Origin of the sequence: Edaphobacter sp. (assembly GCF_028283685.1) — a bacterium.
In the GTDB taxonomy this organism is placed as follows: Bacteria; Acidobacteriota; Terriglobia; order Terriglobales; family Acidobacteriaceae; genus Edaphobacter.
Genome location: NZ_JAPWKF010000001.1, coordinates 863,236 through 920,906, shown reverse-complemented (window position 1 = coordinate 920,906; position 57,671 = coordinate 863,236). Strand labels below are relative to the sequence as shown.

The window sequence follows — 57,671 nt, the reverse complement described above, 5'->3', positions numbered from 1 at the left end:
ACCAAGGAGATCGCCGCTTCGGTTGAACTTTCGGACTCGTACTTTCGCAGAGCATTCAAAAACGCCACTGGTGTCACCCCGCACAAGTGGCTTCTCGGTGCGCGGATCAAACACGCCCAGAAGCTACTCAAAGAAACAGCAATGCCGATGTCCGAGATCGCGTCCGTGACCGGATTCGGGGACCAGAGCCACTTCTCACGGACTTTCCAGCGGACTACGGGTGTCTCGCCACGCATATGGCAGAGGGACCACAATCTTCGGTAAGTAACTCCTTGCAACCGATCGAGCTGCGTTTTCGTTTGGATTTTGCGTAGACGGGCGGCACAAGGGATCGCTGGCTCGCAGATCTCGTGCGTCTGTTTGCGCAGCGCTCATCCCACTTGCACCATACCCTCCGATTCAAGAGAAGCGGATTAGGCAACACAGGGCCGTTATCTGCAAGACAGAGAGCAGAGCGGGAGGCGATGCTTGCTTTGACGGGATAAGACCGTCGGAACCGAACGCAAGGAAGGAGAGATCATGCCCCTCAGGCATCGGGAGTCGCTCGACTACGATCGCCTGATGCGTGAGTATCCCACCCGCGTATTCAACGAGCGTGACTCGAATACCAGGCTCAAGGCAATTCAGGAGATCTATGCCGACGGCCGGGGCTTATCCGGCGGGGAAGGGCATGGACTACGCTGCAATCTAGGCTAGGTATAAGTTCTAGGGCTCAGCCCTAATGAGGAGAAACATGGAAATCGGTATTGATAGTTTTGCTGCAGTTCTTCCAGATCCAAAGACGGGCAAGCCTCCGTCAGGAGAGGATCGCATGGCAGATCTTCTCGATGAGATTGCACTGGCCGACAGAGTAGGTCTTGACGTGTTTGGTGTCGGCGAGCACCACCGCGCGGAGTTTCTAGACTCTGCCCCGGCAGTGATTCTCGCAGCGGCGGCTGCGAGGACAAGGACGATACGACTGGCCAGTGCGGTCACCGTGTTGAGTGCAGCCGATCCTGTACGTGTGTTTCAGGAGTTTGCGACTCTGGACCTCATATCGAAGGGCCGCGCCGAGATTGTTGTTGGCAGGGGATCTTTCGGTGAGGCGTTCCCGCTCTTCGGGTTGGAGCCGCGTGATTATGATGCTCTCTTTGCCGAGAAGCTGGATCTCCTCGTCAAGCTTCGCGAGACGAGTCATCCGAGGTGGCAGGGAAAGTTCCGTCCTGCATTGACGGGGCAAGGAGTATTCCCGCGTCCGTTGCAGGAACAGCTTCCGATCTGGCTGGGAGTGGGGGGTACGCCGGAGTCGTTCTTCCGAGCGGGTGCACTCGGACTGCCGCTGATGGTCGCTATCATCGGAGGCGATTTTCAACGGTTTAGACCTCTGATTGATCTCTATCGCAAGGGGGGAGAGGAAGGCGGCTATACGCCGGATCAGCTGAAAGTTGGCGTCCACGCAATGGGTTTCGTTGCTGAGACCTCGCAGGAGGCCAGAGATGCCTTCTTTCCCGGCTGGTCACACATGGTCACGACGATCGGACGTGAGAGGGGATGGTCTGCACCTTCACGGCAACAGTTCGATGCAACCGCGGGTCCGGGGGGTGCTTACCTGATCGGGGATCCAGAATATGTCGCCCAAAAGATGCTCGAGGCAAGTGATGTGCTTGGCGGGGTCAGCCGCATCACGTTTCAGATGAGTTCAGCATCTTTGGAAACCGCTGCGATGAAGCGGTCGATCGAGTTGCTGGGGACCGAGGTTGCACCAAGGGTGCGAGCTTCCGTGAATGTTTGACCCAAGCGCATCCGTGCAACCAAGGAGTTTCATGATCACTCGTCTGATACGAGTGTTTGGAAAGGTGGAAAGATGTCTCTCTCTGAAGATCCGGCCGTGAATCCGATGCTCAACGAGGACGCTATCGCAAAGCTCCGAATCCTGGGGGAATCTCGCGAAGTGTCTGCGGGAGAGATTGTCATCTCTCAAGGCGAGCCCATGACGAGCCTGATTATCGTCGAATCGGGGAATCTGGCTGTAGAGATTCGTAATCACTCGGCCACGTCACATCTTGGGGATCATGGTTCCAGGCAATTCTTTGGAGATGTCGATCTCCTGTCAGGGCGACCAAGTGTGATCAGCGCCCGCGTGACGGCGTCGGGTACGTTTCTTTTCGTGCCGCGGGCGGAGTTGAAGCAACTGATGGCGTCTGACACGCAGCTTGGAGAACTGCTGTTGCGAACCTTCATTCTGCGACGGGTCGAACTGCTCGCCAAGGGCCACGCGGATGGAGTACTGGTCGGATCGCGTAATTCTGTAGGAACACTGCGCATTCGAGAGTTTCTTACTCGAAATGGTTATCCCTACTCCTTTCTTGATCTGGAGCGCGATAAGGAAGTTCAGTCCGCGATGGACGCTTTCGATCTCACTCTTGAGGACATCCCAGTCCTGATCCTCCATGGCAAGGATGTTCTCCGGAATCCGAGCGACGCCGAGATCGCTGCATGTCTAGGCTTGAACGCCAGCATAAACCCAGACGAAATCCGCGATGTAGCCATCGTTGGTGCCGGGCCGGCCGGGCTCTCTGCTGCGGTCTACGCTGCGTCGGAAGGCCTCAGCGCGATCGTGTTAGAGACCAAGGCTCCTGGCGGCCAGGCGGGCTCAAGCTCCAAGATCGAGAACTATCTTGGGTTCCCAACCGGCATCTCCGGTCTCGAACTCGCATCCCGTGCCTACACGCAATCGCAGAAGTTTGGTGCTGAGCTGCTCATTGCACGATCGGCCGTACAGCTTTCCTGCGCCGGACAGCCCTACGAGCTTAGGACCAGCGATGATACGTCGATCAGGTGCGCAGCCGTTGTAATCGCAACGGGCGCGCAGTATCGCAAACTCCCGCTTCCAAACCTTGAAGCGTATGAGGGTGTTGGGATCTACTATGGCGCGACCAGCATTGAAGCGCAGTCCTGCGGCGGTGAAGAGGTCATTGTGGTGGGAGGAGGCAACTCGGCTGGGCAGGCCGCGGTGTTCCTTTCACAAACCGCACGCCATGTTCACATGCTGATACGACGCGGTGATCTCTCTGACACCATGTCTCGCTATCTGATCCAGAGGATTGAACAGAGCCCTAAGATAACGCTCCACTCCTATACCGAGATCGTCGAGCTTCAAGGAGACGGCCATCTGGAGAGTGTCGTGTTGAGAGACACACGCACGGATCGTAGAGAACTCCGGAACGTCCGCCACGTCTACCTTATGACTGGAGCGACTCCAAACACCGAGTGGTTACGCGGATGTGTCGTTCTGGATGACAGGGGATTTGTAAAGACAGGCACAGATCTGACCTGGGATGAACTGAACGGGGCGCATTGGCCGCTGCAGCGCAGGCCGCACTTGCTGGAAACGAGCCTTCCAGGTGTCTTCGCTGTAGGGGATGTTCGATCCGGCAGCGTCAAGCGGGTAGCGTCTGGAGTCGGCGAGGGAGCACTCTCCGTTCACTTCCTTCACCTGGCACTGGCAGAGCATTAGAGGCACGGATAGCGATCCCAGCGCACTAGCTGGCTACGTCAACTAAACAGCAGTGCGAGAGGACAAGGCAATGATTGATCTGAAGGAAAGCGCGCATTGGTAACAGGAGGGTCGCGGGGCATCGGTGCCGCAATTGCGCAGGCTTTGGCAGAAAACGGAGCCGACGTGGCGATTACTTATCAGCATTCGTCCGAGAAGGCTTTAGCAGTAGCCACATCAATCCAGAAGATGGGACGTCGCGCAGCCGCCATCCAGGCTGACAGCGCTGCTCCGGAGGCCATCACACGCTCCGTGAGAGAAGTCGTTTCAGCACTCGGCGGACTGGATATTCTCGTCAACAGCGCGGCTATCGGTCACATGGGAATGATCGCGGATCTTGACGTGCAGGAATATCAGGCAGTGATGGACACCAACGTGCGGGGGCCGGTGCTGTTCGCGAAGGTAGTTATTCCGCATCTAGCCGAAGGCGGCCGCATCGTCACGATTGGACCTGCTCTCGGAGAGCGAGTTTCGTTCCCAGAGATTACGACCTATACGATGTCCAAAGCCGCACTCACATCGTTCACGCGAGGTCTTTCACGCGAACTCGGCCCAGAGGTATCACCGCGAATCTCGTGCAGCCAGGGGCTACCGATACAGATGCGAACCCGGAGAATGGCGCAGGTTCCGACTTCCAGCGAAGTCTGACTTCCTTGGTGCGCTACGGAGCCGCGCGAGATTGCGAATGCGGTGGTATTTCTTGCAAGTGCCGCTGCTAGCGTGATTACAGGCGCCGTTTTAACCGCCGACGCCGGCGCGATCGCCTGAGCGCACTTGATCCTGTGCCAACAGGCTGATTGCTTGCACTAAAGATTCATCGTGTTCTCTATTTTTCAACTTGGGAGAATGAATCACTCAGTTGGCAATGTGACCCTCCTCGGGCAAAATCTGGGGCAAAGCATGTCGATCGTGCCCGCAACGCGGTCTGGCGCACCATATCGTGGAACATGCTTAGTCCACGATATGTACTAGACCAGGTCTTACGAACGCGATTCTCGTTGGCCCCGTTGCCACGAGCGGCCCATGAAGGGTAGCAACTCAAATGCGTGCAGCAGTACCGGTAGACCGAGGAATGTTGCAATTGTCACATTGCGGAACGAATCCTAATCGCTGACACATAGAACCGGCGGGATCCAGACGGTCCACACGTCGATGGTGAAAGAAACTTCTGTAAACAGGGGGTAAAAAAGCCGTCCCTGTTACGTTTTAGAGGTAAGAACCGAAAATCCAGGGTTTCACTGCGGGGAATGTGATATTTCCATCGGATAAATTCGTGTTTGTTCCGCGCGATGGCGCGGCGCATGACGGCAGTTATATTCCACGGCTTTCCGGAACAACTGAGATGCCGTCACGCCTCGAACGCGACTTTGTAGCACTCTACGATCTGCTTAGACCCTCCCTTCTAGGTTATCTAGCCGGTCTCGGACTGGTCCGAGAGGAGGCCGAAGACGTTATTCAAGAGAGTTTTCTACGTCTGCTGGCACAGGACGATGCCCCATCTCATGGCAACCATCTACGAGCGTGGCTTTTTCGGGTAGCACACAATCTGGCCATGGACCGCTTCCGTTCCTCCACGTATAGGACGGCCCTCTCTGGTGTCGATGTTGCAGATCTTGATCAGGAATTGCTGGATGGCTCGCTTGGTCCAGAAGAACTGGCTATTCAGAAGCAGCAGTGGGAGACTGCGCGGCAGGCGATCGACAAACTGACCGAGAAGCAAAAGCACGCCATTCTTCTCCGTTCCGAGGGGCTGCGTTACCGGGAAATCTCCAACGTTCTAGGCGTCAGCGTCAAACGCGTCTCTGAACTCATTCAAAGGGCCTTGGTTCGCATCGCAGGTGATCAATGAAGTACTCAATTAAACCCGTGATCTCTCTTCGGCATCTCTCGGACGAGACTCTGACTCGTCAAGTCAGTGGAGAGTTGAATACCGTTCAATGGTTTGTCGCGGACTACCATCTGGCGCGCTGCTGGCAGTGCCGCTCGAGGAAGGATGACTTGGAGCAGGCGGCGCGTCTTGTTCTTTCTTATCGCCGGGCTCGGCTTGCAACATTTGCGACGAGCAATGATCAGTTCCGAAATGAGTTTCTCGCAAAAGTGGCAAAGCAATCCACACAAAGGAGAGCTTTAGGGGAGGGAATCGGGCCATCCTTAAGGCTATTCAAGAGCTTCAGCATGAATCCAGTGGTTGCGAGTCTCGTTGTCGTTGTCGTGGCGATTGGCTTACTTCTGATGATCTGGAGTCGGCCTCTTCCAACCGTGTCCGCAAGCGAGGTATTAGACCGTGCGCTTACGCGCGAAAAGCAGCTTCAATCCCAGCATAAGCAAGGTGTGTTGTATCAGCAGGTGTCTATCCGCTCCAGTGACAGAACGATCCATCGCGCGATCTACTCCGATCTTTCCGGCCGGAGACGAGCTCGCCCAGTGGCACTTACAGAACAGGATAGTCATCTCCAAGGCCAGCTGATCTCCAATGGCGTGGACTGGGACAACCCCCTATCAGCAGAAAGCTATCGACGCTGGAGAGCGTCACAGAGAGGACCAGTAGACGTCGTCAAGCGCACGAGAGAGAACGAGCTGACGGTTGAAACCACGGTTGAAGGCGGTGTCATTGTGAAGGAATCGATCACCGTACGCGCGGACGACTATCATCCCATCCGGAGGACGATCGAAACCCAGGGGCGTCAGGTCTATGAGATTGCCGAGTTGAATTATGCAGTTCTTGGTTGGTCGGCCGTCAACGAGGCGCTCTTCGAGCCTCTCCACGAAGTAGCAAGAATGCGGCCAGTCCTGGTACCTCTTGTCCAGCGTGCAAGCACTTTGCAGCTTCAGCAGTCTGAGATCGAGGCGCGAATTGCACTCCACGCCATCGGAGCGGATTTAGGTTAGCCCATTAGCGTCCAGATCCAGCCCGACCGATCCCACGTTGTAATTACAGCGATGGTCAACACCGCAGAGCGGAAGCAGGAGCTGGTTGCTGCTCTTCACTCGATCCCAAACCTCTCGCTGCGTTTAGAAACTTTAGATGAAGCAACTACAAAGGTTGCTCCGGTAAGGGAAATCGAACAGCATGTCATTGCCGTGACGGCGAGACCGGCCTTCGCTGGAGCAATCGTAAAGATCATCCCAGATTCCGAAGATCGCTCTCATTTTATTGAGCAGACCCTGACATCCGTTGACCTCGCGATGTCTCACGCCTGGGCGCTGCGAAGGTTAGAAGAGCGTTACCCCAATGGGCAGATTGATCAGCTCGATCAATCTGGCAAACAGTCGCTTGAGCTCCTGCTAAAGGACCACATAACCGTTCTGAATCATCAGATCGAAGTTGCCGAGCAATCTCTTGCACGGCTTGGTGCGACTGCAGACCTTCCATCTCAGCGAATGGCAAGACCGGGTCCGGAAGATAGCTGGCAACGCTCCGTCGTGTCAATCTTTGAGTCAACCGAGCAGATGCAGTCAGGTATACGAGGAATTCTCATAGCAACAGATAGTCCGGACAAGCAGGACCTTGCTACTGCAGTCGCTGAAACACAGCATCGGATAGATGTTTTGCGTGACAGGGTCGCATCGCTGTCAGGCACAGTTGGCAGTTCGTTCTAAATCACCCTCTGCTCCAAGCCGAGTCGAGGGGAAATGCACCCATCCTTACGTTGGACCACACATGGAGACATGATGAAATCCCTTTGCGCATTTTTTGCTTTGCTCTTTCTCTCGCTCCCTCTTCTGGCGCAGACGTCTACGACCGGCCAATTGACCGGAACTGTTACCGATCCCTCCGGCGCAGTTATCGCCAAGGCCAACATCACGGTTGTCAATCTCGAGACCGGTGTCAAGCGGGCTACATCCACATCGAGCCAGGGATTGTTCAATGTCCCTTTGCTTGATCCCGGCCTCTACACCGTCACAGTATCCGCACATGGCTTCGATACGATCAGCCGCGAACGCATCAATCTGAATGTAGGCCGCGCCATATCGCTGACCTTCCAGTTGCCTGTCGGCGGAGAGGAGCAGAGGGTTGTCGTCTCGGGTGAAGCTCCCCTCATTGAGACCAGCAATCCGAACACGACGGTCACCCTCAATTCGCAGCAGATCGAGGACATGCCGAACCCCGGCAATGACCTAACCTACCTTGCGACGGTAGCCCCAGGTGTTGTAATGAACACGATCAACTCCGGGGGATACAACGGCGGCAACCTCGAAGTGAATGGCTTGCCGACAAGCGCGAATGATTACGCGATCGACGGACTGAATGCAACCAATCCGTGGAACAGTATGAATCAGTCAGGCGCGACGGGACTCATGCTCGGAGCTAACGCCGTTCAGGAGGTCACGGTCAGTACCCAATCCTTCTCTGTTGACCAAAGCCGTCTCGGTTCTGCGCAGATGAGCTACACCACAAAGTCAGGAACGAACCAGTTTCACGGCAATGCTTATGAGATCTGGAACGGGTCGGTTCTCAATACGACCAACTATTTCATCAAGGCAAGTCCGACCACGGCCAAAAAACCGAGATCGAACGTAAACGAGTTCGGATTCAGTGTTGGAGGGCCGATCTTTCGGGACAAGCTCTTTTTCTTTACGGATTTTGAGGGAATGCGTATTGTCCTGCCCGGAATTCAGACAGTGACGGTACCTAGTAGCTACTACCAGAACTATGTGCTCAATCAACTTGCCGTTGGCGGAACGGATTCTGTCCTTGGCGGAGCACTTCCGGCGCAGCCAGCAGAGGTTCCGCTATACAGGTCGATGTTCGCGCTGCTTCCCGATGCGACGACCGGTACTCCTCTCCGCGTCGCTGGCTGCCCGTTCGACTCCAATGGTGCGGCGACTTCGAGCGTGAATGCTAATCAAGGAAATGGCTGCGCGCTGAGGCGTATTCGCACCTTTTCGAATCCTCTCTCCGAGACTCTTTGGACTCTGCGTCTCGATCACGCCTTCAGCAAGAGTGATAGCGCCTGGGTGCGCTACCAGATGGATCACGGTGCGAGCAGCTCGCCCAACCCAGTCAACACGCTCTTCGACGTCCACGCAGACACTCCCCTCAAGAGTGGTTCTGCTGGCTGGACCCACATCTTCTCTCCTAATCTGGTCAATCAATTAAATCCTGGGGTCTCCTACATTGATCGTGTCCACGGTTATGGAGACGAAGCAGCAGCCAAGGCCGCCATGCCGATCGCCTTCAGCGCCTCTCCTTTCTCGACGATCGGAATAAGCAATCTTCCGTATGGTGACCGCTCGATCAGCTATCAACTGGCTGACAACCTGATCTGGAACGTCGGCCGCCATCAGATGAAGTTTGGAGTCAACCTGCTTCGCTCCCGTTTCACCTCGGCGCAATCAGCGGGGTTTACGACACCATACGTATCAGCCCTCTCTTTGCCGCAGTTCACCTACGGTGCTTCAGGATTGACCTATGCTTATTTCCCGACCTACGTGAACGACCATCTCGGTGCAGTCAACGTCGATTTCTACGCCTCTGATGTCTATCGCATTACGCCAAAACTGACGGCAAGCTATGGTCTACGCGTTACCTGGAACTCGAATCTGCGCAGCTACGATAACGTTATCTCGCGTTTGTCCGTGCCGTTTGAGAACCTTAGCCATGATCTCTCTATCCCGCTGAATCAAGCGATTAAGGGAAATCAGGGGACATTGTTCTCCTCAACTCCACTGTTCGTCTACCAGCCGCGGATTGGTCTCGCCTACGAGATTCAGCCAAAAACAGTCGTCCGCGCTTCGGGTGGTGTGTTTACCTCTCCGACGACTGGATTCCTGCCTACCTACGCCGACGAAAATGCGCCTTCAATGGCATCCTTCCAAACCGGTATCTCATATAACCGGGGAACTGCAGCTTTTCCAGGTGTACCTGACAGCACTATTGATGCGGCTGCAGCCATGAACCAAGCCTTTCAGGCAGGATTTGCCCGCGGCGCACTCTCCTGTGCATCGCCGAACTCCTCTCCCAGTGACTGTATTCCGGCTGTAACTTTCTACGATCTCGAGTCTTCAAATCAATTCAAGGTGCCCATGCATTTCCAGTGGAACTTCGGCATTGATCGCCAGTTTGGTGCGACACGTGTCCTGGGGGTGAAGTACGTTGGCACTCGCTCCACCCAGAACTTTTTCATCGCAAATCCTAACGGCTATCAGACCGCCTGCTCCGGGTGCTGGGGTAGTTACTCGTATCAGCAAGCGCCGGACCCTCGTTTCGGGCAGGTCTTCAGCTTTAAAACGGGCGCCAACAGCAGCTACCACGCCTTGCAGACGAGTTTTGAGCAGCGTCTGAGTCACGGTATCGACGCTCGCGTCAACTACACATGGAGTCACTGCATGGACTCGAATTCAAACGGTGGAGTTACCATCTTTCAAGCCAATACCGGCGGCTATCCGTTTGACGGGGAGCTAAAGAAGAACTGGGCAAGCTGTGACTATGATGTACGGCATTCTGTCAACGCATCCTACTCTTATTTGCTACCCTTCCGGAGCAACAACCATCTGGTCCGCGGCGCGATCGGCGGATGGAAGCTGTCAGGCAATATCTTCGTCCGCGGTGGGTTTCCGTTTTCGGTGTATAGCAGGAGTCCCTACAACATCCTCAACAGTAGTGCGCGTTACAACATCTTCGCCAATCGAGTATCAGGGCAGGACCTCTATGCGAAGCAGAATCTTCCTGATGTAACGACACCAGGGACGATTCAATGGTTGAACCCGAATGCATTTCAGTCGGTCGTAGACCCAACGACCGGTTCTTGCTATCCCAGCAATACTCCCGTCAACTGCCAAAATGGGACCTTCCGTCGCAACTCGGCAAGATTACCCGGATTCAAATGGACGGATCTCAGCGTCTCAAAGCGCTTTCCAGTCCATGATCAGATAGCCTTTCGCTTTGAGGCGCAGTTCTACAATCTCTTCAACCACCCGAACTTTGGGGCTCCAACGTCCTCGACTGGCTACACCGGTTCGCCTCAAGCTGGAATCCCATCATCGCCCGCCACTCTGTATGGCTTTGGCGTAATAGACAACACTGTTGGGCCGAGTACCGGTCTCCTGGGGAGTCCTACGATCGGCGGTGACTCTTCCGTGCGCATGATCGCGTTCCGAGGGACCATTACCTTCTAAATCCCAGCTAACGCTGACACTATCCACGCAGTGCAACAGCACGCTTTGCCGTGCTTTAGGAAAACTATGCCCAAATCAAGATGGTGTTCCACCCTTTTGTCGAAATCAATGATCGCACTTATTGCGATGACGATCACGGTCAGCCTTCATGCGCAGTCCGAGCCGCCGTCGCATGTGCCCTACAAACATATTCATGAGCTAGTGGCTCTTTCGAAGATTCGTGGAGAGAAGCTTCCCGTGGTTCTCGTTGCGGCGAAACAAGGCAAGAGCGCTGCAGTCGCGCAGGCATGGAAAGAAGCAGGTGGCGAAGTCCACTTCCTCTCGAGCGAGGTGGATTACCTCCGTGGGCGATTGCCCGTGGACAAGGTTCTGACATTTGCCGTCCGGCCCGATGTCGAGAGTCTTGATATCGATATCGACATCAACTCCTGGGACCCGGTCCTGTTTGACTCCTTCGGTGAAGATCCCGATGTGCGTCCATCAGACCCGCCGGAGCCGGACACGCCACTCAGCCATCCCTATCTCCCACAAAAGGATATGGACATACCGGCATTCGTCGCTGGTGGCCCCCACTTCGATGGCAGGGGGGCAACCATGGCTATTCTCGACGCGACTCCCGATATGCTCCTACCCGAGCTGCAGCACGCCACCTCACTTGATGGAGGAGAGATCCCCAAGATCTCAGAGCTTCAGTCCTCAACAGATCCCCGTGATGACAACGACCCGATGTGGGTCAAGATGGACAGGATTGTGCAGGCAACCGATGGCGGGTTTTCGGTTGAGGGGACGCACTATACCGCTCCAGCGGATGGTAGCTACAGATTCGGTTTTTTCGACGAGCGAGCATTACGGGCTGCAAGCTATCTCCACCGCGACGTAAACTTCGACGGGAATCCTGTTGGAAGTAGCGGTCTGTTTGCTGTCCTTTGGGACGAGGCTTCCGGGACCGTTTGGGTCGATACGAAGCAAGATCACGACCTTGCCCATCAGCCGGGTCTCAAGGATTACAGCAAGCGTGGCGACATTGGCATCTTTGGCGATGGAAGGCGCGTATCTGGGAGACGAAAATCCATCGGTTTTGCCATCCAAACGAATCCAGAGTCTCACTACGTGCACGTGACGCTCGGAATCTGGCAACACGTCACGGAGGTCGCGGGCGCTTCACTTGGCAAGGGCTTCATGGGAGGGGCTTACGATGGCGTAGCTGGAGGAGCCCAGTTCGCCAGCTACTTTACCGGCGATGGATCTCTTTATAGACGAGTCGAATCAACAATAGCCGCGGCACAGAACCCGAAGGTCGACGTCATCTGTCTTGAGCCTTCCATCGTCGATCTTGCGATGAATCCAGTGCATGATGGCCGGCTCGTAGCCGGAGTTATATTTGACCGTCTAACCGATATCTATAAGAAGCCGCTCTTCTCTCCGGCCAACAATACCTTTGGTATGACAGAGGTGTTGGATGAGGTCTCGAGCAAGGGAATTATCGCTGTCGGAGCCTATCAGAATGCAGCGGCCTATCGAATCAACAATGGGGTTGATCCAATCTCTGAAGACAATCTTCACATCGTTGGTTCTTTCGGTCCGTCGGGGGACGGCTCTTTGAAGCCTGAGATTATTAGTCCCTCGGAGCTAATCAGCACCGACCCGGGATATAAGCCAGCTCATAAGCTTGAAGGCATCTACTACCTGCCTCCGGGATACTACATTGGCGGTGGCACGTCGACCGCCGGACCAACCGCGACAGCAGCGGCGGCTCTGCTCGTGAGTGCGGCTAAACAGGAGAATGTGAAATACGATGCGGCTCGCATCCGCACAGCGATGCTGTCGACCGCTCGCTTCCTTCCACAGTATCCCGCCTATCAGCAGGGAAATGGCCTCGTTCAGGTGAATGCTGCCTGGATGATGCTGAAGGAGTTGAACACGAAGTGGGAGCCGATCACCATTAAGAGTGAGGCATCGGTAAAGACTTTGACCTCGAAGTATCTACAGGTCCCAGACAGAGGCACCGGTATCTTCGAGCGCGAAGGCTGGCATGCGAGGGATCATGGAAAACGCGAGATCCTGTTCACGCGGGAGACCGGGCCGATCGAACCTGCCACCTTTGATCTTGAGTGGGTTGGCAACACGGGTGTTTTTTCTACCGAAAAGACAATCACTCTCCCCCTGCATAAAGCAGTAGCCCTTCCGATCTTCATCCAAACGAAAGAGGAAGGTGTCGCGAGTGCGATCCTAAATCTCCGACGGCCAGGATATCCGGGAATTGCCTATCAGGTATTGAACACGATCGTTGTTGCGCAGGATTTCAAGGAGGGAAACCACTTCACTGTAGATGAGACGATCGATGCGCCACGGCCCGGAGTTAAGAGTATCTTCGTTCGGGTTCCGCCCGGGGCTCAAGCACTTCAAGTCTTTGCAACAACACCGGACAAGCGACAGGAGATCAGGATCAACCTCTTCTCTCCAGACCACAAGCCCGGCCTCGATTGGTCTGTCGGCAAGATAGAGAGCGGTGTCCTTCAACGCACCATCGCTCATCCGGCAGCTGGTGTCTGGGAGGTCGAGCTTTGGGGTAATCTCTTCGCATTCGATCCCAAGCAGATCGATTCCAAGCCGCTCAAGCCTGTGCCCGTTCATCTTGAACTATCTGTGCTCGGAGTCGACGTTGTCCCGACAAAGAAAGTCGCAGGCATAGCTCCCAATCAAGCGGAATATCAGGTGCAAATGAAGAATCTCCTCGCTCCGTTTGTTGCAGCGGTCGACACGTCATCGCTTGGCAGCCAGGTTGAAGAGAAGGGGCAGATTAGTTCGGGCGAGCAGAAGACGTTCTCGATCGAAGTCCCCGAAGGTTCGGAACGCTTGGTCGTCCAAGTCAACCAGCAAAAGTCATCCGAGGATGACCTCGACCTGTATCTCTACCACGTTCAACCGGATGGTCTAGCCGTTCTGCGCGGCAGTGGAGACTCTCAGGGATCGACGGAAGAGCTGACTATAGATCACCCTGCGGGAGGTAAATGGATCGCCGTAGTCGACGGCTTCCGTGTTCCGAATGGTGCTACGACATTTACCTATCGAGACACATTCTTCCATCCTTTACTTGGGACCGTCGACGCTAGTGACAAGCCCAAGCAACGCCGGCAGAACGAGGAATGGAATTCGGCAGTGAATGTTCGGGTGAACGCGCGACCGACAGGGAAGCGCATTCTGGTTGAGCCTATCGCGGTCGTCGTCAATAGCAGTCCAGGTGAAAAGCCATCGAGCGATCCCTTGGCCACCGTTCCCGGCGGAGGAAAGCCTCTGCCCGCGCGCATCGGTAGCTCTGTTCTCCTCTCGCCTGCTCAACAGAAGTAAACCGTGGAAAGGATCAAAAATGCGCTGTTTCCGTGTCAAAGAGTTAGCTTATCTTCTGATCGCTGCATCATCGTTCAATGCCTTCGCATTCTCCGAAAAGCCGTTGACAATCGACGATCTTCTCGCCGCCAAAGAATTCGCGTTCTCAGCCGCGCCAACCATGTCACCGGACGGCAAGCTTGTGGCATATACCCTGGCTACGCCATCTAGAACGGAGACGGCGAAGAATATTCGCTATAAAACGTTCCTGCCCACAGGCACTCCGAGGATGATGGATGGTACGGAGATCAGGATCACCAATACGGAGACCGGGGAGACCAAAGAATTCACCGGCTCCAATGGAAATGCCTGGAACCCGATATGGTCGCCTGATGGAAAGATGCTCGCGTTTTCATCGGATAGAGACGGCGTTGCGAGGCTCTGGGTTTGGAGCAGAGAAACAGGAACCTTACGGCGCGTCTCAGAGGTATCGCTGAGGGAATACTTTGATGTTCCTACATGGACTGCAGATAGCCGCTCCATCATCGTGAAGGTTCTACCCGAGAAGCTGACACTTGATCAGGCAGACGATCTTATCGAAGCGGCCAAGAACGAACCCAGTTCGAAAGCTGCTATCAAGGCGACGGCGACGGTCTACGCCTACGATCCGTCGGTTCCAGAGCCAACGGCCAAAGCGGGGCAATGGATCAATCGGAGCCTCGCGGATATTGCGGTTATCGATGTGAAGAGCGGAAGTGTCCGACGCCTTGTCAAAGAGCACACCACGCTTGGATTCGGACTATCCCCAAATGGTCGAGACCTGGCCGTAATTGATATCAAAGGATTGCGCGGAAATGGATCGCAACAGCCCCTCTATGACATTTCCATCGTGCATCTTGGATCGGGAGAGATCTCATCGGTTGCCAAGGATGTCCCGATGGATATGGGAACATCCTACAGCTGGTCACCAAACGGGGAATGGCTCTCCTATCTGACCACACAGCCCGACTATATGGCCGTTGGCGAGAGGATGGTGGGCGAGTGTTTCATCGCTCCTGCCACAGGAGGTCCCGCTCGACAGATCAGTTCGGGCAAACATCCGGATTTTGGACAGGAATTCGCCGGCCCCGCTTGGTCTCCAGATAGCCGCAAGCTGTATGTCTTGGGTGGTAACGCCGTGTGGGGGATCTCGATCTCGGATAGCACTACGAAAGAGATTGCCAAGGGTGAGGAACGAACGCTGATTCATATCGTGACGTCTGCCCGATCAAACGTCATCGCGTCAGAAGATCCTGCACAGTTCATCATTGTGCGTACGCGGAATTCGAGATCGAAAGAGTCAGGCTTCTATAAGCTGTCGCTCGAATCAGGGAGGTTGAGCAAACTCATCGAAGAGAGCAAGGAGTATGGTCCGGATTCGGCTGCTAAGTTCGACATGGATGTGAATCCGGAGGCGCGAAGAGTTGTTTTCCTCTCTGAGGACGCGCAGCATAGCCCCGATCTCTGGACCACGTCGCTCGAAAACTTTGACAATGCGCGGCGCCTTACAGCGATTAATCCTGCTTTTGATTCGTATAGATTCGGCGCGTCACGATTGATCGAGTATCAAAGCGCTGACGGGCAGGCCCTGAAGGGAGCTCTGCTTCTGCCTAGCGACTATCAACCGGGCAAGGCCTATCCTCTGCTCGTCTATGTCTACGGCGGCTCGTTCGGTTCGACCCGCCTCTCGCGGTTCGGGCTGTCTGGCATGGGAGTGGAAAATAAACAGCTCTTTGCGACCAGAGGGTACGCCGTGCTCTATCCGGATACACCGCTGCATCCCGCAACGCCGATGGCCGATATTGCCAAGACCGTCATCCCCGCTGTGAATCGTGTGGTGGAACTGGGGATCGCAGACCCCCGAAGGATTGGGGTGATGGGCCATAGTTATGGAGGGTACTCGACACTCGCCCTGATCACGCAGTCGCACCTCTTTCGTGCAGCGATGGCATCGGCTGGCGTTGGCAATATGTTCTCTATGTATGGCGGGATGACGGCTGACGGTGATGCATGGGCGATGGAATGGGCCGAACAGGGACAAGGCGCGATGGGGGGTACCCCATGGCAGTTTCGTGACCGATACCTCGAGAACTCGCCGACATTCTATCTCGATAAGGTGACTACCCCGTTGCTGCTGGTGCATGGTGGAGCCGATAACACATGCCCGCCACTACTCTCCGATGAGGTCTTTGTAGATTTGCGACGACTCAAGAAGAAGGTCGCTTATGCAAAATATGCCAATGAAGATCACTGGGAAGGGACATGGGGTAGAGCGAATAAAGAGGACTATCTGAATCGCATCGTTGCCTGGTTCGACCAGGAGTTGCAGGCACCCTAGGTGCGAGGACATTTCAGCGTTCAAAAGGCGAACACGGTCTGTTGCTTGAGAACGCATCGAGGCGCACGCGATAACCCTCGGCTCGTGACCGAGGGTTATTGCGTCTAGTTTAGTTATTAACTTCTTTAGGAGCTAAAGATGCACTGAGTGTTCATCTTGACTCTATGTTTGGCCTGATATCTTATCGTTTACAAACCCAATGCACTGGAAGAGGATGTGCTTGGCACCGGAGCCTGCGGGGATGAGCTACGCGGCGGTTTAGCAGATGTTTGTTGCAGTTTCATCAGAGCCTGTTTCAGTGCCGGCTGCGGCCACCGCTGCTGTATTTGCTCGAGTAGCTTCGCTGGAAGAGGGATGTATTGATTGTGCTCTGCCCAAGCGCTTACGGTTTTGCCATCGTGGAGGATCAGTACCTCCAGAACATCATGGTCCAGGTCAATGATCAGGGCGCCTTCTTCCTCCGTGCCCATGTGTTCCCGAAGGCCGATGGAGCTCATAATGCCATTACTGATGGCCATTGGCTCTGCAGGGTCCATGTTCAGTCGCAGCGCTTCGAATTCGTCCTTTCCGAGCAACGCAAGTAGACGCCGATGCAGCGGCTCAGTCTTCCAAAGATCCCATGGCCCATCACCTGCCCTGGCCCGCAATGAGCTTAACGATTTGTTCGTTGACGACGCCTGTTTCTGTGCCGCCGCTGTCAGAGTGGGTATCGAGCAAAGAAGAATCCAGGAGAATAGCTTTTTTATACGCATTAGTAAATCACTCCCTTCTTTTCCGCCTTGTTCATCTTGTCTGCATCAACCTGCTTCTGTGCCGCCAGATATTGTGCATGGGTCGCTTCGGTTGCACTACGGTAGAGAGCGCCGTTGCTTGCAACAACCATCAGATTGTCGAGCAGATAGTCTTTCTGGCCGGGAATAAGCGATCCCTGGAAGAAGACGCCGATGGTCGCATAGTTGCTGCAACGAAGAGTACCGATCGAGAGCTTGCGCTCGTCGTAGCCGTTGGCTACTGTGTCGGCTGCTCGCTCCCACTCTTCTGAGAGGAACGGGCTGGTGCAGGTTTCGACGATGCGTTGCAGGTCAGGACCGGAAATGAGATTGCCATGCAGATCCATGATCCAGAAGAAGCTTGGATCGGCAGCGTTGGCGCGTGGCACGAGGTTCTCCTTGCCGTACTTCGCACGCATCCCTTCAATGGCGGAGGTAAAGGCGGGTTGTTGCCCCGGAGGATAGTGCACGTTATGGGTGACAGCTGTCACAAAGCCGGCGCTCGGCTGAGCGGAGAAGGCGATCTCATAGCTCTCGAAGATCTGGCCGGTCACGAGAGGAATCTCCGCTTTGACGCCTGAGATGAGCGTCTGATCCGGAATGAGTTGATGCACGTATGTCTGTGGGGTCACCTTGAGAAGGCTGTTGTGAGCCTTAAGTGCGGCGACGGCGTCTTTTACACTCATTCCCACCTTGATGCCTGTGACTTCAAGAAAGCCTGAAGAGGCCGCAAGGGACGCGGTCAACTCCGGCGTGCCAGTTTCTGGGGTTGAAATAAAGCCTCGATCAGCCGCGGGCGCGTCTGGCTTTTGACTCTTTGCAGGCTGAGCCTTATCCGTTTGCGCGGCAGCCGGCCGGCTCTTGTTTGTTGTCTCTTTGGGAAGTTGGCTGGCAGCCTGCTTCAATTTGTCCCAGACGCTTTGAGCCGACATCGCGGGAGCCGTCGGCGGCAGAAGGAGAAACAGCAGAATCACTCTAGAGATCAGTCGCATGGTGTCCTCTTGATGGGATTGGGAAGGTGGGTTGAAAGCCGTCGCTTACGCTGCTCCGATCGAGCTCAGGTAGTCCGCGAATGTCTCGTCGGAGACCCTGATGTTGTAGTTGTAGGATTTCTTCACAAGTACGCCGAAGATGATCATCGGTATGCCAACAATGGCGCCGACGATCGTGATGGACATGAGGCCACCGATAATCAGCGGCGCTATACCCAGCAGCTTGTACCGCTTTGTCTCCGAGAGCAGCTCTTCCTTCTTGGTAAATAGCACATCTCTATCCGTGGAACCGGTAGAGCGCAAAGCTCCAGTGATTTGCTGTGGGCTAAGTTTGGTGATGACCATGATGTTCTCCTTTGAGTACGGTGTGGGTTGAGTTTGGCCTGCTAAGGACATCGCAGCCGCTAACTATTGTTGTGTAGGTTTATCGACTCTCACGAGGGTCTCGCCCATGCCGGAGAGAGAGCCGTCGGGCATGCGCTGCAGGGCAACATCCATGAAGGGCATCTTCAAAACGACCTTGTCATCCGCAAGTTCGTAGGCAACGGATTGTGTCGAACCGCCTTCAGTGATGTAGGCCGAGCCGGACCGGAACTCGATCACGCGATGTGACCGTGTTCCGCGATACTTTCCCACGTCGGAGGAGCGGCAGCCGGAAAGTAGAAGTAATCCACTCAAAATCGCTACGGCCACTCTCGACGGCGAGTTGGCGAAACCACGCGAGCCGGATTGTCTGCCAGAAAGAAAAGCGGATAGCATAAAATCATCACCTGTTCAGGCTTCGCACTGCCTCACCCATCCATTACGCGAATGGGATTTGAAAACCATCATGGGTTCGGACGATTTTTTTGACGACATCTCGCAGGAGCCCTTGGACGCTACAGCCGGCAGCATGTGCACGGATGCCCAGCGTCCGCTTGACGAAGTCTTCACCCTCGCTTATGAAGAACTGAGGCGGCTTGCCCGAAGCATCCGCCACAACGATCTGCGCGGAAGCCTAACGCCAACTGCTATCGTGAACGAGGCGTGGATTAAGCTATCGCGAACTCCGACCGTAGCTTCGGTATCCCCACTTCACTTCAAACGCATCGCCGGTCGCGCGATGCGGCAGGTGCTCGTGGACGCCGCGCGGCGCAGGCAAACGCAGATCCGTGGCGCGGAGTTCCAGCGGGTCACCTTCGACGAAGCGACGCATCTGGGTCTGCAAACGGCTTTGTCTAGCGATCGCGAAGTCCTCGCGCTCGATGCCGCGCTCGATGGGCTTGCGCGTCTCGAGCCTCGACAGGCTGCACTTGTGGAGGCGCGCTTCTTCGGAGGTTTGGAGATGGCAGAAGTTACCGAATTACTGGGCATCTCCGAGGCAACGGCGCTCCGTGACTGGCGAGCTGCGAAGGCCTGGTTAGCCGTCGAAGTACGGCGAGCATTGGCATAGGAATGATGTAATAGCTCCACGCGACAATTTGGGACTGTGATGGAACAAGCAGACTGGGCCAAAGCACAACGAATCTTTCACAAGGTCGCGGAGCTTCCCGCCGACCTGCAGAGTGCTGCGCTCAAGGATTTTTGCGGCGATGACGAAGCCCTGCGAACCTGCATCGCTAGCATGCTTGAAGAAGACCGGGGCGACGGCATGCTCGATGGCGGCATTGCGCCACTGGCGCAATCGTTCCTTGATAGCGGAACGGAGAAGGCCTATTGGCGGCACGTTGAACAGATAGGGCCGTACCGGCTCGTGCGTCTGCTGGGCGAGGGCGGCATGGGGGTTGTCTATCAGGCCGAGCGTACCGACATTGGCGGCATGGTTGCGATCAAGCTGTTGCGCGATGCGTGGGTCTCGCCTGCGCGTCGGCAACGGTTTGCCTTGGAGCAACGAACGCTTGCCCAGCTCAAACATTCCGGTATCGCTCAGATCTATGACGCGAACGCGCTGCCGGACGGAACGCCATGGTTTGTCATGGAGTATGTCGATGGCGTTTCGTTGACGGAATACTGGGAATCACAGAGAGGTGCTGTTGAGAACTGCCTGCGCCTCTTTCGCGAGGTCTGCGCGGCGGTGCTGTATGCGCATCGCCGCGCGATCATCCATCGCGATCTCAAACCATCGAACATCCTTGTGACAGCCGATGGAACCGTCAAGCTGCTGGACTTCGGCATCGCGAAACATCTTGCCGAAAGCGAGACACCGCGCGAAATGACATTGGCCGGTATGAGACCCATGACGCCCGTGTACTCTGCGCCTGAGCAACAGAGCGGAGCCGCGGTAGGCGTCTTCACTGATGTCTACGCGCTTGGCATTCTTCTTTACGAATTGTTGGCCGGAGAGCTGCCCTTTGATGCGGCAGGCACGGTACGGCGTCTTCCTCTGGAGGTTCTGCGCAGCCGGTTTGCCGGTTTGGTCGGCCGGGGCGAATGGACCGACCTGACTGTACTTTGCGCAACCGCGATCCGCGTCGAGCCGGAGCGCCGCTATCAGTCAGTCGAAGCGATGATCCGTGACGTGGACGCATTTCTCGAACAACGCCCTCTGGAGGCCCGCGAGGAAAGCTGGATCTATCGTCTGCGCAAGTTTGTGATCCGGCGACGGGTCCGGTTGGCGTATGCCGCCGCTACCGGATTGATGATTGCAGGACTCACCCTCTATTTCACGCTTCGTCTTCGGCAGGCCCGCGATGCAGCCCTTGCTGAAGCCGCGAGAACGGAGCGTATCCAACAGTTCACCTCCAATCTCTTTCGCGGCAATGAATCCACCGTAGGTCCCGCGGAGGATCTGCGCGTAAAGACGCTGCTCGACCGCGGCCGCGAGGAAGCAACCAGCTTGAGCGGAGACCCGGATATGCAGGCGGACATGGAGGAGACACTCGGCGAGATCTATCGCAAGCTCGGTGACCAGAAACAGGCCGAGATGTTGCTCTCCTCATCCCTGGAACGACGCCGCTCCCAGGCGAAGTCGCAGCCACGCAAGTACGCTCAAAATCTAATCGAACTGGGGCAGTTGCGAACGGACGAAGCCAAACTTGACGATGCCGAGCGGCTTGTACGGCAGGGTATGGATGTGAGTCGCAGCCTCCCACCCGGGGCTGACGATATAGCGCAACCGGTCGCCATAAAAGCGATGGTCGCGTTAGGCACTCTGCTGGAAGCAAAGGGAGATTATCCGCAAGCGGCGAACGTGCTGGACAGCGCTCTGCGGCAGCGGCCGCGGAGCGACAGACCCAATGCAGATACGGCTCAAAATCTGCGTGAACTCGCGAATGTCAACTTCTACCAGGGGCATTACACCGTCGCCGATTCGCTCAACCAGCAGGTTCTGGCGATGCACCGAACCTTGTACGGCGAAAAGCATCCCGAGGTTGCTGAAGATCTGAACAATCTCGGAGCCATACAGCATGAGCTCGGCAATCTGACTCAGGCGGAAACGTACTACCGGCAATGCCTCGCCATCGTCGAGTCATGGTACGGTCCCTTTAGTCCCAAAGTAGCGGAAGATCTCACCTCGCTCGGGCGGACACTAGTACACGAGAGGCATTATCAGGATGCAAAGCCATTGCTGGAGCGTGCGCTTAGCATTCAGGTAACAACGCACGGGCATGACCATCCTGCGGTTGCCTCCGCACTCAACGAACTGGGGGCGATGGCGTTACTCGAGAAAAGCTATAGAGAGGCGGAAGAACGATTTTCCGAGGCGCTCAACATATGGCGCACTATCTACGGCGGCGGCCATCAGTTCATTGGAGTGGGATTATCGAACCTGGGCAGTATCTACATGGCTGAGAAAAACTACGCGAAAGCAGAACAGATGTACCGACAAGCGTTGACTGTCTTTATCGACACCGTTCACGAGGGCCACACCAACACCGGCATTGCCCATTTGAAATTGGGGCGGGCGCTATTGCGGCAAAAGCGATATGCCGAGGCGGAACCGGAGACCTTGCGTGGGTACCAAACGCTGATGAAATTGGTCGCGCCCACGAACAGTTTTCTGAAGGCCGGGAGAACGGACCTGATCGAGATCTACACGGGACTGAATCGCGGACAGGACGCCGATCGCTTCCGGTCTGAACCGACAGTCGCGACGAGCCCCGGATGACGCATCAGCATGTCCGTGCCTAAAAAAGTGCTTCCGAATCCCTGTATTCAAAAGGGCCATGTTCCGGGCGCGATCCATATTTCCAGGCTCAGCCTCACCGAAGCATGGATGAGCGAGTACGAACCGGACACGGTATTCGTGGTCTACTGCGCTGGCCCCCACTGTAACGGCGCGAACAAAGCAGCTCTGAAGCTCGCCACGTTGAATCGGACGGCTAAGGAGATGATTGGCGGAGCACTCGGTAGGGCGGATGAAGGATTCACACTGGTGACAGCCTGATGGATTGCACGTATGAAATTTGACCAGCGGGACCTCAGGATAGTGTCGCGATCCTGGCCATGTTGGATCGGCTCGCAAAACACGAGGGCGTTTATCCGAGGAGGGGCTTCTTTTCTCAAGATGGAAGGCCATAGAGGACATTTTGACTGCCCAACTGCTGAGAAAAGGGCATATTTTGGGGTCTTGCTAAGTAATCGATGTGCGGCCTAAGCGAAGGTCCCAGACCGCCCGGACCAGCCGGTCGATGTCTTCGTGCGTGTTGTACAGCGCAAAGGAGGCACGGACGGTACTCTCGTAGCCGAAGCGTCGCAGGATCGGTTGCGCGCAGTGATGGCCGGACCGTACTGCGATTCCGTTACGGTTCAAATGAGAGCCTACCTCGTCGGTGCGGAATCCTTCGAGGATGAAGGAGATGACCCCAGCCTTTTCCTTGGCGGTTCCAATGATGCGGAGGCCCGGAATGCGCTCTAACTCTGCGGTAGTGCGCAGCAGCAGGTCGTGCTCATGACGGGCGACGTTATTCATTCCCACTCGATCAAGGTAGTCGATCGCCGCGCCTAGACCAACGGCATCCGCAATGTTGCCGGTTCCCGCCTCAAAGCGTTGCGGAGGGCCATGGAAGGTCGTCTTTTCGAAGGTGACATCCTGGATCATGTTGCCGCCGCCCTGCCAGGCGGGCATGTGCTCCAGTACATTGGGTTTTCCATAGACTGCGCCAATGCCGGTCGGTCCAAAGACCTTGTGGCCCGAGAAGACAAAGAAGTCGCAGTCCAGCGACTGGACATCGGTTCGCATGTGTGAGACCGACTGAGCGCCGTCGAGCAGCACCGTAGCTCCATAATGGTGCGCCACCTCGATCATCTGCGCCGCAGGCGTGACGACGCCCAATGCGTTGGATACCTGCGTAAGAGAGACGAGACGTGTGCGCGGACCCAGCAGCTTTTCGTACTCGTCTAGAAGCACCTGACCACTGTCATCGACTGGAGCTACGCGCAGTTTCGCTCCCGTCTCGGAGCAGAGCATCTGCCAGGGGACGATGTTGGCGTGGTGCTCGAGCCACGTGATGACAATCTCGTCGTCTTTGCGAATGTTGCGTCGTCCCCAGCTCTGCGCGATGAGATTGATGCCCTCGGTCGCGCCTCGCACGAAGACGATCTCATTGGTGGAAGACGCATTGAGAAAACGGCGGACCTTCTCCCGCGCGGACTCATAGGCATCGGTCGCTCGTGCGGCCAGTTCATGGGCGGCGCGGTGCACGTTCGAGTTCTCGTGCTCGTAGAAATACTTCAGACGGTCGATGACGGCTTGCGGCTTCTGCGTGGTGGCTGCATTATCCAGCCACACCAGCGGGCGTCCGTTCACGCGCTCGCGCAGGATAGGGAAGTCCCGCTTGATGGTCTCGGCGTCGAAGGGATACGCCGTGACATCGAGATTGCGCGGCACATCCTCTTCAAAGCTGCGAGGCTCGAAGTGCCCGACTACTCCCTCTGGCTCCAGAGGTCGTACCGCTTCAAAAAAAGCAAAAGAGCTGAGGTTGGTAAGACCTGCAATCTCCGGTGCGCGCTCGAAGTTGTTGGAAAGATCCAGCTCGAATGAAGGAACTGTGTGCAGCTCGTGGCTGGGTGTCGTCGGAACCACATCGGGAAGAGATCGCTCATCGGAAAAGAGCGGGCGCCGCTCCTCGAGAAAGGAAAACGCAGGCAAGGGCGCTTGCTTTGTCGCGGGGTAGGAAGGAGCACCGCTGGCTGGAAGCGAAGGTGTCTGTGGCGTAGTCGCAGGCTGCGGAATCTCGAGCGGACCCGTTCCAAATATGCCAGTACCCTGTTGCAGAGCAGACTGCGGAACTGCCGTGCTGTCCAGCGTCGCAGACGAATAGGGCGATCTTGACGTGGGCAGCTGACCTGTAAAGAGAGGACGCGCTTCCTGCAAAAAAGAGAACTCGACAGGTTGGACGGGCAGATCTTCCACTACCGTGGCCAACGCACCGGGTACTGCTGGGGGTGCCGCCTGATAGTTCGCAGAGACGGGTGCTACTTGCGCCGGACCGATACTGCCCGGCAGCGTAGGAAAGTGCTTGTCGGTCGGGAGGGGGATCTCAGGCTGGAACGCTGGAGCTGTGCCGGGAAACGAGGTAGGCGGAGAGAGCGTCGCCTCATTCCCCAGCGCAGACGGAAGATCAAGAGAACCTGGAAGCGCCGTGAAGAGCTCATTGGCGATGCGCGCAATGAGCTCTGGCGCCGGCACGTCGCCGGCCAGCGGACCGTGGCCTGGTACCGCATCGGCATCGCTCCGAAGCTGTTCGGCGTTCACTGTCAGCGACTGCGGATCACTTGTACTCATGGTAGTTTCCTACCTCAACGTTCTCCAGCGTTGCAATGGCGTCGTCTGTGAGGACAGAGGCCGCGCAATAAAGCGAGATGAGATAGGAGGCGAGTCCGCGCTTGTCGATCCCGGCAAAGCGCACGGAGAGGCCGGGGCTCTGCTCGCCCGGAAGTCCAGGCTGAAAGAGGCCGATGACGCCCTGCTTGCGCTCGCCGGAGCGGATGAGCAGGATCTGCGTCTTGGGCACCTTGCCGGTAACCCGTATCTTGTCGGTCGAGATGATCGGAACGCCGCGCCAGGTAAGGAAGGGGCTGCCGAAGAGATTCACCGTAGGAGGAGGCACACCGCGGCGTGTGCACTCGCGGCCGAAGGCGGCAATAGCGCGCGGATGGGCCAGGAAGAAGGAGGGCTCCTTCCACACCTTCGTCAGAAGCTCGTCCAGATCGTCCGGTGTCGGAGCGCCCTTGCGCGTCGAAATCTTCTGGGAGTCGGCAATATTGTTCAGCAGGCCGTAATCGGCGTTGTTCAGCAGCTCATTCTCCTGCCGCTCCTTTACGCCTTCGATGGTGACGCGAAGCTGCTCGCGAACCTGGTCGTAGGGATTGCTGAAGAGATCGCTGATCCGGGTCTGCACGTTGACCAGCGCATTGATGCTGCTCAGGCGATACTCGCGAGGCGTCTCTTCATAATCGGCGTAGGTCTCAGGAATCTCGGAGTCGTCGACATGCCCGCACAGCACATCGATGGGCTTCTCTTCGACGACCCGGTTCCGACGAAAGATGCCGGATTCGAGGGGCTTCCAGTCCAGCAGCCGAACCAGCCATCTCGGCGTCACCGCTCCATAGATAGGAGCAGTCTTGGTCACATTCGCTAGTTGATATGCTGCCTGTTCGCCGAGGGAAGAGCGATTCGTTGTGTCAGCCACGGAAGACTCCTTGCACACGTGTATCTAATGCGTCCAGATTGTAGCGGAAGCATACCGGCAACTACATAAAAAATGAAATTGCCTTCAAACCGCCAGTTTGTCCATGACCTAGTATTTGCGAACCTTGCGGTCCACCCGGTCCGACCAGGCATGAATCCCGCCCCGCAGGTTCGAGACCTTCTGGAAGCCGTGCTTCTGCAGGAACTCGACCGCTTTTACCCCGCGCGGGCCGTGCTTGCAGACAGCCACTATCTCCTCGTTTTCGCTCAATTCTGAGAGGCGTTTCGAGAGCTGGGGTAGAGGGATCAGATGCCCGCCGATATTGGAGATCTCGAACTCGTACTCGTCGCGAACATCCAACAAAAAAAGTTTGTCGCCAAGATCGAGGCGATGCTTCAATTCTTCAGCCTGAATTTCCGGAACACTCACGTCTGACTTCTCCTTCTTGCTACAAAAACAAAACCCACCGGCCAAGTCCTCTGGCGGTGGGTCATCGGTTCGATTCCTGAAAAAATCAGTCCTTTCAGGAATCTCGCTCAGCCAGAAGACACAGGTATGCGTGTACCATACAGGCGCCACAACATGCGCGGTTCTGGGTCAAGCGATTCATGTAAAAAGCTTACTACATCGGCCCAGAGATAGCATGGAAACGTGCTCCGGAACTACAGATGAAGAGCAGGCATTCCCGCGGCAAGGGAGATCACGCGAAATGATTCGTTCTGTGTTGTCATACGGTTATCTATTCTTAGGCAGACGGTAAGCGCGGTCGATCTTTCGGGAGGGAGATGTTTAAATTTCATTGGAAATGGGTAGGCCGATTGGACCGAGTGGCCAAATCTACAAGCGAACTCCTAACAGAGATTTAGACCATTGAGAGACCATAGCAGCACAAACGAAGTGTCCTCACTTGGTTTGTAGGCTTTACCAAGCAAATGAACAAAGTCTCTTATGAGCACAAAGCGTGGACGGACAGGGAAGTAGAAGCTCATCTCAGATGAAAGTGGTCTTTGACGACTTTAGAGGACAACCCGCAATCCGAGTTATCAATAATTTTGGCGAGCGCTTGCCAATAAGCCCGCACTCCTTGAACGAACATGAATGTCCAACCTCAAGGAGGTCATGGTCAAACCTGGCTCTCTTATCAGAAGAGATATGGTTGACCAGACCTATTCAGCCCTTCATCAGGGTTCCAGGGCAGCTTGACCATGTTCGATATCCATGAGACTTTAAACATAATGATCAACACTCTGAAGCAGCTTTGTTGCGGTTGTTGTCGCAAGCATTTTGCAGTACGAGTGGTGTGTCCTGAATTAATTCAGGTGTAGCGATATTTTTTTGCTTTATCGCATGTAACCCACTCTCTCGGAGTGGGTTTGTTGTTTCGGCAGAGCCGCTTTATGTACTTTCCTCCAGTGGCTTACCGAGCCGAGATCAAGCATGCCTGTTATTCCTGATAAGATTTCGCGACGATTATTTCTGCAGTCTGCCTTTGCGGCTTCAACGGTATCGGCTCTTGCCTCCGTCGCTCGCGGGAATCGTCGCCCCAATATCATCTTCATCCTTGCGGACGATATGGGCTATGGCGATACCGGAGCCTATGGCCAGAAGAAGTTCCGCACGCCCACGATCGATCGTCTTGCGCGCGAAGGTGTCCAGTTTACAGATGCCTACGCCGGTGCTCCAGTCTGCTCCCCATCGCGTAGCACCCTGATGACGGGGTTGAACACGGGGCATACGCGTGTGCGAGATAACTTCGCGTTGGCGGCTGGTCGAGTCGGCTTCAAGGGCAAGGAGGAGATTCGTCGTGCCTCTCTGCTGCCGCAGGATCGCACCATCGCTGACTATCTGAAGCTGGCCGGCTATCACACAGGCCTGGTTGGGAAGTGGCATCTTGATGGCTATGACCGCAGGCAATTCCTACGCGCCATGGCTTTGATGAGTTCAAGGGGTGGCTCACCCAGGATGGAAGCAGCCAGGGCTACTTCCCCCATCGCCGCTATCACAACGAAGAGATCGTTGAGATTCCTGAGAACAGTGACAAGCGACAGGGACGTTATGAGACCGAGATCGTGAGTGAGGATGCGCAGGAGTTCATCCGCAGGAATCATGCCGATCCCTTCTTCCTGTACGTTGCTTACTCGAGTCCGCACAGCCCATATATCGCGCCGACTCAAGGCTCCTATGCCAACGAGTCGTGGGACAACGATGAGAAGACCTACGCCTCCATGATCGAGTACATGGATCGTGGCATCGGAGAAATTCTCGATACGCTCAAGGCGACCGGCATCGATGAGCAGACGGTCGTGTTCTTCGCCTCCGATAACGGGCCGCGCTCTGAGCCGACAGAGCAGCAAACAAAGGTTGTCAACTTCTTTGACTCGAACGGTATCCTGCAGGGCTACAAGCGCGATATGTACGAGGGCGGTATCCGCGATCCGCTGATCGTGCGTTGGCCACAGCACGTACCTGCAGGCAAGACCTGCTCCGTACCTACGTATTTTCCTGACTTCCTGCCGACAGCTCTTGATCTTGCTGGTGCGTCGCCGCAGAACTCTGACGGTCTCAGCATCAAGCCGTTCCTGCTCAATCCTTCTCGTAAGGCACCTGATCGCATTTTGTATTGGGAGTTCTACGAGCCGGAGTTTAGGCAGGCGGCACGTTGGGGGCGGTGGAAAGCAGTACGCCTGAAGCGAGGCGCTCCGCTGGAACTCTACGACCTATCCAAAGATCCTTCTGAGCAGCACGACATCGCCGCTCAGAACGTCGATGTCGTCAAGCACCTCGATGACTTCATCGTCCGTACCCATATTCCCTCCGCGGAGTATCCGGATCCTCAGTCATGAACCTGCGATCTCAAGCAGTGACCTTGACGAGCTGTCGGCTGATACCGCAGCTTTTGATGCGCTGTTGTTGAACAACTAATCACCCCTCACAATCTCAACGCATTTGCGCGCAGGCTCCGGGACAGCTGTCCCTCCATGACAGCTGTCTGCGCCTGTCTCGCTCGAACCACGAAAGGAACAAACATGCTTCGCTTTGGCCATGCCGCACGGCTCTTCTTCTTTGTCTTTTTGCTCTCAGTTGCACACTCATCTCTTGTTGCTCAATCGACACAGGGAACCATCACGGGCGTAATCACGGATGCTGACGGAGCTGCCCTCTCCGACTCCACTGTCATTGTGACCAACAAGGACACAGGCGTGGCCATCCGTACAAAGACCAACAATGATGGTCGCTATAACGTTCCCGCGTTGAACGTAGGCACATACCGCGTTAACGTTGAGCACGATGGCTTCCGCCGCTGGCTGCAGGAAGGTCTCAACCTCAGCACCAGTCAGGTTTTGGAGGTGAACGGCAAGCTGCAGAACGGCTCGGTCGATCAGAGTGTGACGGTGACGGAGCATGGTGCGGCACTGGAGACCAGCACCTCGTCGATCGGCCAGACGATCGAAGCACGCAGCGTCGCCGAGTTGCCGCTGGGCAACAGAACCTCGATGAATATCGTGGGCCTTACCGGTGGCGCGGTTTTTATTGACTCCTCAAACTACAGCCTGTCGGGAGGCCGCAGCAAGAGCGGCATGACGTGGCTTGATGGTGGTTCGGGGCAAAATATCCGCATCGGTAACGGATCGTACGAGGTCAGCCCTCCGGCTGATGCCGTGCAGGAGATCGGTGTCATCAGCAATAATTACGCCGCAGAGTTTGGCGGTTCGGCCAGCGGCATCATCATTCAGAACACCAAGGCAGGCACCAACGGTTTTCACGGTACCGCGTATGAGTTCATCCGCAACGATGCCTTCGATTCGTCGGGGTACTTCGCGACGACGAAGCCGAAGCTGCGTTACAACGTCTTTGGCGGAACGATCGGAGGTCCCGTCGTTCGCAACAAGACGTTCTTCTTCTTCTCTTATGAAGGAACACGTCAAAAGACCGGCTCCACAACAACCTTGACCGTGCCTACGGTATTGCAGCGCGGTGGTGACTTCTCGCAGACATATGACTCTACCGGAAAGCTGATTCCGATCTACGATCCGCTAACGACGACAACCATCGGAGGCGTGACCACTCGCTCGCGCTTCGCCAATAACATCATCCCGCAGAGCCGCATCGACCCGGTTGCAGCTGCAGTTCTCAACTACTATCCGCTGCCGAACCGTACTCCTGATAATGTGTCTGGAGCGAACAACTATCGCGCCAATGATCTGCTCACTAATAACACGGACTTCTATCTCGGCCGCGTGGATCACAATCTGACGGCGAACGATCGTCTTGTGCTGCGCTATATCTTCACGCGCGGTGCAACGGATAACGCTTCGGTATATCCATTGCGTGGCGCCGATCCAACGACCAACAGCACGTCGAACGATCATATCGGGTATGCGCAGTGGGCACATACTTTCTCTTCCACAGTCGTGAACGATCTGCGCTTCCTCTATGACGTGCGAACCTACCACCAGTTTGCGGATGGCGTGGGTGGAGACTATCCGGCCCAACTGGGACTGACCGGTGTATCGTCCAATGCTTTTCCGAACTTTGCGCCATCAGGATTCAGCCCCCTGGGGAGCACCTCGCAGGAGCGCCAGCAGTATCCCATCCATGTCATTCAGCTGGTCGATAACCTGAGCCAGGTAATCGGTCGTCACTCACTCAAGTATGGTTTCGAGGTCCGTCGCTCGGAGGATGAGGAAAAGAGTCTGTCAACTGCCTCTGGCTCGTTCACCTTTGCTACGCAACCGACGGGGCTTCCCAGCAATGCAGCAACAGGCAACGGCCTCGCCTCGCTCGTCCTTGGGTTTCCCACGGCATTTGCTGCTGCATCGACCCAGCAGCTTGATCGTCATAGTTACTACTGGGCGGCCTTCGTTCAGGATGATTGGACGGTTGCGCCAAAGCTCACTCTGAACCTAGGCCTTCGCTGGGAGACGGATACACCCATCGTCGATGTAAACAATCGCATGAACAGCTTCGATCCCAACGCGATCAACCCCGTCTCCGGCACGCCGGGAGTTATCAAGTTTCTCGGAATCAACGGCTATCGGAATACACCCTACAACGGCGACTACAACAACTTTGGCCCGCGCTTCGGCTTTGCCTGGCAGCCCTTCTCTCCCGGCAACACCGTGATCCGCGGAGGCGTCGGCGTCTTCTTCGCTCATCCGTTCGACTCGGGACAACCGAACGCCGCGGCGATCGGCTATAGCACCTCGCAGTCGCTCACGACTCCGGACAACGGCATCACCGCGCCGTTCTATCTTCGCAACGGTGTTCCTGCACCCACATCAAGCGCTACGCTTGACGATAGCTACGGCGCAGTTGCGGTGGGAAGTGCGGCCACCACGGCGGTCAACTACTACGCTCTCAACAAGCGATCGGGCTACATGACGCAGTTCAATATCAACATCCAGCAGCAGCTTCCGGGCTCCTTCGTCCTCGACGTCTCAGGTATCGGCAATGTCGCGCACAAGCTGGCTGGATCGACGCAGAGTATCAACCAGATTGCGCCGAGCATTCTCGGAGTCGGTCACAGCTCACAGAAGGACCGACCGTTTCCACAGTTCGGCACCGTCTCGGTCGTTGTCCCCACCAATAGCGACTCCAATTATTACGCGGGCATGGTGCGTATCAGCCGTCGCTTCCAGAATGGCTTCAACATCAATACAACCTATACGTACGCGAAGTTCCTCAACAACTCGTTTGAGGGTGGCTCTTCGTTTGGGTCCGATGGCGGTGCTTACTCCAACTATTACGACCGCGCTTCGGACTACGGCCCTTCTTCGAATGACATTCGTCACCAATTGGTCTTCTCGGCGTTGTACGAACTCCCCTGGGGACCTGGCCGCCGCTATCTGAGCACAGGAGTTCTGGGGCATGTCATCGGTGGCTGGACGGTCGGCAATGTGACGCGTGCTTACAGTGGGGCACCTTTTACCGTAGCGACGAATACGAACAATACAAATGCCTTCTCGTCCGGTTCTCAGCGAGCCAACATTGTTGGCAATCCGTATCTTTCGGAGTCGGAGCGTGGGCCGAAGCAGCTCTGGCTGAACTCGGCATCGTTCGCGCAGCCTGCAACGTATTCGTTTGGCACGCAGCGGAGAAACAGCCTTCGTGGTCCGGGGTTCGCCTCGCTCGACTTCTCTCTGATCCGCAGCTTCCGCTTCGGTGAAGGGCGTGTCTTCCAACTGCGTGGAGAGGCAACGAATGCGCTCAACCATACCAATCTGACGACACCTGCGGCCAGCTATGGTGCAGCGTCGTTCGGCTACATCACCTCATCGTATTCTCCCCGCCAGCTTCAGGTGGGCGGAAGGTTCGTATTCTAAACTGCTTCAGAAAGGGCGGGAGCCTCATGAATCGTAGACACTTCCTCTCCACCATGGCTGCGGCGACGCTTGCTGCCGGAGGATCGCCTGAGGCTTCCGCCCAGCAACCTGCGGCGCAGGGCAATGCCGCAGCCAAAGGTTCTCGTGCTGCAAATGCACCGAACATTCTCATCTTCATGCCCGATCAGCAGAATGGCGCCACCGTTCTGCCGGAGAGCCCGGTTATTAAGCCGCATCTCGACAGATTTCGCCGAGATGCGGTCACTTTCGACTCCGCGCATTGCCCCGCACCACACTGTTGCCCTTCGCGCGCCAGCTTTATGAGCGGGCGCTACCCCTCCGAGCACGGAGTCTATAACAATGTCTCGACCAATACGGCCATTCACTTCAATCCCTACGAGGGCACGCCGTTCTGGGGCAAGGATCTGCGGCAGGCCGGCTATCAGCTGGGCTACGCGGGCAAGCTCCACGTCGGGCGCGACATCACACCTGAATCCTGCGGGTTCGAGAACCTCAGTTCACTGGAGCAGGACACGGTGAGCTCGAAGGCGAACGATCGCTCCAGGCAGTTGCAGAAGGCGCACGAGGATCTGGCGAACGGCGATGAACGTAGTCCCGGCGAGATTATTCGTCCAGGATGGTCAAACCTCCAGCTCTACAAGACGCTGCCAAATCATGGACCGACTGGATACGATGATCTGAACGACACCAAGATTGTTCGTGCCGCCATCGACGGCATGCACAGGATGGCCGCCGCCAGCGAGCCGTGGTGCATCATGGTCTCCAACAGCGGTGCGCACGATCCGTATAACGTACCGCAGCGGTTCGTGGATCTCTACGACATCGACAAGACCGTGCTCCCTGAGAGCTACAGGGACAACCTTGAAGACAAACCGCGTGTCTATCAGCGTCAGCGCTATCAATACTGGTCGCAGCTTTCCGACAACGAGAGTAAAGAAGCACTTCGTCACTACTATGCTAAGTGCTCCATGCAGGATGCTCTCTTCGGCGAGCTACTCGATGCACTCGAAGCGACAGGACAGGGCGAGAACACCATCGTTATCTACACATCGGATCACGGAGACTACGCAGCGGCTCACGGCCTCTGGATGAAGGGAGTCCCATCCTTCCGTGAGGCCTATCATGTCCCGGCGATTATCCGCTGGCCCCGTTACACCAATGGGAAGGCACGACGTCTCGACGGCTTTGTGGAGCATGTCGACTATGCCTCAACTCTGCTGGAAGCGGCGGGTGTCGCAAGTTCAGCCCCTATCTCTGGAAAGAGTTTGTTGCCGTGGATCAAGGGCGAAGCGCCGAAGCAGTGGAGAGAGATGACCCACTTCCAGCTGAATGGTGTGGAGCTTTACTACACACAACGCATCGTGATGAGCAAGGACTGGAAGTACGTCTACAACGGCTTCGACTTTGATGAGCTTTACAGCCTTCGCGACGATCCGCACGAGCTGACGAATCTGGCCTCGCCGGGACCAATGAACGGAGCGCCCCACAGATCCAAATCTCCGTGGCCACAGCTTCCTGAAAGAGAAGAAGAGGCGCGCCGCGAGCTACTGCGCCAGATGTGGAGCTTCGCGGCTGCACATAACGACACGATCTTCAATCCGTACGGCACCGTTGCTCTCGCGCCATATGGGCCAGCCATTTGACCGCATCCAACCCTGCTGCTGACGCATGCTTCATGAGCTTTTCTTTATCCCTCCGGGAACGGGATTCGGAAGCTGAAACGGATTAATACTGAGGAGTCGACCTCCGTTGACCGATTCTCGTCTCAATTAGTAGTAGAGCCGGTGAAGCGTCGATGGGTAAATGAATGTCTCGGCGATTTGTCATTAATTGCGTGCGACTGGCTGGTCGTGGGTCAAAGTTATCGAGGGCAGGTTTGCGAATAAAGTGAACGATCAGTGACAGGGTCGAAGTCACCAGGCAATCACCGACAGTGCGGCCTACATGAAGTTAGCGACAACAGATCTGTTTGGGCCTCGCGTCACTCTAGATCGAAGCGCCGTTCTGCATACCTGGCTCCTCTGAACAGCTGTTCGACGACATGCTGAATCTCCTGAAGTGTTGAATATCGCGTCCGGGAGAGCGTCCGAACAGCCGCGTGTACTCGCGGCTGAATTGTGAGGGGCTTTTATACCCGACTTTAATCGCTGCGGAGGCGCTGTCGAGGTCGCTTGAAATCAGCATGCGCCTAGCCTCTTGCAAACGCAATTGTTTGTGAAACTGGATCGGGCTCATCCCCGTCGCGTTATGAAAGCTTTCATAAAGAACAGAGCTGCTCATGTTAGCTTCGTGGGCGATGCTCTTTACTGAAAGAGGTTGATCTACGTTCCGTTTCAACCAATTAATGAGACGAGCCATGCGATGTATGTGTCCGTCGGAACTGACTATTTTTTCGAACATATCCGCGTGTCCGCTCTGAACAAGCCGATAGAGAATTTCCTGGCTTACAAGCGGCTCAAGGAAGGCGATATCATCCGGGCGATCCAACAGCTTGAGAAGACGCACGAATACATCTTCCAAGTCTGGAGTCATACGGCTCAAAGAAACACCATGTATCCGCGGAGTACGTCTTGCTGACTTCAGATCGCTGTCCAGGGAGAAGGATGCGATTCGATTGATGTCGAGGTCATAGCGTAGACCGAGAAATGGCACTGAGATGGATGCCTTGACGACGTTCCCTGTGACAGGCAAGTCAATCGGGGTAATCATGTAGTCTCCCGCAGGCTGAAGATGAGACGAATCTCCCAGCATTGTCTGCTTTGCCCCCTGCACCACTACACAGATAGAAGGCCCAGGAATACCTCGCTCTGACGGAGACAGCGAGGTATATCGGTAGAGGTAGAGGTGTGCCAAAGCGGTCGAAATGACCCCTTCACGCTGCACATGCTTTGCAACCAGCAATGAGAGTTCACTTGCCATGGAGTTCAGATTCCTCTCTGACCATTTTCTAACAATCGAGATCACACCTAAAGACAAAGCCTCATGTTTTTCGAGACAAGCACGGATTCCGGAAGATTGGGCAATTCGTATCTTCCGTAGGTGAATCCGATTAAATGTGCAGCAGAATACCGGTCTTCACATTCGGCACCTGCGATCTCGAACATCAGGACTCCTATGTTAAAGTGTGCAATCCTCGACGATTACCAAGGGCGCGCCGTTGAACTGGCGAACTGGGCGTCACTCTCCAATGCGTCGGTCACGAGTATTACAGAATACTTACCTTCGTTTGAGTCTAGGGCGGCTCGGCTCGCTGAATTTGACGTCATCGTAGCAATGCGCGAGAGAACTCCCTTCGATGCTGCACTACTGAAAGCCTTGCCTAAGCTCAAGCTACTCATCACTACCGGGATGTACAACGCCTCCATTGACTTAGAGGCTGCTGCAGAGCTGAAGATTACCGTATGTGGGACACATGCTCTTGTATCGCCCGCACCTGAGCTTGCGTGGGGTCTTTTACTGGCACTCGTGCGGCACATCCCCGGCGAATCCGCTGCTCTTCGGGCCGATGGCAAGTGGCAGACTGCGCTTGGCACAGGCCTTTCAGGTAAAACTCTAGGCATCGTCGGCCTTGGGGCGGTTGGAGAGAACGTCGCTCGCTTTGCCCAGGCGTTCGACATGAAGGTCTTGGCGTGGAGTCCGAGGCTTTCATCGGAGAGAGCCTCCGCATTAGGCGTAGAGCGTGCGGATAGTCTCACTGCGTTGCTGGCGACCTCTGATGTTGTCACAATCCATGCGAAGCTCACGGATGAGACGCGTGGGCTCCTAGGCGCTAACGAACTTGCCCTACTGAAACCGACGGCATTTCTGCTGAATACCTCTCGCGGCCCAATCGTCGACGAATCGGCACTTGTCACGGCGCTATCGCAAAACCGGATCGCCGGTGCTGGTATCGATGTTTATGACCAAGAGCCGCTTCCATCGGACCATCCATTCCGTTGCCTGCCGAATGTAGTTGCCACACCACACATCGGTTACGTAACGGTGGAGAACTATCAACTCTTTTATCAAGACGCCGTAGAAGATATCGCTATGTGGAACGCGGGAAGTCCTATCCGGCAGCTCTTGGTAGCCCCTCACTCGAAAGGAAGAGCTCATGGCGCTCGTTGATCAAGATTTAAAAACGCTACATTACGCGATCAAAATTGGGGACGTAGAAGTCGTCTCCTTACAGGACGGCATGCTGTATGTCCCTGTCACTGTGATAGAGCCCGACGGAGATGCGGCTGAGAAAAAACGGATCGAGGAGATTCTCCCGAATCCTCTCATCTGGTCCAACAATGTTTTCTTGATTTATCTAGATGGCAAACGAATCCTCATCGACGCGGGTGGCGGCGACTTATTCGCACCTGAATCGGGTCAGCTGATCGCCGGATTGGCGGGTGTCGGAATCCGTCCCGCAGACATTACCGATATCTGTCTTACGCACCTCCACCCTGACCACATCGGGGGGCTGACGTTACACGGCAACGTTGCTTTTCCTAAAGCGAGACTCCACGTCGCCAAGGCAGAACTCGACTATTGGATCGCTGAAGAAAGTAGGCAATCCGCACCGGAGCATCACAGGGTTTTCTTCGAAGCGCTTGAGAGATTCTTGCCATATCTGAACTCAGGAAGTGTCGAGACCTTCGAGGATAACGAGGAGGTATTTCGAGGTCTGCGTTCACATCTCTTGCCCGGCCACACCCCAGGTCTGAGTGCCTTCACGTTGTCGAGCCGACACGACAGAGTGATGTTTCTAGGCGACCTCTTCAACGAACCTGCTCAAGTCGAGCACCCCGACCTGAAACTGCGGTTTGACTGGGATTCTGATCTCGCAATCGAGACTCGAAAGAAGACTCTGGAATTCGCGGTTCGGGAGAATTTGCTTGTTGCGCCTCCACACGCCGCTTTTCCCGGCTTCTTCAAAGTGGAAAAGAATTCTGGAATATATCGGCTCCGGCAAGAGACTTTGCCAAGAGAAGACCTAACCCTTAGCAGTACGGCATCGCGGTAGGTGACTATGGACCACACTTCTACCATCGGTGGCCTTCCGGAAATACCCGATGCTCCGCATGAAATAGCGAGCGACCAACATCACGCGAGAACGCTGCTATTCCTTAGCGTCGCCTGTGGGATCGCCGTTTCAAACGTCTACTATTGTCAGCCATTGCTGCTTCAAATGGCTGAATCTCTTCACGCTTCCTCGTCAGCGATGGGAGCAGTAGTAGTTGCAACCCAAATTGGCTATGCCTGTGGCATTCTCGCATTCGCTCCGCTCGGTGACGCAACTGAGCGCAGAAGACTGATGACGATTATGTTTATCTGCGCGTCGGGAGCAGCGTTGGCAATCGCCTTCGCAACGAACTTGGTCGAATTGCTCCTTGCGAGCATCGTCCTCGGGATGGGAGCTTCTGTAACGCATGTAGCCGTGCCTGTAGCGCCGGAGGTCGCACCTGAGGGGAATAGCGGACGAGCAGTCGGTACCGTCATGACTGGAGTTCTTTTGGGCATCCTCCTTGCTCGAACATTTTCGGGTGTGCTCGGGCAGTGGGTTGGCTGGAAGAATGTCTTCCGAACAGCGTCATTACTTGATCTTCTTTTCGCAATTGTCTTGTTCCGTTATCTTCCTCGACTGCATCCAAAGCGCCCGGTTGCATATGGACAAGCATTGCGCTCGCTTGGAGGATTCTTCCTTCAAAGCAGTGTCTTGCGCAACTCGGTTCTCGTTGGCGGCTTGTCGATGGCAGCGTTCTCCGCCCTGTGGACGACTTTAGTCTTTCTTCTCGGTTCGCCACACTTCCGCTTCGGACCTGGAGTTGCGGGAGCATTTGGACTTCTTGGAGCGGCTGGAGCGCTGATTGCACCGTTCGCGGGACGTACGGCCGACCGGAAGGGCTCTAGTGTTCTGCTTGCTTGGGCGTTAGCTCTGCAAGCTTTGGGCTTTGGGCTGTTGTGGCTCGCGGGATACCAGTTGGTTGGGCTCGCAGTCGGAATTGTCGTCTTCGATGCCGGCTTGCAAGCAGCTCAAATCGCAAACCAGACACGGATTTTTGGTATTGATCCGCACGCTCGCGGAAGAATCAACACCGTCTACATGACCGGATACTTCGGTTTTGGAGCATTGGGTTCAGCCGCCGGAGCTTTCGCTTGGCAACACGCCAGCTGGAGCGGAGTCTGCGCGCTCGGACTAGCGCTGATCGCTCTTGCCGCCGTTTCACACGGAGCCGAAATCTCTACACAGCGGCGTAAATTTCCAGTCTGAGTGCTTTTGGATGAGGTGCTGATTTTCATATGAAATACAAGCTAGAATTGCGCCGTCCCCTGGGCAGTTTACGCCCAAGTTTGTCGAACTGTTCCGATCTATCCAACCTTACCGAACAATAAGTTGCATCACATTCGAGCCGTACTCAAACTCCATACTCGCTTTAGAATCGCTGTTCGTGATTGGAACCTTGACATCATTCAACGTGGCTTCCTTCAGCGGGTGCACCGCCCCCACAAGTTCAACGCGTAGGTTTTTCCATCTGGGGCGATAGCCCCCTTCGCGTGCATCGATTTTGATAGTGACCGAACCGTCGCGGGCAACAGCGCACGTTATGTTGTTACGGTAGAAATCGCCCTTGCGGTAGTTCAACGAGTGGCCGTCATCGCCATAAATGGAGCCCTCACATCTCTCCCCTGCAGCCGGTAGATAGACCCGCAGCGTAAGAGGACCATTCGGAATCTCATCCGTATTCTGCACCAGCTCCTGCAGCGGTAGAATTGCCCCACCCCGTACATACACCGGCACCGTCGCCATCTCCGGTTTCAGTAAGATCTGCTGGTTCTGCAGCAGAGCGTCACGCACCTCTGCATCACGTGCCTGCGTCTTCGTCGCGACGCCCACGGGCTTGCCGGTCCAGTAGTCATACCAGCTTCCCGGCGGCAGATGCAGCTCATACGGCGCCACTTCCTCCGGCGATGGATTCGGTGCGATGAGGAGATCCGGGCCCAGCATGAACTCCGCGCCACCCGCAATCAGATCCATCGGGGTGCCATCACTCGCGGCATTTGGAAACTCCATGAACAATGGACGCATCATCGGCATGCCGTCGCGCGAGGTCTCCTCGGCCACCGTGTAGATATACGGCAGAAGACGATACCTCTCTTCGATGTAGCGGCGGCGCATTGCCTCCTGCTCCGGTCCATCGACCCATGGCTCGTGCATCCGCGTTCCCTTGGCCGAGTGATCGCGGTCGATCGGCTGAAACGCCGCGACCTCAAGCCACTTCGTCAGCAGGTCGGCCGGTGGAGATCCCGCAAACCCTCCCACATCCGCTCCCGCAAAGCTGAACCCACTCAAACCAAGATTCATCAGTTGCGGAATCGTCATGCGCAGATGATTCCACGTCGAACTGTTGTCGCCAGTCCACGTTACCGCATATCTCTGCCCCCCCGCATAACTCGCACGGGTCATCACATAAGGACGTTCGTTCGGACGTAGCGCAAGCACGCCGTCATAGGTCGCTCGGCTGTTCTCGATACCCATGATGTTGTGCGCCTCACGATGGCTCGTGGTCCGAGTCACAAATCCCGGCTCGTCGATGCGGTGCTGCACATCAAGCGGCATCGTCTTTGACGGATAGCGAAATACCGCAGGCTCGTTCATGTCGTTCCAGAAGCCCGAGACGCCGTCCTTCACAAAGTCCTTGTACAACGTGCCAAACCACTGCCGCGTCTGCTGCCTGGTGAAGTCAGGGAACACGGACGGTCCCGGCCACACCGGTCCAACATACGTCGTCCCATCGGGGTTCTTCACAAAGTGATCACCCTCCACGCCCGAGTCATACGGTGCGTAACCAATATTTGGTTTGTCAGCAACATGCAGATCGGCGATCACGATCAGGTGGAAGTGATCTTTCGCCAGCTGGCTCACCATCTCAGGAAAGTGCGGAAACCGTACCGGGTCGACCGTGAAGGGCATATTGTTCTTCTGAAAATCGATATCGAGCCACAAGGCATCTGCTGGAATCTTGTCCTTGCGAAGTCGAGCGGCGACATCCATCAATTGGGATTCAGGCGAATAGGTGTAGCGCGACTGCTGAAAGCCGAACGACCACAAGGGTGGCAGAGGCGCAGGCCCGGTCAGCCACGCATACGCCGCCATTACATCACGCGGTTCCGGCCCATACAGAAAGTAATAGTCCACCGGCCCACCAAGTGAGCCGAAGCTGTACTCCTCATCGTTCGCGCGCCCGAAGTCGAACGACGACCTCCACGTGTTGTCGAAGAGCACGCCGTAGTAGCGCCCCTCCCTCTCGCCGAGAAAGAACGGGATGCTCTTATAGATAGGGTCCGTAGACTCCTGCCAGCCGAAGCTATCCGTGTTCCACATCGTGAACGCCTCGCCGGTGCGGTCCAGCGGTCCGGGTTTATCACCGAGCCCGAAGAAGTGTTCATTCTCGGTTCGTCGCTTGAAGACCGTGAAGCCGTCACCGCGCCACCGCGCAGGACCGGTGTCCTCCTGCAGCACATGACCGCTTCGGTCGCTGATCTTCAGCGACAGTCCTTCGCCTATCTCCACAGAAAGCTTCTGCGTATGGAATCCCCGGACGTCCTCGCTGATCGCTACCTGACTGGTACGGCTTGCAGGCAGCACAGCCCATGATGCATCTTCTGGAGCCTGGGTCCTCCACTCACGAACTCTCAGCTTGTCGTCCGCAAGCGCCGTGACCTCAAGCGTCGTTCCATTCGCTGTTGCGGTCACACCGTTCGTTGTGAAACGAAGCTGCTGCGCCCTTATCGTGAACGGAGACAGTACGATGACGAGGATACCAAGACGACAAACAAAGCTGCTGCGCATGACCGAACATCATCATTTGGCGGCACATCTAGGCAATCGGTTTGGCTGCTTTTTCACCTTAACTTTTCTTCAACAGAGAAGCTATTTATTTTCAGCAGGCTACGGGCTAATTCTTCTTGTCCAGATCCAGTGAAAACAGGTTCGCTGTGGTCAAACGTGCGCGAACCGCGATTGTTCCGTCGTGCAACAGCCCGCACAACACCATGTCGCTGAATTCGGTCGAGTGCAGATTCGCCATCCCGCCCAGCTCTTCGATATGCCCGTCAGCTATCGACACTCTGTAAACCGGTTGCCCAGAGTCCATAAAGGCGTCGGTATAGATCCACTTACTGTCCTCTGACCACACCGGGTCCGCAGCAGACCGGTTCGAAAGGACTCGCCACTGCTTCTTCGCAACGTCATAAAGTCGCAACTGCTTCTGGTCCAGCGACAGCGCGACTATATATAGTCCATCCAGCGACCAGCGCGGACTGAACAGTCCACGCGAATCCGGTAGCGTCGTCAGCTGATGCGACTTCACATCCAGCATCTGTATCGTTCGGGGAGCCGCATCCTTTCCCATTAGGTCAGGCCCCTGTCCCACCACAATGGTCTTCCCATCCGGCGACCACGTCGGATCGGCTGCATTGCTATCGCTCTGCAACAGCGGTTCAAGATCGCTGCCGTCCGCCAGCACCTGGTAGATGCTCCACGCGCCCGATGTCGCTCTCGCCATCAGAGCCAGGCGCGAACCGTCCGGAGACCAGTGCGCCGAAAACACCTGCAGATCGCCCGGCGTCAGCTGCAGCAGCTCCGAACCATCGGAGCGGGCGCGCCACAGACGCCCATCCGTATCCACCCACGCCATCCAATTGCCATCGCGCGTCTGCTCCAACCGATGCGCTCCGCTGTAGAAACTACGCGCCGGCACGAATTCGTGTGCCCCCGGATGCAGCAGCTGCACCTCGCCCTCCGACGACATACCCGTCAAAAAAACCCTCTGCTGCGTCCGTGCTGGTACCGGCCCCTGGTAGGCCAGCGGACCATCCGTTAGCCTCACCGGTTGCGATGAACCTTTGCGCAGTAGCCATACATCCGAAGCCGCTCCCTGTGTGACCTCGAAGACAAATCCACCGCCGTCGGGGAGCCAATTGCCACAGCAGACCTTGCGGGCTGGAGACCAGTCCCCCAATAGAGGATGAGGACGATGATCCTTCGCACTCAGCTCCCACAGCGCCAGAGTATGCTCCAGAGGATTGAACAGTGTAAACCGCAGGACCTTTCCATCCGGCGACCAACGCAACCAGAAGGCCCGCCCCGGAAGGGATGCATAGTGTACCGATGCCGAGCCGTTGGGCGACGTCTCGAAGAGTTCGTTATCTGCCGCGTAAAGTACGTTCTGGTCGTCCGGCATCCACGTCGCATCGTGAGCCAGTACATGCATCATCCTCTGGGCCGACCAGCCGGACGCAGGCACTATAAACAGAGGCTGCTCCGATTGATTCGAGGCATGGCTCCTCACCAACAGATGCGAACCGTCGTGGGAGATATCGGCAATTGCCGGTCCCGCGATCTCGTCCGGCAACACAATCGGCTCGCTCCCTCCTCCGGCGATGGTGATGCGTTCAAGATGAACCCCCCCGTCACGAATCACAGAGGCAAACAGGTGCAGACCATCGGTCACTGTGACGGGAAAGCTCTCCAGAGCATCCCCACCCGGTAGCACTCTCTGCGCATGGGTGATCTGTCGCAGCGAAGGAACCTGCGGCGCAACACGACTGCGTCCGATGAAATAACCTGCTGTCGCAGCCGCAAGCAAACCAGGTACCAGCAGCCACCGCATCCAGTGGCGTCCATGCAACTCGGCCTTTGCAGAGGGATTCCGTACTTCTTCGGCAGCTGCGGCGAATGCCTCTGGCTCTGTCTCATCAGAGTTGGGAGCCGTGCCAGCATCTGAGATCAGCGGAACAGGCGCCGGGGAAGGGGTATCAAGCAATGTCACCGGAGCGATGAACCGATATCCCCTGCGAGTCAGCGTCTCCACAAAGCGAGGGTTGTCGGCGTTGTCACCGAGCGCCTCGCGGATCTTATTAATAGCTGTGCCCAGGGAGTGATCGAAGTCGACGTTAGTGCCCGGGTCCCAGACGCGTTCCTGGAGCTCCTCCCGGGTAATCACCTGACCCGGGCGCTGCACAAGTTCGGCCAGTACCCGGAAGGGTTGTCCCTGGAGTTTGATTCTGAAACCCCCTCTCCACAGTTCTCCACTGGAGAGGTCCGCTTCAAACGTACCAAAGGCAACTCGAACGGGATTTGAGACCTGCCGCATACTGGTTGCTACCCAAAATGTAACACTTACAGCCCATCGCCTGCATTCTTTTCAGTTGAAACAATTCATCAAATATTAGAAAACAGGCATCTTATCTGTGGATTCGTCTTTCATCACAAAACGACGCCGGGGAGATGGAATTGCTGCACGCATTTCATCGAAATTCACGCTGCCCGGTGGTGACGCTTTGTCCCGGCTGTGGCTTTTTTGGAGGCACTACCCCGATGAGATATAAGTTCAGAAGCTTTCCTCTCTATCTGCTGATTGCCCTTGCGGCACTCTGGCTAAGCTTCACCCCATCCTCACTTCAGGCTCAGACCGACACCGGCAGGGTGACCGGCATTGTTGAGGACAACACGCAAGCGGCCCTCCCTGGCGCATCCATCACCATCGAAAACACCCAGACCGCTGCCAAGCAGACAGCCACTGCAGACGGGGCCGGTAACTTCAACTTTTCCGCTCTTCCCCGTGGCATCTATAAGATCACCGCCACCATGAATGGCTTCCAGACCACGACGCAGACCTTCGAGCTCCAGGTCTCTCAGACTCAGACCATCACCTTCCAGCTCAACGCCGGTGGTTCCAATCAGACCATCGAAGTTACGACAGCCGCACCCCCCATCGAGCTTGGCTCCTCCTCCATGGGCGAGGTCGTCGCCGGACGCCAGGTCACGGAGCTGCCTCTCAATGGCCGTAACTTCACCCAGCTGGCTCTGCTGACCCCGGGCGTCACCCGCGGCAACTATGGCAACTCAGCATCTGGCGTCAATGGCGATGCCGAGACCTTCCGCAACAACTCCTCGGGCGGTGGTTCGCTTTCGACCAACGGTCTGCGTCCGCAGGCCAACAACTACATCCTCGACGGCGTCGACAATAACGAAGGCCTGGTCAACACCCTCAACTTCTTTCCCAACGTCGAGGCCACCGAAGAGTTCCGCGTCAACACCAGCACCGCTCCCGCTGAGTTCGGCCGAGCCGGCGGAGCCATCGTGCAGACCTCTATCAAGTCCGGCACCAACAGTTTTCATGGATCGGCATACTGGTTTGCCCGCTCCAACCTCTTCGACGCCAGCCCGAACTATCAGTTTCTTGGTGCAAGCCCGACAGCACCACTGCCCTTCAAGCGCAACACCTTTGGCGGTACCCTCGGTGGCCCGGTCATCAAGAACAAGCTCTTCCTCTTTGGCGACTATAGCGGCTTCCGCGAGAGCCAGCCCCTCAATCCCCAGATCCTCACCGTACCAACCGCGCTCATGCGTCAGGGCAACTTCAGTGAGCTGCTTGGAACCGGCGCGACGCAGGCTCCTTCGATCTGCGGTGTCCCCGGTGCCACCTCGACCGTGGTCAACGGCGGCATCTATGACCCCACGACCTGCCAGCAGTTCGCCGGCAACATCATTCCAACGAGCCGCCTGAACCAATCCGGTGTGAACTATCTCAATGCCTATCCTCTGCCGAACATTCCCGGCATTCTGAACGGTACACAGAGCAACTACCGCACCATCCGTCAGAATGTCACTCACTACAACACGGCAGATGGGCGCCTGGACTACAACATCGGCACCAACGATCGTCTCTTTGCCCGCTTCAGCTACGACAACAGCAACTTCACCCGCACGTCTGAGTTTCCAAACCTGCCTGCAGGCTTCGCCTCCGGAGCTAACTACGTCCATGCTCGCGGCTATGCTCTGGGGGAGACCCACATCTTCGGGCCCAACACCGTCAATGAATTCCGCGCTGGCTACACCCGCTATACGTTTGCCAATGTGCCGGTCTTCAGCAACGAGCCTATCTCGCAGAATCTCGGCATCGTCAATGCCAATCGCACGACGCAGCTTGGCGGCGGCGCGCTCATCGGCGGCAACGGCAGCCAGCTTGAGTACACCGGTGATTACGGAACTTACGTTGTGCCCGAAAATACCTACCAGATCAACGACGCTCTGACCTACACGTTCAAGAGCCATGTCTTCAAGTTTGGCGGTAACGTGATCCGTCGCGAGGTGGCCTTCTTCCGCCCCATCTCCGGCAAGGGCTACTTCCAGCTTGGCAGTGGTGACTTCACCGGCTATGACGTCTCCGAGGTCCTCGCAGGCTTCGCCGATAACTACAGCATCGGCGCGCAGAACGGCCTCTTCGGCACGCGTAACTACGAGGCTGGCATCTTCGGTCAGGACGATTGGAAGGTCAGCCGCCGCTTGACGCTGAACCTCGGGGTTCGGTGGGATCTCATCACCTATCCCACTGAGATGTACAACCGTCAGGCAGCTCTCAACCCCAACAGCTCCAGTAGTAATCCTACGGAGTTCCTCGCCGGGCAGAACGGTGTAGCGCGCTCCATTATCAACACTCGCTACACCAACTTCGCTCCGCGTATAGGCTTCGCCTATGACCTCTACGGTCAGGGTAAGACCGTACTCCGTGGCGGCTACGGCATCTTCTACTTCCTCGACCGTGGCGGCATTGACAATCAGCTCGGCCAGCAGGTGCCCTTCGGTGGCAGCACCTCTTATTACGCCACCGGCGGTTATCGTGTCACCTTCACCGGACAGAATGCCATCAACGGCTCGCTCAACAGCACGCAGGCGACGAATGCTCTACCGCTCCCGTCGACCTCGCAGCTTGCCGGAGCCAACGTCTTCGCTGTCAGCCAGACAGAGAAGATTCCCACCGTGCAGCAGTATGACCTGCAGATACAGCAGGAACTGACACCGAAGATGGTCGCAACCGTAGGCTACGTGGGCAACATCTCCACGCATCTGGCCACCGGCTACAACTTCAACAGCAAGCCCTTCTCCGCCTCGGCCTCCGCGCCAACGGCATTTCCCACGCTCGGTCAGGTGGTCTACAACATCAACGACGGCGTAAGCCACTACAGCAGCCTGCAGGCGCAGCTGAACTACCGCGCCTCGAAGAGCCTTAACCTCACCTCGTCCTACACCTGGGCGCATAATCTCGACAACACGAACGGCTACCTCGGCTTCTATGCGGTCAGCGATCTGTACTTCTACGATCACAAGCTGAACAAGGGCAACAGCTCGCTCGATCAGCGTCACGTCTTCGTTGCCAGCGCGCTGTATAGCCTGCCCTTTGGACGCGGCCAGACCTTCGGCCGCAACATGAATCGTGGTCTTGACTACGTCGTCGGCGGATGGCAGATGAATACCATCGTGCAGGCGCAGACAGGTACGCCCTTCAGCGTCACCTTCCCCGTTTACGGTGGAGGCACCAGCATCCGTGCGGATCTTTCGGGCACGCAGCCCATCTATACCCGCAGCGTGTCGGGCTACTACATCAACCCCACAGCCTTCAACAGCGTCGCTCCTTCGGGACGCCAGGGAACCTCAGGACGCAACCAGTTCTTCGGCCCCGGCAGCGTCAGCGGCGATGTCTCCATGTTCAAGACCATCCCTATCACCGAGCGCTTCAAGACAGAGCTGCGCGGTGAGGTCTTTAACGTAACGAACACACCGCAGTTCACCAACCCTGACGGCAACGTCACGGACGGAAACTTCGGACGTGTCACCAGCACGCGCCAGGCCTCCGAGCGGCAGATGCAGATGGCAATTCGCATCCTCTTCTAAAAGAGGCTGCCGTAACTACTCAGGGCGCCGCAGCATATAGCGGCGCCCCTTCTCTCTTCGCGCAAATTCATGGGAGCTGTCCTTCATGTCACTTCGTTTCATCGCGGCCGTTGTCTCACTGCTCTCCTGCTGCCTTCCGCTGGTTGCTCAGACACCGCGTATCGACAGGATCGATCCGCCAAACTGGTGGATCAACATGCCTGCTCCGATGCTGCTGGTGAAGGGCGAGAACCTTGCCGGAGCGAAATTCACTGTAGGTAATCTCCCTATCGAACGGACGACGATCTCACAGAATGGCCACTGGGCCGAGCTGTGGCTCAACAAGGATGCCTCAGTCACAGGCAAGGTGGCGGTTCGCGTAGAGACATCGCAAGGCAAGACAGAACATCCCTTCACCTTTGAAGCACGCCACGCAGCGAATGAAGGCTTCGCAGGCTTCTCCTCGCGCGACGTGATGTACCTCATCATGACGGACCGCTTCGCTGACGGAGACCACACGAACGATGGTCCCGATGCGAAGGACTCTGCCGATAGCGCCGCTGCAAAAGCCGAGCGGGCCAACCCGCGCGGCTGGCATGGTGGCGATCTGCGCGGCATCATTGATCACCTCGACTATCTGCAAAAGCTCGGCATCACGACCATATGGATCACGCCTGTTTATCAGAACCACAGCCCTGAGGCGTATCACGGCTATCACGCAACGGATATGTACGCCGTCGACGAACACTTCGGCTCACTCGAGGACCTCAAGGCTCTTAGCAGCGCCGTGCACGCGCGAGGCATGAAACTTGTGCTCGACACGGTGCCGAACCATGTTGGACCGCGCCACCCCTGGGTCGATGACTCGCCTGAGCCTACATGGTTTCACGGCACAAAGGCTAACCACACCGCTGCTGTCATGGACTTTCAGCCGCTCACCGATCCTTATGCGCCGTGGCGTGACAAGCGCGACATCACCGAGGGATGGTTCGTCGATGCTTTGCCGGATAACAACCAGGAGAATCCTGCAGTCGCAAAGTACCTCATCCAGAACGCGATCTGGTGGACGGAAGAGGCCGCACTCGATGGCCTGCGCATCGACACCTTCTCCTACGTCGGTCGAGAGTTCTGGAACCAGTTTCACGCGCAACTGCATTCGCTTTATCCCAGCCTCACGGATGTCGGAGAGGTCTCCAATCCTGCCCCCCAGATAGTCTCCTCCTTCGCCGGTGGCGTGACGCGCGATGGCATCGATACCGGCCTTTGGACTCCACTCGACTTCCCGCTGCAGCATGCCATTGTCGACGCCTTCACTGGTCGGGCTTCCATGCAGGAGCTTGCCAGCATACTCCGCCAGGACTCACTGTATCCGCATCCCGAACGCCTCACATCCTTCATCGACAATCATGATCAGATTCGCTTCGCCAGCGAACCCGGCGGCACGCTGAAGGCGAATAAGCTCGCGATGGCTTTTCTGCTCACCGCGCGCGGTATGCCGCAACTCTACTCAGGGGATGAAATCTATATGCAGGGCTATCAGGATCCAGACAACCGCCGCGATTTTCCTGGCTTTCAGGCTGCGACGCGGACCCCGGATCAAGCGGAAATGTTGAGCTGGACCAGCCAGCTTCTGGCTCTGCGGAGCACAACGCCGGCACTCTCCTCCGGAACCATGCAAGTGCTCTACACATCCCACGACTCCATCGTTTACACACGAGCACAGGGAGCAGAGCGCATCCTGATTGCAATCCGCCGTGGAGAAGAAGACGCAACACTCTATGTCCCTACAGCCCTCACCAACCTGGCTGGATACAAGACAAGTCACCAGCTTTTCGGAGGGGGCACACTTCGGATTGAGGCAGATCGAGTCGCGATCGAGATACCAGCGAATGGGGTGCTTATTGCTGCTATTAGATGAGACCTATCTTGAAGTTGGAATGCCACGTGACCAGAAAGTTCTTTAATTGGCACGCCTTCGCGTTACGTGAACTGAATGCTCTCGCGTTTCATAACCATGGAGTCCGGCAGTTAAAGAGAGGTTGTTTTTTGAAATGACTAAGACGAAGCCTGTGGCTGCGAAGAAGACGGCCTGGAAATAACGAAGGAGTGCGTTTATACTCCCGCTCGCTCTTATCGGTGATGGACGGCGAGCATATTCTGCCACCCCATCTTGCTCATCCTGAGGCGACGTCCATCTAACAAGATAACGGCTCCCTCGGACCGACCTTCCCGGAGTATCTCCGAGACACGGCCCACATTCACGATAACGGATCGGTGGATTCGCACGAAGGTCTTGGGGTCCAGGGTGGTTGCAAGTTCTTTGATCGTCTCCCGGAGCATGTGGCTCCTCGAGCCCACGTGCAAACAGGCATAATAGTCCGCGGCCTCGATCCAATCGATATCCTCGACCTGTATTACGGAGTCTTTACTGCTTCCGTTAGGAACAAGGAGACGTGAAGGATAATTTGTTTTTGATGTCAGGAGATGCTCAAGATTCTCCACTGCCGACATCCATTTATCACGGGAATGGAGAGCAGCACGCGCAGCCATTCTCTCTCGAACCTTCACGAGGGCCGCCCGGAGCCTCTCGAACTCAACCGGCTTCGTGAGATAGTCGAGCGCACTGACTTCAAAGGCCTGGATTGCATACTGGTTATGGGCGGTCACGAATACTGTGATTGGCATGTTTTCGACACCAACCTGCTCGATCACATCGAAACCACCCCGGCCTGGCATCTGGATATCGAGGAACAGGACATCGAACGTGGACTCTTTCAGCCTTTCGATGACCTCTTTGCCTGTCCTGCATTCCGCATCGATCCGCACATCCGTCTCATTGGCGAGCAAATAACGCAGGCGTTCGCGAGCCAACTGTTCATCATCGGCGATTAGTGTTCGTAGATTCATTGCTCATACGGAATTGCGATGGCCACTTCAAATCCGCCACCTTCGAGTACCGTTGTGTTCATCTCAAATCGGTCTTCATAGAAGTGGGTCAGTCGCTCACGCGTATTGCGGAGCCCTATTCCATTGCCAGTGACCGGCGTCTTGGGAATGCTAGCGCCGCTGTCGTACACCCGCATGCGGAGCGTTTTGCCTTCTCGTCGGATCGATGTTTCGATAACGCCCTCGGCTTCACAATGTGCGATGCCATGTCGAATCGCGTTTTCAACAATGGGTTGAAGAAGGAAGCTTGGAACTAATCCATTCATCGCGCTCTGATCGATCTTCATCTCAATGCGAAGCCTGTCCGCAAATCGGATCTGCTCGATAGCCAAATAGTTGTCGATGATCTCCAGCTCTCTTGAAAGAGGAACCTTTTGCGGAGTGGAAGAGGATAGGGTTGTCTTGAGGATGAGGTTGAGATGGGCCAGCATCTGTGCCGCTTCCTGCGATCGGCCGAGTTCCACCAGTGTCGTAATGGCGTTGAGAGTATTGAACAGGAAATGAGGTTCCAACTGCATCTGCAAGGCCTGCAGTTGCGCTGTTGAGAGTTGGCGTTGCAGATCCGAGGAGCGGATTGCTTCACGTTGGGAGCGGATGTGATATTGAATCGCTCCGATCACGCCGAGGATGAATCCATAGATAAGTATCTCCATCCCGAAGCGGTTGAGATTCATCAGTCTCTTCCAGTCGCTTCGCATCACGATAACGCGAATATTTGCTGGAACAATAAAGCAGTTACTCCAAAGGAGTAGCAGATGCGCCCAACCGAGCAGGGGCGCCAGGCCAAGGTGAACCATTAGTTGTCTTGGAGCAAACGTCACCCACGACACATGCTTCTGACTGAGTCTCCAAAGGCTGCTGGCGAGAATCCCCCACCATCCCCACAGAACAAGGCCATAGGTTAGAGAAGGTAGATGTGTGACCGAACGACATTCCTGTGCCGTCACTAATGACAGGATGATTGCGGACGAGGCAATGACAGCATATGCATTTGGCCGGAGGTTCTTCCAGTGGAGGACTGAGGCGGTCTTCTCCGAAAGCTCAGGTTGTCCTGCCAGATCCAAACTGTGAGCGAGTTCCATATAATCCCCCGTCTCTATGACACTATGCTATTTCTGCTATCGCCTCGTTGACTAAACTTTGCAGCGAAACCCGCAAACGGTGCAGCGAGGGGTCCTACCGGCGGAAGGGGCAGCAGCCGGTCTCAGCTTCATTGTCATCCGGGAGCGCATATTGCTTCCACTCTCGGTTCCTCGGATGGCCATAAAAGCCGATATCAGGATGGACTGGCATCTGGTCGTAAGTGAGCATCCGATTGTGAATCCGTCGCCTGACTTCTGAAGTAATAGGTTGCCCTGTCGCGGGTCAAGAAACAGATGGCGTGGTTGAAAGATCAACCCCATTCCCAGACCGAGGTTTCTGCTGCGCCGTCTCTGGTAGGTCGGCGAGGTGCCGACAACGAACATCTCGCAGCCTGCGAACGAAAACTCCCATAACGGATCATCGGGATTCCTGCCACGGTCGGGGCTTGGGTCATGGTCATGGAGATGCTGGAGCGCAGTCCAGAACCGTCTAAGAAATTCTTCATGGGAAACGAGGCGAGAATCGGGTTCAAAAAAAGCGGCAAGACTCGCTCTCTCATGCGGCGGCTCGCCAATAAGCTTCACGAAGCTTGCCACATTTTGAAGCAATTCGCCGGGGTTGTTCTGTGGCACAAAGGTGTAGAGCATTTCCCCACGTGCTTCCGCAGTCTGACCGAAGAAGCATGGATACTGCGTAACGCTGAGCTTCTCACGGTATCGAGTGTAGGCTTCGGTTTCCCAGCCTTCCCCAGGTTTGAAGTTCAGGCTTCCGTTTACGAGCACCCGTTTCGTCCATGTGCTTTGTCCGACTGCAATCATGCTGCTGACCTCGTTGTTACGGAACTTCGTTTGCGGCGCGCGAGACGCATCATTCGGCGAAATCCGGCTCGCTGTTGTTCGACCCAGGAGCCATGAACTAGCGCAGGCTCTGCGCCAGCATCACCGGTTTCGACCGTATCGTCGTTGAAGCGGGCGGTTCCAAAGGCCACATCCCACAGCGATAACGCTGTCCCATAGTTGCAACTACGCCTGCCTGCCGCTTTGAGGGCGTGATGGGTTCGGTGAAAGCGAGGAGAGACGAGGATGTGATTACCAAGCCAGCCGTAGCCGATCGTTGTATTGGCGTGAGAGACACTGCCCAGCAGCCGAAACGTCAGGATGAGGAACGGAAACTGGAGCGACGGAACGCCGATAGCGAGACCTACCGCAATCAGCCAGACATAGGTAATGGCGTCTTCAAGGATGTGAGAGCGATCGTCCGACCAGAACGTCATCTGATCCTCTGCATGGTGAAGCGAATGAACGCCATACCACCAGCCCAACCGGTGCGAGAGGCGATGGCGCCAATAATCAGCTAGGTCCAGAATCACGAAGTTCAGGGCGAAGGTAATGACGGGCCATGTCTGGAGTGCTGGTACTAGTGCCGCGAAGGAAGGTTGGGCGAAGCCGAGATCGCTTAGAGTTCCAGCTATGTGACGATGCAACCAATCGTATTCGAAGAAGGCAATGAGTGGGAAAAGGACAATCCGGACAAAGAACGCGTAGAGGATGTCAGGAGCAATCGGATTTCGTTTCTCCCATCGGGTCAGTGGCCGGATGCATTCGATCGGGGTGCAGAAGGTGAAACTGATGCACAACTCGGTGACGCCGCAGGCCGCAAACAGTATCCATAAGGCTATGGGATGGTTGTATTTCGTTACAGCGTGTGCCGAAAGCATTGACTGGATCGAGTGCAGAGCACACTGCAAGTGACTGCTCAGCCAGTCTCCGACATGTGGCAAAGCGAGCATAAGGTCTTCCGCCTCCCGCAGTTCTCAACCTGCTCCCTAATGACACGCCGCGCCACAGAGATGCAGGGAAAGCCTGCATTCGTGCAGGGAGACAAGGGGAATTGAATATTGGCAGTCTCCAGGCAGGTCTCATGATGGAATTGCTCAGGCTCTTCTCAGCCTCGTATCTCGACGGGTAGAAGACTCCGTATAAGGTAAGACCGGGTACGGGACCAACTCGGTGGCGATCATAAGTAGATACGTCGAGCAGACCAAACTCACTGCAGGAAATGCATCCTTAGCTGCAAATCAATAGATCATTCATAGAAACCCCTTGAAATTGGAACCCAAGGGGACGATATGTTTTGTCTTGGCAGAAGAGTCCATATTCATACATTCGTTACTGTAAGTGTGTGGATGCTATTCACTGCATCCGTCATCGCACAAACATCATGCCCTAATGGCATTCGTATCGAAGGGGCGGTTACCGATCCATCAGGGGCCGTCATTCCAGGTGCCCGCATCCAGACGGATGATGGGCACGAGGTAGTAACCGGTAGCGATGGTGCTTTTCAGCTTCCTTGTGTTTCCAAGGCTTCCACAGAGGTACGAGTCCAGGCAGCGGGATTTACGGCAGTAAGAGCAATGGCAGCAGGCTCTCCTGGAAGTGTCGTGCGTATCTCGTTGCAGATGCCGGTGACGGCCGTACAGACTGATGTACAAGTGAGTGCAGATGAGGCCGTCCCGCTCGACATCTCACAGGGAGCAGGCACGACGTCGCTTACATCAGAGGACATAAGGCAACTCCCTGACGATCCTGATGATCTACTTCAGCAACTTCAGCTATTGGCATCGACCGGAGGGGGTGCTGCCTCTTCTGCAAACGTGGTCGTCGATGGATTTCAAAATGGAAGCGCCATGCCGCCCAAGAGCTCCATCGCTTCGATTCGCGTCAATCCCGATCCCATCTCGCCAGAGTATGAGAGACCGGATGTACAAGGTGGGCGGATCGAGATAACAACGAAGCCTGGAGTCGCTTCCTATCATGGTGCATTGTTTCTTACCGATAGCGACGGCAGCTTCAACGCGACGAATCCGTTCTCCGTAACAGCCACTCCCGCGGGGAAAAGACGATATGGATTTGAGCTAAGTGGCCCGATCGTCTCGAAAAAGAGTGGGTTCTCCTTAGCGCTCGAGAAGCGTGATATTGATGAATTCAATGTGGTAAATGCTCTGCAGCTTACACCTGACAACACCCTTGGGCCAGATGGAAACGGAATTCCTCTGCGCCAGACAGTTTCGGCGCCGCAGAGGTTATGGATTGCATCAGGTCGTGCCGACTTTCAGCTCGGCCCGAAAGATATGGCTACCGTTTCGTACGCAGCCAATGTGAATAGCCGTGGAAATCAGGGAGTTGGTGGTTTTACAACGCTCGATGGTGGGTACTCCAGCCGAGTTGCTGAATACGACCTGCGCTTTTCAAATAACTACACCATTAGTGCAAACACGCTGCATGAGACGCGCATCGGATACACGTGGAAGCGCACAGAGCAGGACCCGAACGCAACGTCCCCTTCACTTCAAGTAGCCGGTTATTTCGACAGTGGTGGAGCTGTAGCCCAGAACCTCAACACCAGGGAACGCGATCTGGAGATTGATGATGACGTGATGATTGTGCGTGGGAAACACGAAATCAAGATCGGAGCGCAATCGCTGGGGGTCTTCGTCCACAATTACAATCCCAATACATTCAACGGGGCTTATGTCTTCGGAGGGGGCACGGCCCCGGCATTGGATGCGAACGATGCTGCAAACGGCGGATTGACAACAATCAACCCGCTGGAACAGTATCGGCGCGCCGTGTTGGGACTTCCGGGCGGGAATCCAACAACCTACCAACTCACAACCGGCGACCCAGTTGTCCCATATACGCAATGGCGTTTGGCACTTTTCGCTGAAGATACCATCAAGCTGCGGCCTCGGTTGACGGTTACCGCAGGACTACGCTACAGCTTTCAGACCGCACCAAGTACGTTTCTTAACTTTGGGCCGCGCCTGGGCCTGGCGTGGTCCCCAGACAAAAAATCCAGTTGGACCGTCCATGTCCGGGCCGGTGTATTTAACGTTCATGTAGATAACACGCCGGCGGATCAGGTCTATCGGCTGAATGGAACCAAGCAGCAGCAGGCCACAGTCTATTCTCCTGACTATGCGCATCCATTCCTACCGACGGCGGGATCAGTTCAGGTCAGTTCGCGCTGGCAGTTTCCAAACACATTTGAACAGATTCCTGTAGGCGAGTTGGCTGCGGGAATTGACCGCGATTTAGCTCATCATTGGAAGCCCTCCGTGTGGTTTACCTGGTATGAGGCATGGGGCGATCCAAGAACGGTCAACATCAATGCGCCGCTCGTGCCCGCAAGCACTGGCAATCCTCCTGATCCAATTGCTGCGTTGAATGCCCCGCGGCCAGGATCACCAAATTTGAACATCTTCGAATATCAGAACTCCGCCCACAACCGGGGAAGCGTGTTGTGGGCGGGTATTGAGCAGAAGAGCTACAAGCGCTGGACGCTCAATATAGGGGCATGGAACGTCAATTTCCGTACGGATGGAGCAACTCCCCAATCAACCTACAGCAGTCGTGGTGAAGCTGCGCGGCCCGATTGGCAATCAAGCGGAGCGCTTATTGAGAATGATCTCAAGCTACCCTACAAGCTGACTCTGTCGACGCAGACCTATTGGCACTACGGTCGGCCATACAACCTGACCACGGGAACCGATGCGAATGGAGATGGTACCTTCAATGACCGGCCATCCTTCGCTTCTACCGCTACCGATAGTGGGACTTATGCGACGCCATTTGGTTTGTTGACGGTCAATGCGGTCAACGGAAATGTACCCAGAAACTTCGGTACCATGCCTGTCATTGTGCACATGTACTCCAACCTCAGTAGAGAGTTCGCCTTAGGAGGCAAAGATAAAGAGCACCTCCGAACGCTCACGCTCAACGCTCGAGCGGTCAATCTTCTGAACCATACCAACGTCACTGCGGTTGGGACAGTCGTTTCATCTTCGAGCCTCGGACAGGCTCTCTCCGCGGAAGCAGCACGACGTGTCGAGCTGGGGATGAGGATTGTCTTCTGAGAACGCTACGGATGGCCGAGGCAACCGAATCGGAACGATTACTTGGCGTCAGCGTTCATTTGAGACCGGTTCTATTCTTTTCTATCAAGTTCGTTGAGTGACTCGTCGAATTGTGATGCTGTGCTGCAACTACTAGGGAAGGGAAGAGTTCACGTTATCCGATCTTCCCACTCGGAACCGCTAAACCTGTTTTTCAGTATCCGAACCTATGACTCGAACCATTTTAGGTAATTACTTATATTGCTGAGAATAACGGCTTATACGAAGAGGCATGAATAGGATGCTTTTCGCGTAAACGCAAGCCGCACCGTCCTCCTCCTGCCATCTAGGGCAAGATGAGGAGAACGATGCGACCGGCTAGGACCGTAGTTAAAAGAGAAGTTTGAGGGACATCTGCATCTGCCGTGGAAAGTTCTGCTGGGTGGAACTGATGGTTCCGAAGCCGGACCATGCTCCGGGTTGATTGGGATCGGCGACGCTGGTGCGTACGGGGGCGGTTTGTGGTGAGCTGCTGCTGGGCGCGCCAAAGATGGCCGTATTGGTGACGTTGAAGGTTTCGGCCTTGAACTGGAGTTTGATCGATTCGCGAATGGCAAACTTCTTTTCTACAGCCAGTGCCGTCTGCTGTGCCCAGGGATTGCGTACGAGGGTTGTCCGCGGAAGCTGGGTGGTGGCGGTGTACTCCGGGAAGGATTGGAAGCAGTTGCTTTGTGAGTTGTTGAGGTAGTTCTTGTAGCTGCGCTGGGCGGAACGAATGTTGTAGTTGCCGCAGTTAAAGAGGCTGCCGTTGGGATAGCTGGCTGGCGTTCCAGAGTCGTTCGTGAAGGTCCAATCAAGCTGCCAGTCATTGATGAACTGACCAACGACGCCGTGCGCGTCGCCAAGCAGGTTGCTGCCGCGGCCTACGGGCAGGTTGTAGAGACCGCTGATTGCGAAGTCCCAGGAGCGGTCGTTGCCGTCGATGGCTTTATAGGGCTTGTCGTCGACCAACCCGGTGGCAGCATTGTTGAGGTAATCGGTCGTGCTCATGAGTTTGGACCAGGTAAATGAGCTGAGAATGCTGAGACCTCGACTGAGAGCGTTGCCGCCGGAGAAGCGCTTTTCAAGTTTGGCGAGCAGGGCATCATATCGGCTGGAGCCGGATGCGTTGGTGTAGTTGTAGATGTTTCCATTGAATGCTGGGTAGGGAACCATGAGGTACTTGGCCTGTATGGTGGGATTCTGGCCCATCGCTACAGTAGAGGGAAGCACTCCATAGAAGGGGTTAGGTACCTGCTGATCGAGGTAGTTTGGATTGTTATGGCCACGTTGGAAATCTGCCGCGCTGAGGCCGTTGAGCTGGCGGCTGGCGCGAAGGTGATAGGTGCGAGCACCAAGGTAGGCGACGTTAGCGATGATGCCAAGTGGAAACTGCGTTTCGAAACCGACGGTCCATTGCTGAACGATGGGAATCTTGCGATTGCGGAAGTCGAGCGAGACGCTGGAGCCGACGAGGGTGAGATCACCCTGTGAGTTGCCGGGAGGTGTGACATAGCCGTTAGGAAAGGGAGTTCCGCCGTGGAAGCTGCCAGAGGGGTGCAGCCCCCCGTCAGGCGAAGCATTGTAGGGGGTACTCTGCGTCCAGGCGGAATCTCCCCCGAGCTCGATACCGAGCGCTTTGGAGAGCGTGTAGCCACCGTGGAAGACGAGCATGCGGTTAGGGCTGTAGGAGAGGCCGAGCTTGGGCTGGAAGAAGCCCGTGTTGTTTTCGTAGGCGGAGAGCTTATCGCTGGCAAACTGTATGGTGCCGTTCATCGGATTAGCGATAGCAGCTCCGTTAGGGAGGAGATTTCCCGAGGGGTATTGGATCATGCTGGTGATGGGGTTGACACAGGTGAGGCACATGCCGGCGAGGAGGCGATTATGTCGCTCGGTGGGGGAGAGCTCGGTGTCCCATCGAAGGCCGGCGTTGATGGCGAATTTGT

Annotated in this window: 38 protein-coding genes and 3 pseudogenes (2 of these 41 only partly in view); 25 read left to right on the top strand and 16 right to left on the bottom strand. The window is 55.9% G+C overall.

Going from position 1 to position 57,671, the window contains the following annotated elements; genetic code table 11:
• From PW789_RS03860 to PW789_RS03810, 12 genes and pseudogenes are all read left to right on the top strand, one after another.
• Positions 1 to 264: the end of a helix-turn-helix domain-containing protein gene (locus PW789_RS03860; RefSeq protein ID WP_299371515.1), read on the top strand. It extends 525 nt beyond the left edge of the window; 264 of the gene's 789 nt are visible here — the last part of the coding sequence; its start codon lies beyond the left edge, outside the window; it ends in the stop codon at positions 262 to 264.
• Between the two features lie 255 nt (positions 265 to 519).
• Positions 520 to 696 (top strand): hypothetical protein, encoded by a 177-nt coding sequence (locus PW789_RS03855; protein WP_299371512.1) that lies wholly within the window; start codon positions 520 to 522, stop codon positions 694 to 696.
• 25 nt (positions 697 to 721) lie between these two features.
• Positions 722 to 1,771, top strand: a complete 1,050-nt coding sequence (locus PW789_RS03850; protein ID WP_367182470.1) for an Atu2307/SP_0267 family LLM class monooxygenase — start codon at positions 722 to 724, stop codon at positions 1,769 to 1,771.
• A 72-nt stretch (positions 1,772 to 1,843) separates the two neighbouring features.
• Positions 1,844 to 3,496 (top strand): FAD-dependent oxidoreductase, encoded by a 1,653-nt coding sequence (locus tag PW789_RS03845; protein ID WP_299371507.1) that lies wholly within the window; start codon positions 1,844 to 1,846, stop codon positions 3,494 to 3,496.
• Between the two features lie 96 nt (positions 3,497 to 3,592).
• On the top strand, positions 3,593 to 4,183 hold the full coding sequence (locus PW789_RS03840) for an SDR family NAD(P)-dependent oxidoreductase (RefSeq protein ID WP_299371504.1): 591 nt from the start codon (positions 3,593 to 3,595) through the stop codon (positions 4,181 to 4,183).
• Positions 4,184 to 4,210: 27 nt separating this feature from the next.
• Positions 4,211 to 4,303, top strand: a pseudogene (locus tag PW789_RS20045) (SDR family oxidoreductase); the annotation flags it as partial.
• 505 nt (positions 4,304 to 4,808) lie between these two features.
• Positions 4,809 to 5,384: a sigma-70 family RNA polymerase sigma factor gene (locus PW789_RS03835; RefSeq protein ID WP_299371501.1), complete on the top strand. Its 576-nt coding sequence runs from the start codon at positions 4,809 to 4,811 to the stop codon at positions 5,382 to 5,384.
• Entirely contained in the window at positions 5,381 to 6,424 is a 1,044-nt protein-coding gene (locus tag PW789_RS03830) for a hypothetical protein (protein ID WP_299371498.1), read from the top strand. Before PW789_RS03835 ends, PW789_RS03830 begins: the two co-directional genes overlap by 4 nt.
• 51 nt (positions 6,425 to 6,475) lie before the next feature.
• Complete coding sequence (locus tag PW789_RS03825) at positions 6,476 to 7,135, top strand: hypothetical protein (protein ID WP_299371496.1); 660 nt, start codon at positions 6,476 to 6,478, stop codon at positions 7,133 to 7,135.
• 69 nt (positions 7,136 to 7,204) lie between these two features.
• The gene (locus PW789_RS03820; RefSeq protein ID WP_299371493.1) at positions 7,205 to 10,654 is read left to right on the top strand and encodes a carboxypeptidase-like regulatory domain-containing protein; all 3,450 of its coding nucleotides are present in this window, start codon (positions 7,205 to 7,207) and stop codon (positions 10,652 to 10,654) included.
• 30 nt (positions 10,655 to 10,684) lie between these two features.
• Positions 10,685 to 14,002, top strand: coding sequence for a S8 family serine peptidase (locus PW789_RS03815; RefSeq protein ID WP_299371490.1), 3,318 nt, complete (start codon positions 10,685 to 10,687; stop codon positions 14,000 to 14,002).
• Between the two features lie 19 nt (positions 14,003 to 14,021).
• Complete coding sequence (locus PW789_RS03810) at positions 14,022 to 16,358, top strand: alpha/beta fold hydrolase (RefSeq protein WP_299371487.1); 2,337 nt, start codon at positions 14,022 to 14,024, stop codon at positions 16,356 to 16,358.
• 188 nt (positions 16,359 to 16,546) lie between these two features.
• Here the strand turns inward: PW789_RS03810 and PW789_RS03805 are convergent, their stop codons facing one another.
• From PW789_RS03805 to PW789_RS03790, 4 genes are all read right to left on the bottom strand, one after another.
• Positions 16,547 to 17,110: a hypothetical protein gene (locus tag PW789_RS03805; protein WP_299371484.1), complete on the bottom strand. Its 564-nt coding sequence runs from the start codon at positions 17,108 to 17,110 to the stop codon at positions 16,547 to 16,549.
• A complete protein-coding gene (locus PW789_RS03800) occupies positions 17,110 to 18,120 on the bottom strand; it encodes a hypothetical protein (RefSeq protein WP_299371481.1) in 1,011 nt (336 codons plus the stop codon). The genes PW789_RS03805 and PW789_RS03800 overlap by 1 nt, the downstream gene beginning before the upstream one ends.
• A gap of 45 nt (positions 18,121 to 18,165) precedes the next feature.
• Complete coding sequence (locus PW789_RS03795) at positions 18,166 to 18,393, bottom strand: DUF5362 family protein (protein WP_299371478.1); 228 nt, start codon at positions 18,391 to 18,393, stop codon at positions 18,166 to 18,168.
• 135 nt (positions 18,394 to 18,528) lie between these two features.
• Positions 18,529 to 18,723: a hypothetical protein gene (locus PW789_RS03790; RefSeq protein WP_299371475.1), complete on the bottom strand. Its 195-nt coding sequence runs from the start codon at positions 18,721 to 18,723 to the stop codon at positions 18,529 to 18,531.
• A gap of 103 nt (positions 18,724 to 18,826) precedes the next feature.
• Here PW789_RS03790 and PW789_RS03785 point away from each other — a divergent pair, with 103 nt between their 5' ends.
• The 3 genes from PW789_RS03785 to PW789_RS20040 are packed head-to-tail and all read left to right on the top strand — an operon-like array spanning position 18,827 to position 22,486.
• Positions 18,827 to 19,552, top strand: coding sequence for an ECF-type sigma factor (locus tag PW789_RS03785; RefSeq protein WP_299371472.1), 726 nt, complete (start codon positions 18,827 to 18,829; stop codon positions 19,550 to 19,552).
• 39 nt (positions 19,553 to 19,591) lie between these two features.
• Positions 19,592 to 22,207, top strand: coding sequence for a serine/threonine-protein kinase (locus PW789_RS03780; protein WP_299371469.1), 2,616 nt, complete (start codon positions 19,592 to 19,594; stop codon positions 22,205 to 22,207).
• 9 nt (positions 22,208 to 22,216) lie between these two features.
• Positions 22,217 to 22,486, top strand: a complete 270-nt coding sequence (locus PW789_RS20040) for a rhodanese-like domain-containing protein (RefSeq protein WP_367182468.1) — start codon at positions 22,217 to 22,219, stop codon at positions 22,484 to 22,486.
• A 186-nt stretch (positions 22,487 to 22,672) separates the two neighbouring features.
• Here PW789_RS20040 and PW789_RS03775 read toward each other — a convergent pair whose 3' ends face one another.
• The 3 genes from PW789_RS03775 to PW789_RS03765 form a co-directional block, all read right to left on the bottom strand.
• Entirely contained in the window at positions 22,673 to 24,826 is a 2,154-nt protein-coding gene (locus PW789_RS03775; RefSeq protein WP_299371466.1) for a family 2A encapsulin nanocompartment cargo protein cysteine desulfurase, read from the bottom strand.
• Positions 24,813 to 25,733, bottom strand: a complete 921-nt coding sequence (locus PW789_RS03770; protein ID WP_299371463.1) for a family 2A encapsulin nanocompartment shell protein — start codon at positions 25,731 to 25,733, stop codon at positions 24,813 to 24,815. The genes PW789_RS03775 and PW789_RS03770 overlap by 14 nt, the downstream gene beginning before the upstream one ends.
• A 108-nt stretch (positions 25,734 to 25,841) precedes the next feature.
• On the bottom strand, positions 25,842 to 26,162 hold the full coding sequence (locus tag PW789_RS03765; RefSeq protein WP_299371460.1) for a rhodanese-like domain-containing protein: 321 nt from the start codon (positions 26,160 to 26,162) through the stop codon (positions 25,842 to 25,844).
• Between the two features lie 1,008 nt (positions 26,163 to 27,170).
• Between PW789_RS03765 and PW789_RS20035 the strand changes: the two are divergent.
• The 4 genes and pseudogenes from PW789_RS20035 to PW789_RS03750 all read left to right on the top strand — a co-directional run.
• Positions 27,171 to 27,590, top strand: a pseudogene (locus PW789_RS20035) (sulfatase-like hydrolase/transferase); the annotation flags it as partial.
• 56 nt (positions 27,591 to 27,646) lie between these two features.
• A complete protein-coding gene (locus PW789_RS03760) occupies positions 27,647 to 28,576 on the top strand; it encodes a sulfatase-like hydrolase/transferase (RefSeq protein WP_367182475.1) in 930 nt (309 codons plus the stop codon).
• 183 nt (positions 28,577 to 28,759) lie between these two features.
• Positions 28,760 to 32,056 carry a carboxypeptidase regulatory-like domain-containing protein gene (locus PW789_RS03755; RefSeq protein ID WP_299371457.1) on the top strand — a complete coding sequence of 1,099 codons (3,297 nt, stop codon included), beginning with the start codon at positions 28,760 to 28,762 and terminating at the stop codon, positions 32,054 to 32,056.
• A 26-nt stretch (positions 32,057 to 32,082) separates the two neighbouring features.
• Positions 32,083 to 33,720 (top strand): sulfatase-like hydrolase/transferase, encoded by a 1,638-nt coding sequence (locus tag PW789_RS03750; protein WP_299371454.1) that lies wholly within the window; start codon positions 32,083 to 32,085, stop codon positions 33,718 to 33,720.
• A 343-nt stretch (positions 33,721 to 34,063) separates the two neighbouring features.
• Here PW789_RS03750 and PW789_RS03745 read toward each other — a convergent pair whose 3' ends face one another.
• On the bottom strand, positions 34,064 to 34,996 hold the full coding sequence (locus PW789_RS03745; protein WP_299371451.1) for an AraC family transcriptional regulator: 933 nt from the start codon (positions 34,994 to 34,996) through the stop codon (positions 34,064 to 34,066).
• Between the two features lie 195 nt (positions 34,997 to 35,191).
• Between PW789_RS03745 and PW789_RS03740 the strand changes: the two genes are divergently transcribed.
• The 3 genes from PW789_RS03740 to PW789_RS03730 are packed head-to-tail and all read left to right on the top strand — an operon-like array spanning position 35,192 to position 38,318.
• Positions 35,192 to 36,184: a D-2-hydroxyacid dehydrogenase family protein gene (locus PW789_RS03740; protein WP_299371448.1), complete on the top strand. Its 993-nt coding sequence runs from the start codon at positions 35,192 to 35,194 to the stop codon at positions 36,182 to 36,184.
• On the top strand, positions 36,171 to 37,070 hold the full coding sequence (locus tag PW789_RS03735; RefSeq protein WP_299371445.1) for an MBL fold metallo-hydrolase: 900 nt from the start codon (positions 36,171 to 36,173) through the stop codon (positions 37,068 to 37,070). The genes PW789_RS03740 and PW789_RS03735 overlap by 14 nt, the downstream gene beginning before the upstream one ends.
• 6 nt (positions 37,071 to 37,076) lie before the next feature.
• A complete protein-coding gene (locus tag PW789_RS03730) occupies positions 37,077 to 38,318 on the top strand; it encodes an MFS transporter (RefSeq protein WP_299371442.1) in 1,242 nt (413 codons plus the stop codon).
• 108 nt (positions 38,319 to 38,426) lie between these two features.
• Here PW789_RS03730 and PW789_RS03725 read toward each other — a convergent pair whose 3' ends face one another.
• The gene (locus PW789_RS03725) at positions 38,427 to 40,898 is read right to left on the bottom strand and encodes a TIM-barrel domain-containing protein (RefSeq protein WP_299371439.1); all 2,472 of its coding nucleotides are present in this window, start codon (positions 40,896 to 40,898) and stop codon (positions 38,427 to 38,429) included.
• Between the two features lie 106 nt (positions 40,899 to 41,004).
• Positions 41,005 to 43,203 (bottom strand): winged helix-turn-helix domain-containing protein, encoded by a 2,199-nt coding sequence (locus PW789_RS03720; protein WP_299371436.1) that lies wholly within the window; start codon positions 43,201 to 43,203, stop codon positions 41,005 to 41,007.
• Between the two features lie 224 nt (positions 43,204 to 43,427).
• Between PW789_RS03720 and PW789_RS03715 the strand changes: the two genes are divergently transcribed.
• Positions 43,428 to 46,784 (top strand): TonB-dependent receptor, encoded by a 3,357-nt coding sequence (locus PW789_RS03715; RefSeq protein ID WP_299371433.1) that lies wholly within the window; start codon positions 43,428 to 43,430, stop codon positions 46,782 to 46,784.
• A gap of 85 nt (positions 46,785 to 46,869) precedes the next feature.
• On the top strand, positions 46,870 to 48,681 hold the full coding sequence (locus tag PW789_RS03710) for an alpha-amylase family glycosyl hydrolase (protein ID WP_299371430.1): 1,812 nt from the start codon (positions 46,870 to 46,872) through the stop codon (positions 48,679 to 48,681).
• 212 nt (positions 48,682 to 48,893) lie between these two features.
• Here PW789_RS03710 and PW789_RS03705 read toward each other — a convergent pair whose 3' ends face one another.
• The 5 genes and pseudogenes from PW789_RS03705 to PW789_RS03685 form a co-directional block, all read right to left on the bottom strand.
• Complete coding sequence (locus tag PW789_RS03705; protein ID WP_299371427.1) at positions 48,894 to 49,670, bottom strand: LytTR family DNA-binding domain-containing protein; 777 nt, start codon at positions 49,668 to 49,670, stop codon at positions 48,894 to 48,896.
• A complete protein-coding gene (locus tag PW789_RS03700; protein ID WP_299371424.1) occupies positions 49,667 to 50,791 on the bottom strand; it encodes a sensor histidine kinase in 1,125 nt (374 codons plus the stop codon). The genes PW789_RS03705 and PW789_RS03700 overlap by 4 nt, the downstream gene beginning before the upstream one ends.
• Positions 50,792 to 50,885: 94 nt before the next feature.
• Positions 50,886 to 51,002, bottom strand: a complete 117-nt coding sequence (locus PW789_RS03695; protein WP_299371646.1) for a YqcI/YcgG family protein — start codon at positions 51,000 to 51,002, stop codon at positions 50,886 to 50,888.
• Positions 51,003 to 51,127: 125 nt separating this feature from the next.
• A pseudogene (locus PW789_RS03690) lies at positions 51,128 to 51,610 on the bottom strand (YqcI/YcgG family protein); the annotation flags it as partial.
• Entirely contained in the window at positions 51,607 to 52,581 is a 975-nt protein-coding gene (locus PW789_RS03685; RefSeq protein WP_299371421.1) for a sterol desaturase family protein, read from the bottom strand. The pseudogene PW789_RS03690 and the gene PW789_RS03685, both read right to left, overlap by 4 nt.
• Before the next feature lie 396 nt (positions 52,582 to 52,977).
• Here PW789_RS03685 and PW789_RS03680 point away from each other — a divergent pair, with 396 nt between their 5' ends.
• The gene (locus tag PW789_RS03680) at positions 52,978 to 55,707 is read left to right on the top strand and encodes a TonB-dependent receptor (protein ID WP_299371418.1); all 2,730 of its coding nucleotides are present in this window, start codon (positions 52,978 to 52,980) and stop codon (positions 55,705 to 55,707) included.
• Between the two features lie 369 nt (positions 55,708 to 56,076).
• Here the strand turns inward: PW789_RS03680 and PW789_RS03675 are convergent, their stop codons facing one another.
• Positions 56,077 to 57,671: the 3' portion of a TonB-dependent receptor gene (locus tag PW789_RS03675; protein WP_299371415.1), read on the bottom strand. It continues 1,981 nt past the right edge of the window; the window shows 1,595 of its 3,576 coding nt (coding positions 1,982-3,576); its start codon lies beyond the right edge, outside the window; it ends in the stop codon at positions 56,077 to 56,079.

Excerpts from the sequence above, each read along its gene's own strand:
- PW789_RS03830 (WP_299371498.1), top strand. The coding sequence starts at position 5,381 with ATGAAGTACTCAATTAAACCCGTGATCTCTCTTCGGCATCTCTCGGAC.
- PW789_RS03820 (WP_299371493.1), top strand. The coding sequence starts at position 7,205 with ATGATGAAATCCCTTTGCGCATTTTTTGCTTTGCTCTTTCTCTCGCTC.
- PW789_RS03845 (WP_299371507.1), top strand. The coding sequence starts at position 1,844 with ATGTCTCTCTCTGAAGATCCGGCCGTGAATCCGATGCTCAACGAGGAC.
- PW789_RS03850 (WP_367182470.1), top strand. The coding sequence starts at position 722 with ATGAGGAGAAACATGGAAATCGGTATTGATAGTTTTGCTGCAGTTCTT.
- PW789_RS03715 (WP_299371433.1), top strand. The coding sequence starts at position 43,428 with ATGAGATATAAGTTCAGAAGCTTTCCTCTCTATCTGCTGATTGCCCTT.
- PW789_RS03705 (WP_299371427.1), bottom strand. The coding sequence starts at position 49,670 with ATGAATCTACGAACACTAATCGCCGATGATGAACAGTTGGCTCGCGAA.
- PW789_RS03700 (WP_299371424.1), bottom strand. The coding sequence starts at position 50,791 with ATGGAACTCGCTCACAGTTTGGATCTGGCAGGACAACCTGAGCTTTCG.
- PW789_RS03685 (WP_299371421.1), bottom strand. The coding sequence starts at position 52,581 with ATGCTCGCTTTGCCACATGTCGGAGACTGGCTGAGCAGTCACTTGCAG.
- PW789_RS03780 (WP_299371469.1), top strand. The coding sequence starts at position 19,592 with ATGGAACAAGCAGACTGGGCCAAAGCACAACGAATCTTTCACAAGGTC.
- PW789_RS03695 (WP_299371646.1), bottom strand. The coding sequence starts at position 51,002 with ATGCCAGTCCATCCTGATATCGGCTTTTATGGCCATCCGAGGAACCGA.
- PW789_RS03750 (WP_299371454.1), top strand. The coding sequence starts at position 32,083 with ATGAATCGTAGACACTTCCTCTCCACCATGGCTGCGGCGACGCTTGCT.
- PW789_RS03745 (WP_299371451.1), bottom strand. The coding sequence starts at position 34,996 with ATGGCAAGTGAACTCTCATTGCTGGTTGCAAAGCATGTGCAGCGTGAA.
- PW789_RS03805 (WP_299371484.1), bottom strand. The coding sequence starts at position 17,110 with ATGCGTATAAAAAAGCTATTCTCCTGGATTCTTCTTTGCTCGATACCC.
- PW789_RS03710 (WP_299371430.1), top strand. The coding sequence starts at position 46,870 with ATGTCACTTCGTTTCATCGCGGCCGTTGTCTCACTGCTCTCCTGCTGC.
- PW789_RS03800 (WP_299371481.1), bottom strand. The coding sequence starts at position 18,120 with ATGCGACTGATCTCTAGAGTGATTCTGCTGTTTCTCCTTCTGCCGCCG.
- PW789_RS03775 (WP_299371466.1), bottom strand. The coding sequence starts at position 24,826 with ATGAGTACAAGTGATCCGCAGTCGCTGACAGTGAACGCCGAACAGCTT.
- PW789_RS03825 (WP_299371496.1), top strand. The coding sequence starts at position 6,476 with ATGGTCAACACCGCAGAGCGGAAGCAGGAGCTGGTTGCTGCTCTTCAC.
- PW789_RS20040 (WP_367182468.1), top strand. The coding sequence starts at position 22,217 with ATGTCCGTGCCTAAAAAAGTGCTTCCGAATCCCTGTATTCAAAAGGGC.
- PW789_RS03855 (WP_299371512.1), top strand. The coding sequence starts at position 520 with ATGCCCCTCAGGCATCGGGAGTCGCTCGACTACGATCGCCTGATGCGT.
- PW789_RS03755 (WP_299371457.1), top strand. The coding sequence starts at position 28,760 with ATGCTTCGCTTTGGCCATGCCGCACGGCTCTTCTTCTTTGTCTTTTTG.
- PW789_RS03725 (WP_299371439.1), bottom strand. The coding sequence starts at position 40,898 with ATGCGCAGCAGCTTTGTTTGTCGTCTTGGTATCCTCGTCATCGTACTG.
- PW789_RS03730 (WP_299371442.1), top strand. The coding sequence starts at position 37,077 with ATGGACCACACTTCTACCATCGGTGGCCTTCCGGAAATACCCGATGCT.
- PW789_RS03740 (WP_299371448.1), top strand. The coding sequence starts at position 35,192 with ATGTTAAAGTGTGCAATCCTCGACGATTACCAAGGGCGCGCCGTTGAA.
- PW789_RS03680 (WP_299371418.1), top strand. The coding sequence starts at position 52,978 with ATGCTATTCACTGCATCCGTCATCGCACAAACATCATGCCCTAATGGC.
- PW789_RS03810 (WP_299371487.1), top strand. The coding sequence starts at position 14,022 with ATGCGCTGTTTCCGTGTCAAAGAGTTAGCTTATCTTCTGATCGCTGCA.
- PW789_RS03735 (WP_299371445.1), top strand. The coding sequence starts at position 36,171 with ATGGCGCTCGTTGATCAAGATTTAAAAACGCTACATTACGCGATCAAA.
- PW789_RS03720 (WP_299371436.1), bottom strand. The coding sequence starts at position 43,203 with ATGCGGCAGGTCTCAAATCCCGTTCGAGTTGCCTTTGGTACGTTTGAA.